The following is a 56,739-nucleotide window of genomic DNA, read 5'->3' as shown; positions in this document are numbered from 1 at the left end:
CGCCACTGAAAGATCCCGCTTCGCTCATCCCAGATATTCCTTCTGGCTGCCAGGACGACACGTGTCCAGTGCAGGCCCTGGAGCTGCAGCGATGGGCTGCTTTTCGTGCCTTTCTGGTGCTTCCATAGTCTCCTGAGACGACCGACGACGCACAGCGCCGGGCGTGTGGTCACAGAGTGTGATACTGGCGGGCTCGCGTATTCAACTGTCGCCGGTTCTCCGCGGGATCAGCCTGGTGGTGAGCGTGCGGCTCGATACCGGTGACCTTGACCGCCTTGGCGAACTCGGCGCCGATCCGCTCTTGCCGAGCGTGCGGCCGAGTTCGCCGGTCCGCGTGCGCGACGATTTCAGCTACCGGCGCGAGGGCGGCGTTCCCCCTCGGCATCGCTGCTCGCTGTGTTGGTCAAGATCGCGCTTGCGACAACGTCGAAGATGCGATCGGCGCGTGGTGCGAGCGAGCGTTGATCGCCGACCCAAGCGAGCGCCATTACCAGCGCGAACAAATCAGCGCCATCAATGTCGGTCCGCGCCATGCCCGAGGCCTGAGCGCGAGTGAGGAGCCGCGCACCGGCCGCGCGCACAGTGACGGACGAAGCGTGGAGTGCGGACTCCGTGTCCTCGATGGCGGCTGCCATCAGCACGATCACGCCCTGATACTCAGTTGTCCACGCGACGCAGTCGCGCAGCCACGATACGAGAGCATCGCCGGGCGAGCCGGACGCTTCGAGGACGTCTGCCTTAGCGGTCAGCTCGTCGAAGCTCGTGCGGAGCAGGGCATCGAGCAGCGCCTCGCGCGTCGGGAAGTGACGCAGCAGCGTGGCGAGCCCGACATCGGCCCTGCGCGCGATGTCACGCAGTGACACGTCGACGCCTTGCTCGGTGATGGCGGTGCCCGCTACTGCGAGCAGGTGATCGCGGTTCCTTCTGGCGTCGGCCCGCATCTGCCCCTCTTGACTATTCGGTTCAGTGGTCCATATATTCGGCTCAGCGATCCGTTTATGTGGGTCGCCGATCCGGATCAGCCTATCCCGCAGCGCGGGCAGGAAGCCAATCCCTCCGGCACCGTCGTCCGCCGCAGCGGCCGGGGGCGCGAGTTGCCCCGGCTGCGACCACTACCTGTTGAACCGATGACGCACTGGGCGTAATTCACCGACGTCAAGAAAACAAGGACACCCCCCATGAATCTGAAGCTCGAAGTGATCGTGCTGCCCGTCTCCGACATCGACCGGGCCAAGGCCTTCTACGAGAAGGCCGGGTTCCGCCTGGACGTCGACTACACGGCCAATGAGGACCTCCGGGTCGTGCACTTCACACCGCCCGGCTCCGAATGCTCGATCATCTTCGGCGATGGGCTGACTCCCATCGCACCCGGCTCGTTCCAGGGCCTGTACCTCATCGTCTCCGACATCGAGGAGGCCCGCGCGGAGCTCGTCGGCCGCGGCATCGAGGTCAGCGAGATCTTCCACGACGCAGGCGGCCTCTTCCACGGCCACGAGGGCGGGGAGGTCACCCACCACCTCGCGGGCCAGGAACGTCTGGCCGGCCTGCACCCCGAGCGCGCCTCCTACGGCTCCTTCCTCACCTTCAGCGACCCGGACGGCAACGGCTGGGTGCTCCAGGAGGTCACGCAGCGCCTCCCCGGCCGCTGACAACCCCGCAAGCCACCGCCCAAGGCCTGCAAACGGGCCGTGTCCGGCCCGGATGCAGCCGGTCCGGCCCAGCATTTCTCGCGGTCCGGGCCGAAGGCCGGCACCGGACCGCCGGGCGAGCGCAAGGGTGCTCTCCGCCGCCCGGCGGTCCGGCTGCCACGGGGCCGCGCCGGCCGAGCGGCCGCCGTGGGCGCCCAGAGACGGCTTTGCCGCCGGGGCCGTCCCATCCCGTGAGCCCCCTTGACCTCGTGCGGTGTGGCAGCCCGATTGCCGTCCGGCGGCGGGGAACGGCAAACGCGGCCGGCAATGGGTCGCGGCTGCCGGAGTGTCCGACCGAGTCACGGAAGCAATGAGGAACCAACAGTGAGGAACGAAACAGTGAGGAACGCAGCAGTGATGAACGAGCCAACCCGCACTTACGACGTGATCGTCATCGGCGCAGGGCCGGTCGGCGAGAACGTGGCCGAACGCGCCCGCGCCGCAGGGCTCAGTACCGTGATCGTGGAGCGTGAACTGCTCGGCGGCGAGTGCTCGTTCTGGGCCTGCGACCCCAGCAAGGCGCTGCTGCGGCCGGTGGTGGCACGTGCCGACGCGAGCCGCGTACCCGGACTCAACCCGGCGGTGGTCGGCCCGCTGGACGTCGGGGCAGTCCTCGCGCACCGCGACAAGATGTCCTCGTACTGGAAGGACGAGGACCAGGTCGACTGGCTCAACACCGTCTCCGTGGACCTCCTACGCGGCCACGGCCGCCTCACCGGCCCCAAGCAGGTGGCCGTGCAGACCCCTGAGGGCGACACCATCACCCTGGCCGCCCGGCACGCCGTCGCCGTCTCCACCGGCACACGCGCCGCCCTGCCTCCCATCCCCGGATACGACACCGTGCGTCCCTGGACCAGCCGCGAGGCCACCAGCGCCGACAAGGTGCCCGGCCGCCTCGCCGTGGTCGGCGGTGGTGTGGTGGCCGTCGAGATGGCCACCGCCTGGCAGGCGCTCGGCTCTCAGGTCACCATGCTCGTCCTCGAGAACGGACTCCTGGAGCGGATGGAGCCGTTCGCCGGCGAACTGGTCGCCGAGGGACTGCGCGAAGCAGGCGTCGCCATCCGCTTCAACACCACAGTCACCTCCATGGCCCGCGAGGACGGCGAAGACGGCGAGGTGCGGATCACGCTCTCCGACGGCGGGCAGCTGGCCGCGGACGAGATCCTGCTGGCGACCGGCCGCGCCCCGCAGACCCGCGACGTCGGCCTGGAGAGCGTCGGTCTCACCCCCGGCGACTGGCTGACCGTCGACGACACCTTCCGTGTCACCGGCGTCGACGGCGGCTGGCTCTACGCCGTCGGCGACGTCAACCGCCGCGCCCTGATGACGCATCAAGGCAAGTACCAGGCCCGGATCGCCGGCACCGTCATCGGCGCCCGCGCCAAGGGAGAGCCCATCGACGACGCCCCCTGGGGCGCGCACGTCGCCACCGCCGACATGGCGGCCGTCCCCCAGGTCGTCTTCACCACCCCCGAGGTCGCCTCCGTCGGCCTGACCAGCCGCGAGGCCGAGCGCAGCGGGCGCCGCATCGAGGTTGTCGACTACGACCTCGCCCGCGTCGCCGGCGCCCACCAGTACGGCGAGGACTACCGCGGCCACGCCCGCATGCTCATCGACACCGACCGCAACACCGTAGTGGGCGTCACCTTCGCCGGCCCCGGCGTCGGAGAACTCGTCCACTCGGCCACCATCGCCGTCGCCGGCGAAGTCCCCCTCGACCGGCTCTGGCACGCCGTCCCCGCCTTCCCCACCCTCGGCGAAGTCTGGCTGCGGCTGCTGGAAACCTACCGTGGCTAAGCCGTAACCCCGCCGTTTCAGTTGGGGACGACAGCTGGTGGGGCGAAAACGCGAAAGTGCCCTCCTGACTTGGGACGATGAACCTTGATGGTGATGAGTGGTTCCGTCGGTCCAAGCGGAGGGCACTTCCTACTCGGATTGCGCCCCCAGGGACGCCGACGTCCCCCGGACACCGAGATCCCCAGCGCACGACCATGATTAATCTCGGCGCTACTTCCTGTACCTCCACACATCCGATGTCCATCAAGCTGCTGGAGGCCTCCCGCGAGACGGCCGCGCTGCCGAAACTGCGCCTGTGCATCTCCGGCGGCGCCTCCCTCCCGGTGCCCGTGCTGGAGCGGTTCAACGAGGCCTTCGACACTGTGGTGTTCGTGGGCTATGGTCTCTCCGAGGCCATAGCCCACCGCAGCCGTCAACCAGCCGGACTTCGGCACTCGCGTCGGAACCGTCGGCCACGCCCTCTGGGGATTGGACGTCGAGATCGCCTGCGTCGACCTAGACGAGCGTATCGAGCTCCTGCCGGACGGCGAGATCGTGATCCGCGGCCACAACCTCTTCTCCGGATACCTCGGCCGCTCCGAGGAGACCACGGCGGCCCTCACTGACGGCAACCGCGTCGAAGTCTCCGGTAAGGGAATTCGGCACTGCCTCTACCTCGACATGGCCGGGGCTTGTTTGCCCCATGTGATCACATTTGCCCGGATGTCGAGACGGAGCACTACACGCCGGCGTTCAACGCCACCACAACGGACTAGCTGCCCCATCGGCGCGACGACCTGGCTTTGGGGTCCTGGGCCAACCTTGTTACCACCCACGACTTGGGCCCTTGTTGTGTCCTACGACATTGGCCAATGCTCCCGAGCTTCCTCACCACTGCCAGGACGCCTGACCGTTCAGCGGCCGAATCTGGCCAAGGTCGACTGAGAAATGGTCACTCACGTTGAGGCCCTCCAGATGCCGCGGTGCCCGGTGGACCTGCCTGGAGGACCTGCTTCCGGTACGAAGGGTCCGTGCCAAAGGTCGTTCTGGTCTTCTGCTGGTGGTAGCCGTTGGTGCACTCGCCAAGCCACATCCGGCCGATCCGGTCTATGCCACGCGACCACGCGTCGTGCCACAGGTAAGGGCCCGCTGCCGCGTCCTCATCGGAGCCGTACGCCGACTCCCAGCCGGTCCACAGCGCGGTCAGCTCAGCGACCACGGCGCCGTGCTCCCACCAGCACGCGTGAGGCAGTTGCTCGGTTGTCAGCTCGTACAGGTCGGCCATGCGGATGACCCACGCAGTGAACTCTGCCCACAACTGGTCGCGTTCTTGCCCCTTGAGCTTGTGCCAGACGACGGGCGCCCCGGGAACGCGTTCCCCTTCACCGGAGCCGTCCTCGCCAGAACCAAGCTGTCGGGCTCCGCCCCTGACGGAGGCGGCGTCCTCCACCCGAGCCAAGCGTGCGGCGAACGTGGTGAGCTCGCCATTGATGGACTCCAGGGCATCGAAGAGTGGTCCGAGAGGATCAGGCATGTCCGGCCCCCCGGTTCAGCCAGGCACCAGTAGCGGAGACACCCGCCAGCGGTCGGCCGGCCCCGTCGTCTGGCCGCCGCCTGCGCAGGCGAAGGTCCAGGACACAAAGGACTCCAAGGCGGCGAATACCTTGCGGGGATCCTCCCGCTGCGGGAGTCATGACCACCACGTCGTGATGCGGCCCGAGTGGCTCCGGCAGGACCCGCCGCCACAGCCTGCTCCGACGACGTGACGCTTTGCCCGTTGGGCGCTCCTCGAGGAAACACCTCCGTGGGGTGACTCTCTCGGCCGCGTTGCACGCCGGCCGCGGGATGCGGCCCAAGCGGTCAGTTTGCATGGTCGTTCACCTGCTTGAGGGCCTCCTTGGTTGCAGCTGCGATCTCCTGGGCCCGGGGACCTTCGTGGATCCGCTCGAACTTCACCCGTGTAACGGGAGTGCGGCGGTGCACGACCAGGCCCTCACGCTCCTTGATCTGCCGGATGTCTCCGGGTTCGAGTACGGCCCTGCGACGCGTAGACACGTTTATAGAAGCGCGGTCCCCGTCGTCGGACACCGACTCGGTGTCTTCCTCGAACTCGCCGGCGAGCGCGCTGTAGGTCTTCAACTCCTGCTCGTCCGACACACCACCGAGGGTGACCTTGATCCGAACGGCGCCCTCGGGCGAGAGCTCGCCTCGGGACGGGATTCCGGCGGAGGCGCTCGGCCCCGGACAGTGGGGAGCCAGTTCTCCCGTACGTGACCTCACCGGCGGCCGGACGGTGTCCGGCCGTGGCTGGGCACCCTTCGAAAGGCGACCTCACATCGCCCTGCTCGGTACGGCCCAGGACCACCCGGTGGACTGGCTACGGGCGGGGCAGGCACTGGAGCGGGTCTGGCTCCGGGCCACTGCGGACGGCCTCGTCGCCTCTTTGACCTCCCAGCCCCTGGAATGGCCCGAGATCCGGTGGGCCGTACGCGACCCCACGTCAGCCATGGAGCATGTGCAGATGGTGCTCCGCCTCGGGTACGGCCCCAAGGGGCAGCCCACGCCCCGACGGCCGGTGGCCGAGGTACTCGACGTCCTCTGAAGCGCCCGGCCCGGGGGCTCGCGCAGAGGGCCCGGAACCGCGGTCACGCACCGGGCGTGATCACGCCCCGCACCTGGCACACATGCGGGAGGACATACCTCGGTGCAGGCAGACCCGGTGCGGAGCGCGCAAACGGCTGGACGACTCATCACGGGCGCGGGCTACGCCCGGCCACCATGCTTCCTCCCGCGCGAGCCGGGTGGTTCGACCGGTGCTACCGCGGCCCTACAGCCAGCCCCGCCTTGCCGCCCGGCGTGGAGACCTCCAGGCGCGGGCGGTGCCTCGGCAGGACGAGCATCGAGCCGGCGCCGACCACGGCAAGGGCGGTCATCACGACGAAGCCGCTGGAGAAGCTGCCCGTGGAGCTGACGATGAAGCCCATGACGGACGGCGCGACGATGCCGGAGAGCGCGAACGCAGCGTCGGCGAAGCCTGCCGCGACGCCGGGCTGCGCGGGCATCGCGTCGATCGCCGCGACCCACCAGATGCCTCCGGTGACGAAGCCGAGACCGACACCGATGGAGATGAAGGTGACCGACACCGTGAGGGACGGTGCGACGATGATCGGGATGAGAGCGGCGCCGGAGAGCAGCAGCGCCACGCCCATGATGGTGAGGCGGGTGCGCGGGTTGCCGGTGCGGGCGAACACCTGGTCGGTGAGCACGCCCCCGAGGAGTGCGCCGGCCACGCCGGCCGCCCAGGGCGCCACGGTGAACAGCCCGACCGCGCTGATGCTGAGGTCGTACTGCGAGGACAGGTACTCGGGCAGCCAGTACATGAAGCCCCAGAACATGAACCCCCAGGCGAAGTAGCCCACGGCTATGACCCACAGGTTCCTGTTGGTGAGGACGGGCCGCCAGCGGACGCTGCCACTGGAAGAGCGCTCTTCCTCGAGTTGGCCCGCCGCGATGTGCGCGCGCTCGGCGGCCGATACCTTGCGGTGCTCGTCAGGGGTGTTCTTCAACAGGGCCCAGGCGACGGCGAACCAGAGTACGCCGAGGGCGGCGAGCACCCAGAACATTCCGCGCCAGCCCAGTCCGTCGATGAGCTGTGTCACCAGCGGCCCGCCGATCAGCAGGGATCCGGCCACGGCCACTCCGCCGACCATCGCCAGCGCGATGCCGCGTTCCTTCTGCGGCAGCCAGCGACTGACCGTCCGGGTCGCCGCCGGGAAGCCCGGGCCCTCACCCGCGCCGAGAATCACCCGAGCCATGAACAGGCCGATGAACGAGCCCGAGATGGGGGTCACCGCCGTGACCACCGACCAGATGGCCACCCCCACCAGCAGGATGCGCCGGGCGCCGTAGCGGTCGACGAGCGGGCCGGCGAGAAAGGCGAAAACCATGTAGCCGATCGAGAAGGCGCTGCTGATCAGTCCGTACTGGGACTTGCTGATGCCGAACGCCTTGGTGAGCGGGTCGACGGCGTAGCTGATGGCGCTGCGGTCGATGTAGTTGATGACGATGAGGGCGACGATCAGTCCGAGTGTCAGCCACCGGACGTTGGAACGCGAGGAACTCATGGGTTCACCTCGGTGGAGTGATGAGGAGTCTGCGATGCGTCAGGCGCCGGTCACCGTCGACATTGCGCGGGTCAGGCGCGAGGTGTCGGGGGCTGCGGCGATGTTCCATACCTCGTCGGCCAGATCCTGCACGGCCTGTTCCGCTCCCGCGCCGCGGGCGTTGGCGAGGAACTTGGCGGTGAGTTCCGTGGCGTCGAGAGGGTCTTGCGGGCTCCCCCTGTTCACCATGACCCGCTCGGTCACGGTGGTCCCGTCGTCGAGTTCCGCGGTGAGCACGGCGGGGAACTGATGCGGAAAGACGGCGGTGCACTCCTCGTCCGCGACGCAGGTCACGCGAGCGGCGAGGGCGAGGCGAACGGGGTCCGCCGCCGCCTCGTCGGTGAAGTCCTCGTGGAACACACCGAGTCCGTGGCCCGGTTCCCCGGGCCGGGCGAGCAGTCCTGCGGCCACCGTGTAGGGACCGCTGAACGCCGCGTGGTAGCCGGAACGCGGATGGGCCTTCTCGGCCGCCGGTTCGGCGATGGTGCGCAGCACGGGCGCGGGAACCCCGAGCGTCAGCCGCACGATGCGGTCGGGCTCGACCCCCCGGTCGCGCAGCCTCATGGCCGCGTCCACGCCCGCGTGTGTGAAGTGGTTGCAGGGGTAGGGCTTGATGAACAGCCGGGACAGTTCCCAGCGCTCACCGAGGCCCTCGGTCGTCGCGGCGACGACGGTCTTCGCATCGAAGCGGTCGCCGCAGAACGCCTGGAAGAAGCCGAAACGGCCCTCCAGAACGGTGGGCGGGCCGGTCAGGCCGAGGCGTGCCATGTCGGCGGCGACGACTCCGGCGTGGGCGGCCCAGCCGCAGTGCACGCGTTTGACGGTCCCTCCGGTGCGGTTGGCCTCGATGATGCCGGAACCCATGCTCGCGGCGATGCCGATCGCGGAGCAGATCCCGTCGGCGTCCAGGCCGCGCAGCACGGCGGCGGCGGAGGCAGCGCCGATCGCCCCGCAGATCGCGGTCGCGTGCAGACCGCGGTCGAAGAACACCGAGTTGCCGAGTTCGGCGTCGTACTGCGCCATCCCGAGCCGGCAGGTGATCTCGATGCCGACGGCCGCCGCGGTCAGCAGTTGTGCACCGTCGGCGCCGACCGCCTCGGCGGTGGCGAGCGCGGCGGGCAGCACCGAGGCCGACGGATGCAGGACGGACGGCAGATGGGTGTCGTCGAAGTCGAGGCTGTGCGCGAGGGTGCCGTTGACCAGCGCCGCCGACGGGGCCGGCAGCCGGTCCGGTGAGCCGATGACGGTGGCGGCGGGGGAGCCGCCCCACTCCTCGACGAGTTCCCTGACGGCGGCGCCGGGCCGCTGGGACAGGGCGGCGAGGCTGTTGCCGAGCAGGTCGAGAAGGTGGCCGGTGACCTTGTCGCGCAGGTCCGGGCCGAGTCCACCGTCGCGTGTCGCAACGGCGAACGCGGCGAGCTGCTGGGCGGCGGTGGGCATGGAGGGGGACGCGTCGGTCATCAGGCCACCACCGCGAGGGGGCGGATCGGGGAGCCGGTGCCGCCGACGATCCTGAGCGGGGCGACGATGAACAGGAACTCGGGTACGCCGGTGGCGGCAAGGTCCTCGAGCGCCAGGTGCTCCATGATGTAGATGCCGTGGTCGACCAGCAGCAGCCGGTGCACCGGCAGGACGCTGTGGCCCGCGCCCGGTGGGATCTGCTCACAGGCCGTCGTGTCGCAGCCGACGGCCCGCACACCGCGCTCGGCGAGCCATTCGCCCGCGTCCTCCGTGATGCCGGGGACACCGGACTCCTTGCCCAGATAGGCGATCGGATCGTCGAAGTGCCGGGACCAGCCGGTGCGGACGACGGCGACATCGCCCTTGCGCGGCTCCGCGCCGCCGAGTTCCGCCGCCTTGTTCAGGTCGGCCGCGGTCACCCCGTAGCCGCCGGGTAGGGTCTCGGTGCCGAGTGCCGCGGCCACGTCGAGCAGCACGCCGCGGGTCACCATGGCCGGGGTGTGCTCGGCGCCGTGCTGCGAGAACGAGCCGCCGGCTTGTGCTTGAGCCGCGTCGACGCCGCCGTGCAGCAGGCCGTCGTGGCTGACGTGGGAGAGCGCGTCGATATGAGTGCCGACATGACCGCCGGTGATGATCACCTCGTTGGCGGCGGAGCCCCCGTCGGGGCGGACCATGTCGCCGTGGCGGCGGGCCAACGTCATACGGAACCCGGGGTGGTTGGGCGAGCAGGGCATGCCGGTGAACAGCGGCTGGCCCAGCTCGACGATGCGGGGATGGGCGGGCAGTGCGGCGAGCAACGGGTTGGTGGTGTGCTGGACTAGGGTCATGACCTGCCTTGCCTGGGGGAGTGGGGGTGGGGCCGGGGGCCGGCCGCGGGTGCGGCGGTCAGCCGGCGAGTTCGAGGAGCCAGCGGGCGCGGGCCACGACCGCGGGGTCGACGAGGCGTCCGCGGTCGTCGAGCCAGGCCGCGTTGCCCGCGCGTTGGGCGCGGTGCAGGGAGTCGACGAGCCGGCGGGCGTCCTCGACCTCCTCGGGCTCGGGTGTGAAGGCCGCGTTGACCGGGGGGACCTGCCGTGGATGGACGACGGATCGGCCGAAGAAGCCGTGGGCGCGGGCGCGTTCGGTGCCGGCCTTGAGGCCTTCCAGGTCGGCCACTTGCGTCCAGACGCTCTGGACCGGGCCGGAAAGTCCGGCAGCTCGGGCGGCGTTGACCGTGCGGGCGCGTGCCCAGTCGAGCGCTTCGTCGGCGCTCACCCTGAGATCTGCGGCGAGATCGGCCTCGCCGAGCGAGAGCAGGACCACCTGCGGTGCAGTGGTGGCCAGTTCGTAGGCGCGTTCCACCCCGAGGGCTGTTTCGAACAATAGATGGAGCGGGGCGTCGACCCTCTCCAGTACGGCCCTGATGTCGTCGGGGCTCTCGCACTTGGGGAGCCTGAGTCCCTGCACGGGTGCGTCGGCGAGCGCCGCCAAGTCGTCCTGCCCGTCGGGGAGCCGTACTTGGTTGATGCGGAGCCACAGCGGTTTGGGCCAGGCGGCGGCCACCGCCTTGACCGCGTGCGCCCGCGCCTCGTCCTTGCGGTCCGGAGGCACGGAGTCCTCCAGGTCGAGGACGACGGCGTCCGCTTCGCCTGCCATCGCCTTGTCGAGGAGATCGGGCCGGGTGGCCGGGACGTAGAGCCAGGAGCGTACGGCGCCGACCGGCCGCGGAACGCCGGTCATACGACGCCCCGTTCGGCCAGGGCGGCGAGCTCTTCGGCGCCGACGCCGTAGCGGCCGAGCACCTCCGCGGTGTCCCGGCCCTTGCGCGGACCGGGCCAGCGGACGGCCCCCGGGGTGTCGCTGAGCCGAAAGGGCACGTTCTGGAACCGGATGGTGCCGAGCTCTTCGTCCTCCACCGCGGTGATGGTGTCCAGGGCCTGAAACTGCGGGTCCTCGAAGATGTCGCTCATGTCGTAGATCGGTGCGACGGCCGCCTGGGCCTCCTCGAAGGCCTCGACGACCTCGCTGCGGGTGCGGTCGGCGATCCATGAACCGACCGCCGCGTCGAGTTCGTCCGCGTGCCGGGCACGTTCGGCGCCGGACGCGAACCACGGCTCGTCCACGTACTCGGGACGGCCGACAAGGCGCATGACCCGTTCCGCGATGGACTGGGCGCTGGTGGAGACGGCGACCCAACTGCCGTCCTTGGTCCGGTAGGTGTTGCGCGGGGCGTTGTTCACGGACCGGTTGCCGGTGCGCGGCTGGAGTTGCCCGAGCTGGTCGTAGGTGATGGCCTGCGGCCCGAGCAGTGTGATCATCGGCTCGATGATGGCCAGGTCGAGCACCTGGCCGCGCCCGGTGCGCTCGCGGGCGTGCAGCGCGGTCATGATGCCGAAGGCCGCGGTGAGCGCGGACACGCCGTCGGCGAGTCCGAAAGGCGGAAGGGTCGGCGGACCGTCGGGCTGACCGGTGATGGCGGCGAAGCCGCTCATCGCTTCGGCCAGGGTGCCGAAGCCGGGGCGTTTGGCGTACGGGCCGATCTGGCCGAAGCCGGTGACGCGGGCGAGCACGAGGCGGGGGTTGATCTCGGCGAGAGCCTCGTAACAGAGGCCCCAGCGCTCCAAAGTGCCCGGCCGAAAGTTCTCGATGACGACATCCGTGTCCGCGACCATGCGGCGGAAGATGTCCTGCCCCTCCGGGCTGCCCAGATAGAGGGTGACGGCCTTCTTGTTGCGGGACAGCATCTTCCACCACAGGCCTACGCCGTCCTTGCTCGCGCCGTGGCTGCGCACCGGGTCGCCCTTGGGGTGTTCGACCTTGGTGACGTCGGCTCCGAAGTCGGCGAGCAGGGTGGCCGCCAGGGGCCCGGCGAAAAGGGTGGCGATGTCCAGCACCTTGATGCCGGTGAGGGCCGAGCCCCTGGCGGACGGGGCGGCGGGTGCGGAGTCGGTCATGGAGATCCTTCCGTTGTCGCGTGGGAGGAGACCCTGGATCCGGGTGCGCCGGCCGTGGGGCCGGTACCGGTCCACCCCAGCGCGGTGGAGATGTCGTGGGCCGCCGCGACCACGCGGGGTGCGCAGGCGCTGACGAACTGCGAGGTGAAGCGGGAGCGGGGGCCGCACACGGACACCGAGCCGCGGACATCGCCGTCGAGGCCGAACACAGCCGAGGCGACCGAGCCGGCGTCGGCCTGGCGCTCGCCCTGCGAGCTGGCGTATCCGAGCTCCCGGACGGCCTCCAGCTCGGCGCGGAGCGCGTCGGGGTCGGTGTGGGTGCTGCCGGTGAGGGCCGGCAGGCCACCGGCGAGGATCTCCTCGCGTCGCTCCACCGGCAGGAAGGCCAGGATGCACTTGCCCGAACTGCCCGCGTGGAGAGGGAACCTGCGGCCGAGTTCCACGGTCATCTTCACCTCGTGAGTGCTGACGATCTGGTCGACGTAGACACGTCCGCCGGGTACGAGCGCGGTGAGGGTCACCGTCTCCCGCGTCTCCTCCTGCAGCCGCCGCAGGGTGCCCGTGGCAACGGCGCGCAGATCGAGTTCGCGCAGTGCACGGGCTCCGAGCGCGGCAGAGGTCGCGCCCAGGCGGTACAGCCGGGTCTGCGGGTCGAGCGTGACCATGCCGCGGGCGACGAGGGTCTGCAGGATGCGGTGCACCACGGCCTTGCTGAGGTCCAGTTCCCGTGCGATGCGGGAGACGCCGAGTTCGTCGGGTCCGTCGGTGAACAGCAGCAGCACGTCGATCACGCGGCCTGCGGTCTCGGTTCCGGGTTGAGTCGTCATGGGCTCATTCTCGCCTGCCCTGGGAGTGTGATCACGGGTGTGGTCCCGTGTCGGACTCTCTGTCCGTACCGCTCAATGGAACATTAGAGAAGCACTGCTTCCGATCGAGGTCAAGAGCCATTCCCCAGTAAACATCAGCTTTCTCCTGGCTTTGCTGAGAGGTATTGACGGAATCCCGAACACGCTGGAATCATCGATATACGAAAGTGTTCCGCTGAATGGAACACTTGGAGGGAGGTGGACAGGTGCCCGTCGACCCGTCCCGCGAAAGACTCCACCAGGCCGGCGATCCCAAACGCGCGGCCGCCACGAAGACCGAGGAACTCGCCCGCTGGGTCTCGCAGCTGTCCTGGCCGGACGTCCCCGAAGCCGTACGTGAGCGCTTCTCCCTGGTCCTGTTCAACACCCTCGCCGTCACGGTCGCCGGATCGCGTACCGAGGGGCAGCGGCGCATCAGGAAGTCCTGGCCCACGCCGCCGGGCGGCGCTCCCGTGCTCGGTACCGACATCCGCACCCAGCCCGACGCCGCCGCCTACCTCAACGCGACGGCACTGGTGTGCTGTGAGCTCGACGAAGGGGGCAAGTACGCCAAGGGCCATCCCGCGGGGCACGCGTTCCCGGCGATCCTTGCCCTCGCCGCCTCCCTCGGCAGTTCGGGCGAGGTCACCGCACGTGCCCTGCTCACCGGGTACGAGGTCGCCGCACGCTTCGGCCGTGCCACCGCACTCGCACAGGGCGTCCACCCGCACGGCAACTGGGGCGTGACCGGAGCCGCCGCCGGCTGCGCCGTGCTGCTCGAACTGCCCGCAGAAGACGTCGCGGCCGCCGTCGACACGGCCGCGGGCCTGGCCGTGGCCGGGCACTTCGACTCGGCACTGGACGGTCACCGTGTGCGCGACGCCTGGATGGGAGCCGCCGCCATGTCCGGACTCGCCGCCGCACGGCTCGCCGCCGCGGGCGTCGTCGGCAACAGCGGTACGGCGGCCCTGTCACTCGGCAGTCTGCTCGGCTCGTTCGACCCGGCCGCTCTCACCGACGGCCTCGGGGACGACTGGCAGATAGTGCACAACTACTTCAAGCGGCACGCCTCGTGCTCGTACACCCACCCCGCCGCCGACCTGGCGCTGCGGCTGCGGAAAGGACCCCTCGCAGGCCTGACCGCCCATCAGGTCGTGGACGTCGTGACCGAGATGCGGGTGGAGACGCACGCGTTGGCCGCACCGCTGGACCGCACACACTGGGACGGCCCGCTCGGTGCGATGTTCTCCATCCCCTACGCGGTGGCCGCCGCCCTGCTGGACGGTGCGGTCGCCCCGGCCACCGCGGAGGCGACCCAGGCCGACAGACCCGAACTCTTCGCCCTCGCCGGGAAGGTCACCGTACGCGAGGACCTCACCCTGACCGCGCGGCTCCCGCACGAACGCCCCACCCGGCTCACCGCGGTACTCAAGAGCGGCGAGCACGTCGTGCTGTTCGCGCCCCACCCGGTGGGCGACAGCAGCCACCATCCCTTCACGGCCCGGACCCTGCCCGGCGTACTCACCGGCCTGCTCGGAGACGAAGCCCTGGTGGAATACCTGCGGAGGGCCGCGAACCACCTGCCCAAGGCCGACGACGTGGGCTCGCTGCTGCGGGACCTCACCCACCTCACGACCCCCTCGACGGCGAGTACCGGAGGCACTGCATGAAAATCCACTCCGTCACCCCGGTGCGCGTCGACGCGGCCGAGCTGACCCGGCGACGCGCCCGCTACCGGCGCCTGTCGCCGCCCGGTGTGGAAGTCGTCCTGGAGGACGGCGGCCCCGAGGCGCCCCCGCAGTTCGCCACGCGGGACGACATCGAGACCTCCACCTCCGCCGTCACCAAGGCACTCGCGAAGGCATCCGCCAAGGACTACGCCGTCCGCATGCCGGACTGCATTCTGGACCCGGCCGTCCCGGTGACCCCGGACGGCTCGGCCGTACCGGCCGTCGGCATGCTGCGCCTCACCGCGGGCCATCTGGCCGCCACCGGCACGGTCTTCGGCGCCGTCACCCGCAACCGCATCATCGGTGAGGCCCTCGCCGAACGCATCGCGGAGTACGGCCTCGGTCCGTGGTTCGCCGGGGTCGCCGTGCTCGACCTCGACTTCGACACCATCCCCGACACCCTGCGATGGAACGAGGCAGTACGCGGCGCGCTCGACGAATTCGCCGCCCGCGGCGTGACCGCCGTGATGAACGGCTGCTCCGCCGTCGACACCGGCACCCCCCACCCGGTGCAACTGGTCGACCCCGCGGAACGCGCCCTGCGACTGCTGGCGGCAGGGGCGCAGGCATGAGCGGGGGCGTGCCGGAGGACGACGGACAGGAGCAGGACGGCGCGGTCGACCTCGTCGTGGCCGGTGCCGGCGGAGGACTCGCGGGTGCGCTCAGAGCGGCACAGGCCGGGCTGAACGTCCTCGTCGTCGATCCGGACGAACAGTTCCTGCGTGGTAACAACACCTCCATGTCCACCGCGATGATCCCCGGCGCGGGCTCGCGCTGGCAGCGCGCGGCGGGAATCGAGGACAGCCCCGCACGTTTCCTCGCCGACATCACCGCCAAGACCCACGGCACCGCGGCCCCCGCACTCTCCGCAGCCCTCGCGGGGATCAGCGCCCCACTGGTGGAGTGGCTGGCCGACGAAGCGGGACTGCCGCTGACCCTCGTCACCGACTTCAGCTATCCGGGCCACTCCGCGGACCGCCTGCACACCCTGGAGGGACGGCACGGCTCCACACTGCTACGGCACCTCTACGACCGGGTACGGTCATCGCCCCGCATCGACCTCCTGGTCCCTGCCTGCCTCGCCGACGTCGAGCGCGGCACCGGCGGCGAGATCACGGGTGCGGTCCTCACCTACCCGGGCGGGCACAAGGAGACCGTCCCCGCACGGGCCGTCCTGCTCGCCACCAACGGGTACGGCGCGGACCGCGAGCTCGTGAGCCGTCACCTGCCCGAGATCGCCAAGGCCGAGTACCATGGTGGCCAGTTCTCCAGGGGCGACGGCCTTCGCATCGGCCTGAAACACGGCGCACACGCCGCCTACCTGGACGCCTATCAGGGCCACGCAGCGCTCGCGCGCCGGTCGCGCACCCTCGTCGGCTGGGCCACCATCATGCACGGCGCCGTGATGGTCGACAGGGACGGCCGGCGGTTCGGGGACGAGACCACCGGCTATTCCGAGTACGCGGCCGCCCTCGCGGCCCGTCCCGGAGCCCGCGGATGGATCGTCCTCGACAAGCGCATCCACGATCTGTGTCTGCCGTTCACCGACTTCCGTCAGACGGTCGACGCCGGAGCACTCACATGGGCCGACGACCCGGGCGGACTCGCGGAGCGTACCGGCTGCGACGCCACCGCGCTGAACGACTCCATCGCCGGCCAGGTCGCCCGGGCCCGCGGGGCGGCGGAGCCCGATCCCTACGGCCGGACGTTCTTCGAGGAGCCGCTGCGTCCCCCCTACGCGGCCGTCGAAGTGCTCCCCGCCCTGTTCCACACACAGGGCGGCCTCGCGGTGGACGAACACGCCCGCGTCCTCACCGAGGACGGAACGCCGATACCCGGACTGTTCGCGTCCGGCGGGGCGGCACACGGCATCTCGGGACGTGGCGCCGACGGTTATCTCGCCGGCAACGGCCTGCTGCCGGCACTCGGTCTCGCCTGGCAGGCGGCAAACACGCTGTCCCGCACCCACGCACACGGAGAAAGGCTCAAGCACACATGACGGAACTGGACCTGCTGATCAAGAACGTGCGCCTGGTGAAGCACAACGCCGAGGACATACCCACCACCGACATCGGCGTCAAGGACGGCGTCTTCCACCGCATCGCCCCCGGCATCCCCGCATCGGACGCCCGCGACGTCGTCGACGGCAAGGGACTGCTGGCCTTCCCTGGCGTCGTCGACGCGCACCAGCACTGGGGCATCTACAACCCGCTGTCCGACGACACCGCGACGGAGAGCCGTGCCTGCGCCCAGGGCGGCGTGACCACCGCTCTCACGTACATGAGGACCGGCCAGTACTACATGAACCGGGGTGGCAGTTACAACGAGGTCTTCCCACTGGTCCTCGAGAACGCGGAAGGCCGGTCGTACGTCGACTACGGCTTCCATCTCGGGCCGATGCAGAAGTCGCACATCGCGGAGATCCCCGAGCTGATCGCCCGCTTCGGCGTCACCTCCTTCAAGGTGTTCATGTTCTACGGCAGCCATGGCCTGCACGGCCGGTCGGCGGACCAGAACGCGTTCCTGATGATCCCGCCGGGCGAGCGCTACGACCTCGCCCACTTCGAGTTCGTCATGCGAGGGGTGCAGGCGGCGCGCGAGGCGTACCCGCAGTTCGCCGACGCCATCTCCTTGTCGCTGCACTGCGAGACGGCGGAGATCATGACGGCGTACACCAAGCTGGTGGAGGAGGAGGGCAAACTCGACGGCCTCGCCGCGTACAGCGCCTCCCGCCCGCCGCACTCGGAAGGCCTCGCCGTCACCATCGCGAGCTACCTCGCCGCCGAGACGCAGCTGCCGAACATCAACCTGCTGCACCTGTCCTCGCGCAAGGCCATCGAGGCGGCCATGCTGATGGCCAAGACGTTTCCCCAGGTGAACTTCCGGCGCGAGGTCACCATCGGCCATCTGCTCGCGAACATCGAGACCGCGTCGGGCATCGGCGGCAAGGTCAACCCGCCGCTGCGGCCGCAGGAGGACGTGGACGCGCTGTGGGAACATCTGGTGGCGGGCCACATCGACTGGGTGGTCAGCGACCATGCGTGCTGCAAGGAGGAGACGAAGTTCGGGGACCCGAAGAGCGACGTCTTCGCGGCCAAGTCGGGCTTCGGCGGCACCGAATACCTGCTCCCCGGTCTCGTGGGTGCGGCGCCGGAGCACAGCCTGCCCTTGCAGAAGGTCGCTGAACTGACCGCGTGGACTCCCGCACAGCGCTTCGGGCTCGCCACCAAGGGCGCGATCGCCGAGGGTTACGACGCGGACCTCGTACTCGTCGACCCGTCGCGATCCTGGACGGTGGACGCGGCGGACTCCGAGTCGGCGCAGGAATACACACCGCTGCAGGGCCTTGAGATCGGCGCAAGGGTTGAGTCGACGTTCCTGCGCGGCCGGCAGGTCTACGCGGACGGCAAGGTGATCGGGGACCCCGAGGGCCGCTACCTGTCACGGCCGACCACACCCTGAGATGCGGGATCGCCTCCGCGCGGAAACGGCGCGGAGGCGGTCGGCGCACCTCGGTGATGTGCCGTCGGCGCCGGACCCCACAGGAGCGGGCCCCGAGCGTGCAGCCGAAAACCCTGTTTACCCCTCAGCCGCTCGCCCACTCCCCACCCGAGGCCGACGCCGGCCTGCTGAGCCGCAACCGCATTCGGCCGACGGCTCAGTCGTGCGGACGGTCCCCGTCGTCCGAGCCCGTCACGCCGCCGTGCCGTGCGGGCGCGGCGCACGGGGCGCCGGCCGCGTCCGGCCCGTGCGCGGCATCGGCGGGAAACACCGCGGCGCAGGCCGCCGCGAGCTGATCGAGCAGGGCGCCCGTGCAGGGGTGGGCGTCGTGCCGTGGGGTGAGGGTGTGAATGCCGCGCGTGGGGGGATCGACGAGTGGCACCGCCGTCACATCGGCTCGCAGCGCGTACCTGAGCACTCCGGGTATCAACGCGATGGCGTGACCGGTCGCCACCAAGGCCAGTTTGCCGTGCAGGTCGGCCGCCGCGAGGTCGATGCGGGCGCTGACTCCGGCCCGAGTCGCGTGCCGCCGCAGCAGCGCCGCCGAACCGTCGTTGTCCTCGGCCCAGACCTCGTCGGCCAGTGCCCGGATGTGCACCGGGCCGCGGCCCGCCTGCGGATGGCCGACCGGCAGCACCACCATCATCTCGTCCACCGTCAGCAAACGGCGTTCCACCTGCGGGTCGTTGGGCAGTCCTGGCGGTGCGTCGGTGACGACCGCGACGTCGAGATCACCGGCGATGACGCGGCCGTGCAGTTGTGCGCTCAGTCCGGGCAGCAGGCTCCACCGGACGGGTCCGACCTGTCTCAGCAAGCCCCGGATGGCCTCGGGGACGACTCCCGCGGCAAGGGAGGGTGTCGCACCGACGGCCAGGGGCCGGTCGAACGCCCCGTCCCCTGCGTCCTGTACGGCACGAACGGCGCGGTCTGCCTCCCGGAGCGTGGCCAGGGCGTGGCGCCGGAAGACCTCGCCGGCCGGCGTCGGGCGCACCCCGCGCGCATGGCGCTCCATCAGCGGTACGCCGAGTTGCCGCTCCAGCCCGGCGATCTGCCGGGAGACGGCCGACTGCGTGTGATGGAGCTCGGTGGCTGCCGCCGACAGCGAACCGAGTCGGCACACGGTCACGAACGTCCGCCACACGGTCAGTTCCATACCGCCAGTATGCCCGTCAGGTATGCGGGCTCCGCAGACCTGTCATGCGAAATCTGCGCTTGTCGCATTCATCGGGGTACATCACTCTGGCGGACATGACACCACCGCACACCATCGCCGTCCTCGGTCTGGGTCGCATGGGGCACACGATCGCCACCCGACTGGCCTCCCGGAACAGGGACGTCGTCGGCTGGACACGGTCCGGGCGCACATCGCCCACCGTCAGGACGACCGCCGATCCGCACGAGGCCGTGGCGAAGGCGGACCTCGTGCTCCTCGCGCTGTTCGACGGCCCGGCCTGCCGACAGGTGCTCGACGACATCCACGACTCACTGCGAACAGACACGATCGTGCTCAACACCAGCACCATCGCCCCTGACGAAGCCGCGCACCTGGCCCGGCGACTCGGCGCGCTCTACGTCCACGCCCCGGTGCTCGGCTCTGTACCGGCCGCCGCCGACGGCACCCTGGAGATCCTCACCGCCGCCGACCCCGTCGTGTACGACCGCGTCCGGCCGGTCCTCGATGCGCTCGGCACCGTACGCCCCGTCGAAGACGCCGCCACTGCCGCCGCGCTCAAGCTGATCGCCAACAGTTCCCTCGCAGGCAGCTTCCTCGCACTGCGCGACTCTCTGCAACAGGCCGACGCCCTGGGGCTGTCCCGCGCCCGGGTACTGGACGTCCTCGAACTGGGCTACCTGGGCCCACTCGTCGCCCGCAAACGATCCTTTCTCTCCCACCGGCCGACCGCGCCCACGGCTCAGTTCGCCATCGGCGCACTGGCCAAGGACATGGCATTGCTGGCCGCCGCGTCGAACGTGCCCCTTCGCAGCGGGTCCGTACTCGCCGACGCCGCTGCGGACCCGGAAGCCGACATCACCGCCGCCGCCATGGCTCCGGCTGCGGAGGACGCCGTGCTGGAGCCGCTGCGCGCCTACATCCGTGGTCATGCCACAGGCGACCCCGCCCATTTCCGGGCCGCGTTCCTGCCCACCGCCCACATCGAGGGAATCCGGGAGAGTGCCTTCGTCTCGTGGCGTCTGGACGACTACTGCGCCCTCTTCCCCGGCCATCCCGCCCCGGACGAACCGGCCCGAGCGCGCCGCATCGACTCCGTCGACGTGCACGCAACCGTGGCCACCGCGACCATGACGCTCCAGCATGGTCCGGACAGGTTCACCGACGTCTTCCTGCTGGTGCGGACAGGGGACGACTGGCGGATAGCCAACAAGGCCTACCACCGCCATTGCTGAGCCGCCCGGGTCACCGCAGGACCGGCAGCACCGCGCTCACGTCCCCGCGGGGGACCGTCCGGTGATCGTGCGTGACCGTCGGCGCCCGTCATGGGTTCGCCGTGCGTCACCGATGTGGGCGGGGGATGCCCTCGCTGTCATCGCACGTGACCGCTTCTTGCAGCGTGTCGGCGAGAACGCCGGTGGGGAAGGGCAGTGCCGCTGCGGTGAACAGCAGAGTGAGGTTGGCCGCGTGCAGCCCCCGGTCCACCGATGCGGGCGAAGGCCTGGTGATGGTTCAGCCGGATCACGCCGATAGAGGCGAAGGACGTCAGATAGCCCAGGTAGGCAGGCCATTGGTGCAACAGGGGGGCAGCAGCCCGCATCTTGGGTGGGCCGAAGTGCTCAGCTTCAGGACGAGGACGGTGATGGCCACTGCGATGCCCCCGTCGCTGAAGGCTTCCACCCGGCCGATGCAGGTGGCCTGGAAGGGACTCCGCGCGCCCGGTCGTTCGCCCTGGGTGGATTCGAGCCGGGAGCCGGGGTCCGCGGCCATGCCGGGTCTCCCGTCCGATGACGTGCGCGGGGCCGTGCCGCACGGCGTCGACACGCGGGGCTCTCGTGATGGTCCGCGGCCCCTCACACGCGTGCCGGGCGGGTCGGTGAAGCGTCAGGCGGACGGTGGGACGGGGTGGGTCGGCGTGATTCGCCTGCGGCACGACGAGACGTGGGTCAGCTTGGGTACCAGTCGTGCAGCCAGGTGCGCATCTGCTCGACCTGAGCGTTCTGGGCAGCGACGATCTGCTGGGCCAGGGTGGTGAGCGCATCGTGCACCGCGTGGCCCGGAACGGCCGTGGAAGCGACGGCAGCCGTCTCGTGGTGGGGGATCACGGCCTGCATGAATGCCTGATCGAACCGGGGTCCCGCTGGGACGGTGGACAGACGGGCGGTCGTCGTGTCCATCCAGGTAGTCATCGGGGCCCGCGCTTGTTGGACGGCATGAGGGACCCGCGTCCTCGCCAACTCGGGGGTGAGTCCGTACCAGGTGTGCAGCCAGCCGGTAATCCGGCTGATTTCCTTGTTCTGGCTGCTGATGATGTGCTGGGCCATGGCCTTGAGCTCTGGCCGGCTGCCCCGGGCGAGTTCCTGGCGGGCCATGGCGACCGCAGCGGCGTGGTGCGGGATCATCCCGGCCAGGAAAGCCTGCTCCAGCGCCGGTCCGGGCAGGTTCCCCAGCGCGATGGCGTACTCCCGTGCCGATCGAAGCAGCAGCGACATTCAGGGAATCCCGAATAGGGTTTTCAGTCGCCAAGATTATATTTAGAAAGCGTCTAATTGCTCGACGTCACTCGCCGGTCTGGCGGTAAGCGGGACGGCTCCACTTTGATTTTGCTGGCCGCGACTGTTCTAGGGGCTCCCCTTCTCGCTGACAGGGAGTGGCTTATGTGGGCACATAATTCCACTGTCCGCCTTGTCGGGATTGCGTGTCGAGAGCTAGCCTCAAGATATGACCAAGTCGTCGTCCGGTTCAGGTGACAACAAGGAGCTGAGCGATTTTCTGCGCTCGCGGCGCGCCCGGGTGACTCCTGAGCAGGCCGGGATCACGGCGGGGGCGAGTCGCCGTGTTCCGGGACTCCGTCGTGAGGAAGTTGCGCTCTCAGCCGGATTGTGCGTGGACTACTACATCCGTCTGGAACGCGGACGGGTGGCCAACGCCTCAGAAGCAGTGTTGGAGGCCGTAGCCCGGGCCCTGCGGCTGGATGATGTCGAGCGTGCGCATCTGTTCAACCTCGCCAGGCCGCAGTCCGCGGCCAGAGTGAGCCGGCCCGCCGTGCCGCAGCGAGTGCGTCCAGGTGCGTACGCGCTGCTTGAGGTTCTTCGGGCTACCCCTGCCATGATTTTGGGCGGTCGTATGGATGTCCTTGCCCTTAATCGGATGGCTCGCGCGATGTATGCCGATTTCGAGGCCATGCCGGCCTGCGAGCGCAATATGGCGCGATTCGTATTTCTCGACCCTGCGGCGCGTGAACTATATCTTGAGTGGGGCGAGTGCGCCCGCATGATCGTCACAGGTTTGCATCTTTATGCGGGTCGGCATCCGAACGATCCGCAACTGGCCCAGCTAACTGATCAACTGTCGGCCCTAGACGAAGACTTTCGCCGATGGTGGGCCGCGCAGGATGTGAAGGAGTTCTCCTACGGCACCCACCACCTTCGGCACCCCCTGCTCGGCGAAGTCACCTTGAACTGTGAAAACCTTATCTTTCCCGGTGACCCAGACCAGTGGTTGTCCGTGGGCACAGCCGAACCCGGCTCTCCGTCTTCCGAAGCCTTGCGGATCCTCGCCAGCCGGATCGGGGACCTGGACACCTCGATATATGCAGGTTCCGCAAGCAGTTCCGATCAACTGTCTGACCGTCAGCTCCAAGTCCACCGGGAAAAGGGGTGACGTCAGACGGCCAACCGCTGCCCCCTCATAGGCCGCCAGTCAGGATTCATATGGGCCGGTCGCAATGCTGATCATCACCGACGAAGGCGGGGAGATATTTGGGCGCCATGGGGCGACACCTGTCAACGGGCGGTAGTTTCCTAAGGGCTTGCAGGGAATCAAGGTGTTGCTTCCCGTCCTGGAGCTCGTTGGTGTGGTATGCGTATCCCGGATGAGACTCGCGACCAACTGGCCGTGAAGTTTGCGGTGTTGCTTCCACATCTGGACGAGCGGCAGCGACGGCTGTCGATGGCCGCGGAGGCCCGGGGCCTGGGACACGGCGGTGTCCGAGCCGTGGCGCAGGCCGCTGCGGTCAGTGAGACGACGGTCCGCAAGGGCGTGTTCGAACTCGAGTCCGGTGAGGGGCCTCTGGGGCGGGTGCGGCGTCCGGGCGGGGGTCGCAAGCGGGTCGCGGATCTCAATCCGGGGCTGCGGCCGGCACTGTTGTCGCTGGTTGAGCCGGATGTGTGGGGTGACCCGACGTCTCCGCTGCGGTGGACGGTGAAGTCCGCCTGCACGCTTGCGCAGGAGCTGACCCGGGCCGGGTACCGCGTCAGTGCCGACACCGTCGCCGCCCTGCTGCGCGAGGAGGGGTTCAGCCTGCAGGCCAATGCCAAGACAATCGAGGGCAGCCAGCACCCGGACCGGGATGCCCAGTTCCGCTATCTCAACGAGCAGGCCCGCGATCACCGGGACGCCGGCCAGCCGGTCATCAGCGTGGATACCAAGAAGAAGGAACTCGTCGGCGAGTTCAAGAACAACGGCCGCCAGTGGCAGCCGACGGGCGGGCCAGTGCCGGTGAACGTGCATGACTTCGCCGACCCGCAGCTGGGCAAGGCCGTCCCTTACGGGATCTACGATCTGGCGGCAAACACCGGCTGGGTCAACGTCGGCACCGATCACGACACCGCGGTGTTCGCGGTCGAGTCGATCCGCCGCTGGTGGCACGGCCAGGGCCAGGCCGCCTACCCGCAGGCGACACGGCTGCTGATCACCGCCGACGCGGGGGGTTCCAACGGCTACCGCACCAGGGCCTGGAAACTCGAACTGGCCCAGCTCGCCGACGAAACGGGACTGACCATCACCGTGTGTCATCTACCGCCCGGCACATCGAAGTGGAACAAAATCGAACACAGGCTCTTCTCGCACATCACCATGAACTGGCGTGGCCGCCCGCTGACCAGCCACGAAGTCATCGTCCAGTCCATCGCCGCGACCACCACTCGCACCGGGCTGCGCGTGAGTGCCGCCCTCGGCACCAACACCTATCCCACCGGAGTCCGTATCGGTGACGCGGAGATGGCGGCACTGCCGCTGACCCGGCACGCTTTCCACGGCGACTGGAACTATGCCCTGCACCCGCAGCCCCGCCCGGCCGTCCCGGTGGCGTCGGCTCCACATGAGCCGACCCCGAAGTGGGACCAGTCCCTGCTCTGCGATCCCGCCCTGACCGGCATGTCCCGGCAACAACTGAACAACCTCACACAGACTTTGGCCCCCGACGGCGATGTCCGGCGCGGCCGTCCGCCCCGGCTCGCCTTCCCCGAACAGGTCCTGGCCACCGTGCTCCATCTGCGGGTCGCCCTGGCCGCGGAACCTCTCGCCGTGCTGTTCGGCAGCAGCCGCGCCGCGATGCACCGCACCCTCCTCAAGAACAGGAAACTGTTCGAGGCACACGGCATCGTCATCCCGCCCGCGACGACGCCACCCGTCGTCCTCGCGGCCCTCCAAGCTCGAGTCCTCGCCCGAACCGGCGAGCCCCACAACAAGATCAAAAGGATGTGTTAATGATCTGCAAGCCCTTAGTCGTGCATTACCTCTGGACGGCATGAGACGCCTACGTCACTCTTACCCTCGCGCCCAGACGGGCGAGGTCAACACGTGCGCCACCAAGCGAGGGGATCTCAGCATGTTTCGTACCGCAGCGAGGCGTTGGGCACGCGCACTGCTCGTGCTCGGCTTGGCCATCGGAGGCGTGACCGCCACCGCCCCGGCCTCATACGCCGGATCGAGCTGCACGTATCCCCTCTGCTCAGAGACCTACAACAAGAGCGCGTATTCGGCATACGTCATCCATGACTGGTGCGGCACCTCAAATTACTTCTACTCGAACACTCCGCCCTGCGGAGTGAAGAGTAGCGACTACTATCTGCAGCCGGGTGCGCACACCGACTCCCACCAGGACTGGGACGGCTTCCGGGTCGACGCCTATTGGTGCTACAAGGTTCAGTGGTATTCCGTGCTCGTGGGCTGGGAGGGCACGTCCACCTACGACCGTCGCGGCAACTCCGTCGCCGAGTATGTACGGGTCCACAATGACGAGACCGCGTACATCCTCTCGCAAAGCACCAGCAGCTGCTGATCGGCGACCGTCGAGGTGGCGCGAGGACTGAGTGCCTGGCGAGGGATCTAGGGTGCGTATCGGGTCGTGATAAATCTGCGGGATTCGCTCTCGCGGTGAGTCGTGATCCGGTAGATCGTCTTGCGTGACACGACGGCGTCTGACAGACGCAGAGTGGGAGTTCATCGGGCCGTACTGCCGATCGGCAGTACGGCCCGGACCCCGGGCGGCTACGGCAGCAGCTCGAGGGCGTGATTTGGCGATTCAAGACCGGCGGGCAGTGGCGGGAGATGTCGCAGGAGTTCGGTGCCTGGTCGACCGTCCACAATCGCTTCCGGCAGTGGCGGGACGCGGGGGTCTTCGAGACCCTGCTGGAGCGCCTGATCAACAAGCTGAAGGCCTGGCGGGGCATCGCCACCTGGTACGACAAGACTCCGGACAGCTACCTCGTCGGCCTGCACCTGCGCGCTTCGATGATCTGAATCAAAGACCTTACCCGGACCGCAGATTGATCACGACGCGATACGCGCCCTAGGCCTCGCCACCTGCCTGATCACCCACAGACACGTCCAACGCCTTTGTTAGGACCTCTAAGCCGGAGCTCGAACGACTCGGGCGGATCAAGAGGTCGCCGTACGACGGGCTCGCACCACCAACACCAACGAGCGATCACGCGACGGGTGTTGACGTGGTGGCGGCCGCGAAGGAACCGAGCGTCACTGCTCTATGCGGAGGCATCAACGCCGTGTTCGCCGAAGGTATCCGCCCGGTGCCCACGCGACCGCCGGACCGTCCGCCGCTCTGATGCGAGGAGTCAGTCGCCGGGCAACGTTTAGACATCACGGTCCAGTTCGAACAGCACCGCAAGGCTCACAGCTCCTCGTGGCACCGTTAGCAAGGAATTAGGTTCGCCGGGTTGGTGCGGCGGCCGGGATCGGCCGTGGATGAGGTGCCTACTTGAAGCGGGAGACGAAGCGGCGTTGCCAGGGTGTCTCTACGGCGCGTGATACGTAATGCTCGCGGACGTAGGCGACCGCCTCGTGGCTGGGTACCCCATCGAGCACGGCGATGCAGGCCAGGGCCGTGCCGGTGCGTCCGTTCCCCCCGGCACAGGCGATCTCGACACGCTCGCCTTCGGCGCGCGTCCATGCCTCGCGCAGCGCATCAGCGGCTGTTGTGCGGTCGGACGGCAGCCAGAAGTCTGGCCAGCGAAGCCAGCGAGCCTCCCAGGCGACGGAGGGCGGCTCGTGGCCCAGTAGATAGAGCGCGAAGGTGGGCAGCGGCCCTGCGGGAAGGGGTCGTCTGAGTCCTCGACCGCGAACGAGCCGACCCGATGGAAGTCGCAGTACGCCCGCGGCCGCGGGTCCCCAGGCTGTGGTCACGGAATGAGCGTAGTCCTCCTGTTCTACTGGCCTATTAGCCGGAATCGGGGACGTCACCGGGCTGATGATCAGGCAGTGAGGGCGGGCCTGCCGCACCAGCGGAGGCCTTTCTCGCTGCGGATGCGGGCGCGCTCCCTGTGTTGGGCGGCGAGGACGTCGGGGTGGCGGGCGTTGGCATTGCGCCAGCGCAAGTAGCGGTGCAGCGCGCGGGTCTGGACGGTGTGGTTGGCGTGTTGAGAGTTGGCGAGCGTGAACTGTCGCAGTGGTCCGAAGTGGGTCTCAATTGGGTTGGCCCAGGAGGCGTTGGTCGGGGTGAAACACAACTCGACCTTGTTTTCCTTCGCCCACCGGCGGATCTTGGTGCCTTTGTGGGCGGACAGATTGTCCAAGATGAGGTAGATCGGGGCACCGTCGGGGCGGGCGGCACGGATCGACTTCAGTGCCGCCAGGGTGTTCACGGCGCCCTTGTGGCGGCGGTTGACGCCCCCCACAGGGTGTCGTCGCCGATCGAGTAGCAGCCGTGGAAGTAGGTCACGCCGTGGGTGCGGTGGTAGGTCGCGGGGAGCCGCTCCTGCTTGCCCTGCTTGCCCTGCTTGCCCTGCTTGGTCCAGCAGGTCCCGGCGGTAGGGCGGATGCCGAGCGGCCCGAATTCGTCGAAAGCGAACGTGCGGTCCGGGAAGTGCTCCAAGACGTACTCGATACGGTCAAGCTTGGTGTCGTAGTCGGGGTCGGCGGACTCTTTCCACGTCTTGGTGCGCTGGAAGGTGACGCCACGTCGGGCGAGCAGGCAGCGCAGGGCCCAGCCCGCCTAAAGCAGCGGTTTCGTCACAGAGGCCTCCATGGCCAGCGCATCGAGCATCTCGCTGCTCCGCCGATGCCGAGTGTCTGATCGGCACTGAGGTACTGCGCAAGGGGAAGCGGTACAGTTGGCGATCACTCAGCAGTGACATAGAAGGCGCACGACGATGCAGTCTTCATCGAGCTCGTCAAGGTAGGCCGTGGATTGGCGAGCGTAGGCGGCAGAGGGGTCCTCGCCGGGCAGGAAGTGAGCAAGCGGTTCTGGCCGGCCAGCCTCGATCCACTGCCCCTCCAGAGTGAGCAGGGCGGTAGCTGTAAGGGCTCGTGCCGCTGCAAGGTCCAAGTCGACTTTGGGGTCCCGTGTGAAGCGAGAGATCGGGTCGCTGTTGGGTCCAAAGACCCACATGCCAAGGCTTGGGTAGCGCTTGCGGGCGGAGTGGTGGGTCAGCGCGTACCAGGGGCTGCGCTTGGTGTTCCGTGACAGCCTGTTCTCGCGAGTACTCGGCGGGGTTGGTGTGGTGGCGCTGCAAAAACGCAGTCAGGGGCTCGGCAGGAGGATAGTCGGCGACCAGGCGTGCAAAGTCCTGTTGTTCAGCCTGCCAACGGGCTTGGGCCTGGGCCATGGCGCCGGCCTTGGTCACTTCGAAGTCTGGGAGGCCTCGTGGCCCGCCGTCGCACCGCAGAGGTTGGCGGGGACGCGGTTGGCCAGACGGATAGGTCGCCTCGCAGATCAGACGCGGGTCACCGTCGTTTTCCGGTCTGACGACGAAGCGGTGTTTGGCCTGCTCCAGTACGTCGGCGTTCACGGCCAGGTGACCCGCGCCGGGGGGCTCGAACTTGCGGAGTGGGACGATCTGCATCCCCTCACTGTGAGCGTGCACCGGCCCCGATCCGCCGGGCGACACCTCTTCGGCAGCAGCCGTGAACTGTTCGTTCGCCATGCTCAGAGCATCGCGATCGCGGGATCCCTGCAGAAAGGTCCGGCTGGTTACCCAACTTGGGTAACCTCACCCGCAAGTGACAATGAGCGACGTTGGGTAATCTTCAGCCGTGGGAGCATCGCCATGACCGAGCCGTCCCGGCCGCCGGAACTTCCTGCCAGGCTGCTCACCGACCCGGAGATGCTCGACGCATGCCGCGTTCGCGATTTCGCGCGCGTATTCCGTCTGATCAAGATCCACGCTGGGATCTGACCCTCGATGATCGCCCGGCGCTGCGACCTGACGCCCAGTCGAGTCGGCGAAGTGATTTCGGGCAGGCGCCAGTTGGTGCACATCGACGTCATCGAACGAGTGGCAGACGGACTGCGGATCCCCGGCCACATGCTCGGGCTGGCACGACGTTCCTGGGAGACACCCGTGGCTCTGGCCACGGCCGAGCGCGAACCATCCGCTGCGAAAGAGCCGACGCTCGAGGCGGAACCCGCCGCGGCCCTACTTGGGCGGAGGTAGACAGCTTTCTCCCGCTGACCACCCAAACTAGCCCAAGCCCCTCCACTCTCCAGGCGCTGCGCGCTTCGATCGAGGACTACTGGCGTCGAGACGACCAGCACGGGGGCGAAGCGTTACGGCCGGCAGTGGTCGGCCAACTCCGCTACGTCATCGACCTCCTGAAGGAGACCCGCTGGGAGCCCGTCCAGAGGGAGCTGTACGCGGTCGCAGCCGAGTTAGCACGCCTCACGGGCTGGGCGCACTTCGACGCCCGCCAGTACGGCCAGGCCCGTTCGTACTTCGGTGAGGCCCTGCAGCTGGCCAAACAGATCAACGACCAGCAGTTCATGGCCAACGTCCTGGCATGCATGAGCCTCCAAGCCACCTACCAGGACAAACCCGTAGACGCGCTCGCCTACGTCAGCGCTGCCCAGGACGAGGCGCACGCAGTGCCTGGAATCACCCCACGCGTACGGTCGATGCTGGCCATGCGGGAAGCGTTCGCCCAAGCCACTCTCGGCAACCGAACCGCCACGCATGCGGCGATCACAGAGGCGCACCGCCAGTTCGAGCGCATCCAAGGGAGCGACGCTGACCCGCCCTGGGTGGCCTACTTCGACGGGCCCAAACTGATCGTGGACACCGGCATCGCGCACGGACGCCTGGGCGAGGCAGACACAGCCGAGCCGCTGATCGCCGATGCTCTACGCAGGGAGAACAGCATCAACCAGCGAGGCCACGCATTCCACGCGTTCTGGCTGGCTCGCACCCAGCTTCAGCAAGGAAAGCTGGATCAGGCATGCCGCACCGCCACAAAAGCCGTGGAAAAGGCTTCAGCAGTTGCATCCCAGCGGGTGACGGGCCACCTCAGGGAGTTCTACGACCAGTTGGAGCCGCACAGAAGAGAACCCGCAACTGCCGTGTTCGAGGCTCGCCTACGAGAACTGCTCACAGTGTGAGGCGAACGGCACTTCAGCGGATCGCCTCATCCATGAGCACATACAACAGCCCGACAAGCGACCCGCTGCTCACGATCTCACGGCGATCAATCATTGCCCGTACGTCAGCCAGAGGGATCCACTCAACACGATCCGACTCGTTCTTCTCCGTCGGCTCACCAACGTACGTCGCCCCATCGGCGCGAAAGAGGTGATGCTGCGAGTCCGTGATCCCGTTGGCCGGCTCGGCGTAGATCAGCGGCTTGAGCGGCCCTGGACGCCAACCCGTCTCTTCGAGAACCTCCCGAGCTGCGGCCTGTTCTGGGCTCTCCCCGTCCTCGATCAGCCCCATCGGCAGCTCCCACGCCCACGCGTCCGTGATGAAGCGATGCCGCCACATCATGAGCACCTCACGGTGATCATTTACCACGGCGGCTACAGCCAGATGCCGCAGACGTACCACATGGTGCTCCCAACGGCGTCCGTCCGGCTGCTGGACGTCCGCCAGACACAGGTTCACCCACTGGTTCGTATAGATCTGCCGTTCGCCATGGGTCCTCCACTGCATGAACGCGGCCCCTATCGTCTCCTGCCTCCAGGATTGCAGAGCGAATGGACCATCGGGCCGATGCGTCGATCGCCGTTGCCAGTGCAGAGGACCTCGTTCGCGAAAGGAGTATCCGGCCGCCTCTGCGTCAGCGGGGAGAGCGGGACAGGCAGGTGGCCCTTGGAGATGGTTGGCACCGGAACTCCCCAGCTGGGGCCGGGACGATGACCAGCTGCGCCAAGCGTTGATCTTGTCCCACGGACAACATGGCTTCGCGGATGAACACCTGCAGTGGTACCCAACGCGCCATTTCCGAACAGGGGAAGTCGTCGTCGTCTGTCGTCGTTGGCTGCCCTTGGACGGCCCAGAGACAGCCTCGGAGGGTGCCGGATCGCGGCCCTCGACGCCAGAGCCCGGTGATAGGAGCGAGGTGCGGCGAGTGCTGCTCTGACCAGTGAACTGTCCACGTGGGCGTATCGCGGGTTACCCATCCACCGGCCACCGCGCTCGCCGCGGCCCGGCGGAGGACTGGCAGGATGTCGGCACGAGCGCATGTCAGAGCACTCGCCCAGCCAGCGGGTGATCATGCTGGTGAGGGCGGCATCTGCTTGGGGCATCGCGTGGTGGACCCAAAGGAGTCCGGCGGTGGTGGCGCAGGCGGAGGCGGCCGTCTCGCGGCCAGGGTGCGGTGTCGCGCGTCCCATGACCGTAGTCAGGAGAGAAGTGCCGCGTTGACGATCGCACATGTCGAAGCAGGCCTTGGTGACCGTGACGGCGAGCACGGCGTCGTCGATGTCGTGCGCGGCGAGTTACTCGAGGATCTCCCACGCTGTGTCGGTGTCGCTGACTGCTACCAGCGGGGTGACTCGGGCCGTGGTGTGCCTGATGGATCCCATGGGGTCTGTCGCCAGTGCGAGCAGCGCTCGGGCGACTTCTGGGCTGTACTGCTCTGGAACGCTGGCGAGTTGGCCCTAGGTGGCGGGCTTGGTGGACCAGGCGGGAGACTGCCGATACGCCCGGCGGTGCGTTCACGGGGATACGGTGCGAGCTCGGGCAGGGTGCCCGTCTGGTGGGCACGCAGGTCGAGGGTCTGTTCCAGCGCGCCGACCAGGTCACGGAAGGGCTGGGTGCCGCCGAGGGCCGCAGCGTCGGCTTTGCCCGGGCGCGGTGAGGCTGTAGCGGGGCAAGCTGCTCTGCTGGGGAAGGGACGTTTCGAGTGCCGATGAAGGAGGCGGTGAGGGAAACGTCCCTTCCCCGGATTCCTAATCTGGGCCAGGGCGGGTGATGACCGTGTCGATCTCGTCCGCGGTTGGTGCGGTCGCGGGTCCTTGCCGGGTGACGGCGATGGCAGCGGCGACGTTCGCGCGGCGGGTCGCGTCGAGCAGGTTGGTGCCGCGTGCGAGGCAGGCCATGAGGACGCCGGTGTGTGCGTCGCCGGCACCGTTGGTGTCGACCGGGGTGATGGCGTGCGCGGGCACGTGCCGGACGCCGATGTGGTCGGCGACGTAGGTGCCGCGGCCGCCGTCGCGCACCAGCACCGCCGCCGGCAGCAGGCCGGCGAGCGCTTCGGCGAGCTCGGAGGGCGCGGTGCGCTCGGGCACTGTGCGCGTGAGCCGGCCGAGTGTGAGGCCCGCCTCGCGGGCGTTGAGCGTCCAGACGGTGGCCCGGGCCGTGATGGCCGCCCATGCCGCCTCGGGGATCTCGGTGAGCAGGGGAGCGGGGTCGAAGACGACAGCCGTCTGCGGGTCGATGGTGGGCAGCCAGCCGGTCAGCGATGCGCCGTTGGTCGGGTGCCGTAGGGAGTACCCGGTGACGTAGACGACGTCGTCGGGTCGCACGGCGACGGCGTTTAGGTGCTCGGGTGTCACCTGCCCCTCGGCGCCGAGTGCCGAGACGAAGGTGCGCTCGGCGTCGACGTCGACGATCGCGACGCTCACTCCGGTGTCGAGGTCGGCGACCGGTGGGCTGGGTGCCGCGATGCGCTCGGCCTGGAGGGCCGAGTGCACCTTGTCGCCGAAGGGTCCGGTTCCGACGGTACCGAGGTAGACGACGTCGGCGCTGTCCCGCGCGGCGGCGGCCATGACATTGAAGCCGCCGCCGGCGGTGAGCTCGAACTGGTGGGCGTAGATATCGCCGCCGACGGGCGGCATCGCGGGCACGCGCATGACGAGGTCGACGATCGCCTGCCCGGTGTGCAGTACGCGGCCCATCAGCGCTGCCCCGTCCGTTCCGTGGTGCGGGACCCGCCGAGGGCGAGGTAGCCGAGGAACGCGACGGCGAACGTCACGAGCCAGCCGAGCCCGTTCTGGCCGATCCAGGTGCCGTGCCACGCGCCGGTGAACCAGGGCCCGTCGGCAGGGCCGGCCTGGGTGAACAGGTAGCCGACGACGATCGCCACGGCCCAGCAAACGACGGCGCGCCACTCCGCTCCGGCGTGGTACCAGTACCGGGACCGGGGAGCGAGGTCGAGCAGGTCGTCGTCGCCGTAGTCGTGGCGGCGGAGCAGGTCGGCGATGAAGACGCCGACCCACGCGGTGATCGGGACAGCGAGCAGGATGATGAAAGAGATGAAGGGGTCGTAGAAGTTGTCGGCGATGAGCATGAAGTAGATAGAGCCGAGCGTGGTGACGACGACGTCGACGACGACGGCGTACACCCGCCGGATCGGCACGCCGAGGGTCAGGGTGGTCAGGCCGGCCGAGTACACCGACATGTGGTTCGAGACGAGCAGCCCGCCGAAAGCGGTGACGAGGTAGATGACCGACATCCAGGCCGGCATGACATCGGTCAGTGCCGCGACGGGACCGTTGGCGGCCGCCGCGAGCTTGGAGTCGCCGGACCCGAGCACGCCGCCGAGCGAGATGAGCAGGACGAGCGGGACGCCGGCGCCCGCCGCGGCGCTGGCGACCAGACGGGTGCCGCGCACCCGGTCGGACTGGTAGCGGGACATGTCGGCTCCGGCGTTGGCCCACCCGATGCCGGTGCCGCCAGCGATGGTCCCGATACCGGCGATGAGTGCGGCTGTCGAGCCCGCCTTCGTGGCGGTGACTGCGGTCCAGTCCACGTGCGTGAGCAGGTACACGGCGACCACAATGTTCAGTGCGCCGAAGATCCAGGTGGCCCACTTCTGGATGACCAGGAGCGTGGCGTGGCCGAGGCCGGAGACGGTGACGGTGCAGGCGACGAAGATCAGGATGCTCACTACCGCGATGACGGGCACGTCCTTGGCGTTGCTGCTGGTGCCGAAGAAGATCCCGCACAGTGCGGTGAGCGCGAACGCTGCCGTCGACGTGTTGACGGTCTCCCAGCCGAGCCGGGACAGCAGAGACACGAGCGTGGGGCCGATGTTCCCGCGTACACCGAAGACGGCGCGGGAGAGCGTCAGGCTGGGGGCATGGCCGCGCCGGCCGGCGATCGAGATGACGCCGACGAGCGCGAACGAGCCGAACGACCCGATCGTGGCCGCGAGGATTGCCTGCCAGAGGTTGAGGCCGCTCTGGATCAGGGCGATGCCGAGCGGCAGACCCAGGATGGAGATGTTGGCTGCGAACCAGGCCCAGAACAGCTGCAGTGGGCGGCCGTTGCGCTCGGCGGGCGGAACTGGCTCGATGCCGCGCTGCTCGATGTGCCCGAGGCGCGGCCGCTCCTGGAGGGCGGCTGCGGTCGGTGAGCCTGTCGCCGGGCCCTGGGGCACGGCACTAGATTGGGTCACGACACTCTCCTTTGAGTTCGCGAGCGCGGCGTCGAGGGTCGAACCGGGCGCCGTCGCCCGTGTGGGGCGTTGTGTTCGGGTCCGCCGGGTCTTGCCCGGCCCGGCGGGACCTGGTCGGAGTCAGCGGAGCCGTTCGTGTCGAAGGGCGAGCAGGCCTTCGACGAGGGGTTCCGGCTTCAGGTCGTTGACGGTCAGGACCTGGCCGACAACGTCGCTGGGCCACGCGGCCATTCCGTGGTGCGCGCCGAGGATCGCGCCGGCGATCGCCGCGATCGTGTCGGTGTCGCCGCCGACCTGTGCCGCGAGGCACAGGGCGTGGAAGGGGTCGTCCGCGAAGCGTGTGGCCAGCGCAAACGCGGCGGGCACGGATTCCTGCGAGGCGACCGACGTGCCGACAATCTCGTAGAGGGCGTCGAGCACGTCGGCCTCTGGGAGGCCTGTGACCAGCTTGACCGCCCACCGAATGCGGGCGGACACGGAGCCGCCGGCGACCCAGTTGCCGACGTGCTCCAGGGGCGCGGCGGCGTCAGCCGCGGAGCGGGCGCCGTCGAGTACCGACAGGCCCGGGGCGTCCAGGGCGCCGGAGACGGCGGCTGCGACCGCCGCGGCCGCGCTCAGCCCGAGCCCGGTGTTGTGCGTGAGTCGCGACGCTTCGACGACGGCCTCGGGCAGCGACCCGTCCGTGCTCGGGAAGGCGATGCCGACCGGGGTGATGCGCATGGCGGCCCCGTTCGTGGTGCCCCGGTCGCCGGGGTCGTCCTGCGGCCCGGCGCCGGCCTGGATGGCCGCGATCGCGGCCTTGGTCGAGGGGCCGAGCAGGTCGAGCGACCCGCGGTCCGCCATGCCCTTCTCCCAGGCCGCCAGCGCATCGGCGAATTCGGCCGGTGCGATATGACCGCGCCCGGCGATCAGCAGCCTGGCGACGAGGACCGCCTGCTCGGTGTCGTCCGTGACCGACCCGGCCCGCATGGACGGGGCGATGGGCTGGTCGGCCACAGCGTCGCGCAGCCCGGTGATGCGGCCGTAGGTGGTGGCGATCCGCTCGCGGCTCATCGACTGCGTGGGCATCCCCAGCGCGTCGCCGATGGCCAGACCGACGAGGGCGGCGGTGGCTCGGTCAGTCACGGTCTCGAGGCTCGGCCTCGTCACAGTGTGCCTCCAAAGTTGATGACGATACGGAAGTGGTCCGGTTCCAGGAGCGCCGTCACGTGCTCGACGAACCCGCCGTCCGCATCGAACGATGTGCGGGCGGTGCCCAGGAACGCGCATCCCTCGGGGCGGTTGAGCACGCGGGCGTGTTCGGCGTCGAGTCGGACGAGCCGCACCTGCTGGCTCCCGCTGACTGGGCGTATCCCGGCCCGCTGTAGCGTCGCCCAGATCGATCCGTCGATCAGGCCCGTGACGGGCAGATCGGCGAGAATCCCGGTGGCCGGCAGGAACGACGACTCGTAGGAGACGGCGGTGCCGTCGTGGAGCCTGCGGATCCTGCGGACCCGGACGGCGTGGGCGGCAGCCTGGGCCGCGTCCGTCAGCGCCTCGGGCGGCAGGGCCGTCGCGTCCCAGGGGACAGAAGCGATGTCGAGGACCTCGGTGGTGATGTCGCTCCCAGCGCTGCGCAGGGCGCGCGCCCACCCGAGTGACTGGTCCAGGGCCACCCCGTCGAAGGTCACGAACGAGCCGATGCCCGAGCGGGTCGCGATGAGGTTGCGCTGCTGGAGTTCGTGGAGTGCCTGGCGGATCGTCCCGCGCGAGACGGCGAAGCGTCGGGCGAGCTCGTTCTCGCCGTCCAGTTGGTCGCCCGGCTTGAGCTCGCCGCTGCGGATGGCCCGGGCGAGAGTCTCGACGATGCGGGACCGCTTGTGTGCTCCGATAGACATGTACAGTACCTGTACACCCATTCTTCAGGTGTGTCCAGAGGTGGTGACGCCGGGTGGGGTGGTGGTCGACCTGGTGTGTTGCTGATTGGTTGAGAGGAGGGGTGAGGTTTCCGATACGTCCGGCGGTGCGTTGGTGGAGGTAGGGGGCGTGGCCGGGAGGGTGCCGGGTTTGTGGTGGGTGAGGTCGAGGTTGTTTTCGATGTGGTGATGACGTCGCGGAACGGTTCGTGTCGGCCGAGGCGGGCGGGGGAGACGCCGCAGTCGATGAGGGGGGCGCGTCCGGCGAGCTGGGCGCCGCGGGTGCCGGAGAAGAGGGGTGTGTCAGTGACGTCGATACCGGCGTAGATGATGGTCTGCGGCGATACTCGCCTTGCGCCACCAGATCACGGTGCTGGAACGCCAACTCGGCAAGAGCAGAGTCCGGTTCACCCCCGGCGACCGGGCGTTCCCGGCAGCACTCCTCGATCGGCTGCCGTACGACGCCGCTTCGCCGCCCACTCCGCCTCGCGCGTGCCACTGGCAATAGACGGGGTATTCCTGACCTGGCGCCTGAGGCCGTCCTTCCCCGGCTGCTACCACCCTGCTACCGTGGGTGTATGTCCACCTCGAAAAAGCAGACTCAGGTCCGCCTGGAGCCCGACGTGCTCGCCGCCGGCAAGGAAGCCGCAGCGGCTCGTGGCCTCGACTTCAACCGATACGTCGAGGTTCTCATCGTTGAGGACACCACTGGCGCCCGCGCCGCCGGCATGGCCGCCGCCCAGCGCGTCATCGATCAGCACGGCGCCTTCCTCGACGACCTGGAGCAGCAGTACGACGCCCCGTACGGCCAGCAGCACCCGGGTGCCGCCGCATGATCCTCCACGTCGACGAGTCGTGGATCCTGGAAGTCGCCGAGCGGGCTGGCCACAGTGACCCGGGCGTCGATGACTACGGAGTTCCCGTCTCCGCAGTCGCCCGCCACCGCGGCGAACTCCTCGACCACCCTGTCTACGACGGCCCCTACGCCCGGGCCGCCGCTCTCGTACATAGCCTGGGCCGCTGCCGCTGGCTGGAGCGCTCCAACCTCACCGTCGCCTGCGCGGTGGCCGCTATGTATCTCGAGGCCAGCAACATCCCCGTCAGTCCGACCCGCGAGCAACTCACCGCGCTCGCCCACGAGCTACACAGCCCCCGCTGCACCGTATCCCGGATCGCCGCCATGCTGCGGACGTGGAAGCCTTGATCCCGGGACCGACCCGCAAGCAGCGCTGACTCCGGATTTGACCGGGGCGTAATCAGCGGGGATGGCCGCCCGGCTGCTGCTGTTGCGTACGGGGTGGGCTTCGTGCTGGCTGGCCTGGTGCATGGCGGCCGTCGCGGGTGGCTCACGGCCCGAGGAAGTCGATGACCGACCAGGCGACCAGGTCCAATGCCAAGGCGGATCCCAGCGCACTGACGTTGCAGTTCCGGCATGTCCACGGCCTTATCGATCGTGCCGCGGAGGGCGTCCAAACACGACTCCCCGTGCTCGCCCCAACCATTGCCGCCTGGACGATTTGGGGCCGTTACCCGACGACGTCACCGTGCACCTGGACGCCGGCTACGACTCGGACAAGACCCGCACTCTGCTCAACGAATGCGTTGGCACGTCGAACGCACCCACGCCTGGCAGAACGCCTTCCACCGGCTCACCGCTGCGACGAGCGCCGGGCCATGGTCATCGACGCCTTCTTCGACCTCGCCGACACGATCATCACCGCGCGCAGCCTGATCCGGCGGGCATGGACCACTCACCGCTGGGACGGACGCCCGAACCGCCGAGCACGACCGTACGCCTATCCGCGCGACCTCTTATCCGCGGTGTGGGCCCGGCCGAAAGATCCGGAAAGCCCGTGCTCTCGTACTGTCCGGGTGGCAGCTTCCTGTCCGCGGGCGGCCGTCGGCCGTGGAAACCGCGCGAGATGAGCGCCATGCTGGCCGTCCATTGCGGAGCGCCCCAGTACGGTGTAGTCGAAGGGCATGACCGTCCTCGGAACCGGGATGCGCGCGGGCATCGTCGCCGGTGTGCTCAGTGGCGTGCCGTCGACGGTGCACGCCCTGGCCACGCGGCGCGATCCGCTGGCGGCGACCCGCGCGGCCGGATCGCTCCTGCTGCCGGACGAAGCACGCTCGTCGCGACTGCTCGCTGCCGCAGTCCCCGTCCACTTCGGGCTCAGCGTGGGCTGGGGCGTGGCGCTCGCGGCCGTGCTGCCGCGGCGGGCGACCACCGCGTGGGGCGCGCTCGCCGGACTCGCCATCGCCGCGCTTGACCTGAGTGTGCCGGGCAGGCGTACCGCCCAGATCCGTGCGCTGCCACGGTGGCCGCAAGTGGCGGACCATCTCACCTACGGCGTGATCGCCGCTGCGGCGGTGGCCACCGCACATAACGAGGAACACCGGGTCCTCTGACCTAGCACCGCGGCGTCTCGCCCGTGATGAGGTACTGGAGTTCTTCCAGGCGTCCGCCGTCGTCACGAAATCGGCGGCGCTTCGCCGGTCAGCTGCAGGCCCTCGGTCTGGGCCTGGCCCACCAGCTCCTCGATCAGCTGGTCGTCCACGGACTTGGTCGACACCGGCCCAGCCACCTCGACTGCCGCGGGCTCGTTCACGTTGTCACTGGTCATCGATGCATCTTCCATGATCGAGAGTTACACCGAACGATTTACAGTCCCGGGCCCGGAGCCACATTCCGGGCCCTGCGTCAGCTTCCGCAACCTGTCGTTGCGATCCTCTCCGCTTGCGCGGAGCCAATCCCCCATCGGCGGAGGCACAGTCGGTCAGCGGGGAACCTTGATGCCGTCGACCGTGATGCTGTCAGGAGCACCTGCGATGGGGATCCAGACGTCGTTCAACGAGAGGGACAGGAACCGGGCTTTCGGCTGGACAAAGTCGTTGAGCTGGATCACTCCGGTGACAAAGCGGCCAGCCGGTACCGACTGGGGCATTGGACTGTTCGGGTCGCACTGGTACGTATGACCGGTGTCGTCGTTGGCGCCGCATACCTCAAATAGCGCAATGTGGATGCCCTCGGTGTAGCCGTTGTCCACTCTGACGTGCAGGAGGATACGGCCCGCCTCGATATCGACCTCTTCCACAGTGACCTTGAGGGAGCCGCGTTGTTGGGACACGGGCGCCTTCAGCGTCTTGTTGTTGCTCACGGGCGTGGCCGTGGCGTCGCCGCTGTCCTGCCCGCTCGAGCTGTTGGAAGTCTCCTGCTGGCCAAAGCCGTTGCTGCCGGCCGTCACCCCCTGCTGGGGACTCCGTTTGTCGTTGTGCGTGAGAAGCCACGGCACCGTTGCGCCCAGGAGCGCCGCCACGATGCCGCCGATTACCGTGATCCAGACCCCACGCAATCCTGTGCCAGACCCACCACCGTCACCTCTCCCGTCCGGCTCACCATCCCCGCCTCCGCCGCCACCGTTACCGGGCTCTCCTACTGATGCCGACACCTGACTCCCCCCCCCAGCGTTTTCGGTACAACCCCCTGAGGCAGCCGCTGCCCCAGCCATCTGGCTCTACCCGCCGTGGGCCCATGAGCAATCCACGCCAGGCACCCATCCGGTGTCACCGCCCCGGACCGTGCGGCGGCCCCCGCCGCGGCGCTCGCGCGAGCCGAAAATACACACCGAAAAGTCACAGACAAGCCAACCCTGGCTACCCACACGCGGGTACCAGCCAAGTGACGCCGTTCCTGGGCGGGCAACGGCGTACGGGCGGCTGCTTGTCCCCCGAGGCGGTTGCCGGCCGTATCCTCGAACGCATGACCATCCCCGTGCCCAGCCAGCCAGCCGGCCAACGGCCGATGGGCCCGGGGCTTCGAGCCCTGCGTCAGATACGGACCGGGCGGCAACCCCCTGTGCATCACCTGCCTCGACAAGCAGAAGCCCCTCTGGGGATCGAACGTCACCCTTCTCGGCCGGCCTCAGCTCAGCTGACCGAGCGTGAACGCCCCGCCCTACACGAGCCGGCACATCCGCGGGTCCACCTTCCCCTAGGTGCACGCCAGAACGTCATGTCGACCATGGCGAAGCTGATATGGAACGTCAGCCGGAACAGCAAGATCACTAGCCCAATCACGAGGGCCCCCCTTTCCCAACCTAGCGGCCGGCCTTCCAATCAGTGTCCAAAATCGCAGCGTGCACAGCCGCGACGATCAGCGTGAACACCAGCACGCCGCCCGACCAGTTCTTGGCATTGCCGACCACTGACGCGACGATCGGCGTGCCCCAGGCGAAGACGGCGTAGAGAGCTGGCACATACATGGCCACGACCCGCTTCTTCGCCGCGATGAAGAACAGCGGCGGCGCCATCAGACCGGCAGACGCCACGGCCACCACGACCCAGATCACCTTGGCCACGGTGGATGAGTACATGCGCGCCCGGATCGGCGCATTGATGTACGGATTGCTCGTCGTCCCCCCTCACTCGCACGGAGACGACAGTGTGACCCACTGCAAGCCAGTGCGTACACAGAACCGGCGTAACCCCCGGATTCAGCACTTCGGCCCCCAGCCCCTCTACTCCTACGGACCGGTTGTACCGGTTGCACCGATGGGAAGGAAGGCCCTGTCCCGCGCTCCGGCCAAGAGACTCCAGGGGGCAGGGCCACCTAATCGCCGTCCTGCACCAGCGGGTTGAGCGCCAGCGAAGCCCCGCACTCCTTGCACGTGACCGCCCCGGCCGTGGACCGCAGCACCTCCAGCGCATCGAACAGATCGACTTCGTCCGCACCGGCAGGAGCCTTGGGGCAGTCCCAGATGTGCACGATGACCTGACCCGGACGCCTACGCTGCGGACGGGTCGGCTGCACCTTGAACGCCCACCGGTCATCGGCCGGCTCCTGGCCCTCGTCCTCCTTGGGTAGGGGAAACGTGGGGACGGCGTCGTAGGCGACGCCCTCGATGGGCCAGGCCTGCTCGGGGGTCAGCACACAAGATACTCATTGGGCTCGACACTCTCGGCCGGCCCGTTGTTGGCCCACATGGGCATCCCGACCCGGTACATCCAGCCGCCCAACAGCCACTGGCGACGCTCATGCAGCCGGCCGCGCAGCTCCTGGCCGTCCGGCAGAACGACTCGGATCGGCGGCAGCGGTGGTTGCGAGGAGGACATGCCGCCACGGTACGAGACCCGGGCTCCGCCCGGCCGCCGTGGAGATTTTTGTACAGTCCTCAACTTTCCCTCAACTTCCGCGCCCGAAATCTTGCTAGCGTCGCCTCACTCGGGGCACCTGCTCCACGCAGGGCGTAGGGGCCCCGGGCTCCACGAGCGGCCGGCGGCTTCCATTACCCCCGTTGGGAGCCGCCGGCCTCAAGGAGCCCCCAGGGTCACGGCTCACCGAAAATGCGAGAGCCGCCATCGGCAAGGCCGAGCAACGCCCACCGCCCAGCGCATCCAGGGAACGAAGACCCCGAAATTGTCAGAAAGACAATCAAACTTCGCAGTCGTAAACTGGAGTTGCGCTGAACACGGAGCAGGTATCCCGTGAGGGGCGGAACGCCTCTGCGTCAGAGCTTTGAGCGCGGCGTACCCACGCGAGGCCGACAGGCGGCAAGGGTCCCTCCCACCGGGCCCAACCGAGCCGGCAATATGCGGGCGGTGCAGCCCCCGGGAACGGCAACAAGAAGATGGGCCAGGGGCACGCCCTCATGAGCAAGTTCCTGGCCCACCCTCAATGCGCTGTGTCGAACTCCCAAGCACAGGACAACCGCGAGGCAAGCGAGTCGGCCATATAGAGCCCAATGTCGCTGAATCGACAGCACACCATCGCGCGGCCGGGCGACGACCAGGGGTCCAGCGCGGGCAATTTACAAAAAACTAGCAATAAGTTCGAGGGTGGGAATAATGACCGAAAAGTGCGGGCATCTCGCCAATTCGACGGCTACTGATCGGCCTCGGCCCCGTGGTCCTCCTCGGATCCCTTCTCGGCGCACCGGGCATGGCCCAAGCAGCTCCAGCCCCGCAAACGGCCCCGACAGCCGCGTGCGCGAGCACGGCGGGCCACCACAACGACGGTAATCACGCCCAGAACGCGTCGAAGAGCACGTGTCGTTGGGAGAAGAAGAAGTGCAGGACCGTCATCAAGGCGAACAGCAAGATCATCCAGACTTGCTGGTCAGACTTTGTCAAGGTCTGCGGATACCGGTGGTATTGACAAGAGCGAGGACTCCCACCTGGGCGACAGCCCGGCCGGATTAGGCGCGGGGCTGTCGCGTGATGCTCGGTAACCAGGGCCAGTTGGCGCAGTTCTCTGCCCGACTGGCGATGCGGGCGACGGACGGCATGAGCGCCCGAAAAGGAGCACGGCGAGTCGAAGCCCGCGAGCCGCCGGCCTCAGATCAACGCGAGCCCCGCTTGCCACGGCACGTCGATGGTGTGGCCGCAGTCGACGAGCGTGACGAGGTAGCGGCCCTGCTTGTCGACCTCGGGGTAGAGGAGCGCATGTCACGCGCGGAAGGCGGTCAGTCGATCCGCACCCTGGTCGGCGCTGCCCGCGCCATCGGTTCGGACCGGCTTTGCCTTCCGTGTACACGCCTACGCGCCTTGCTCTGGCCGCGACTGCCGGGTTCCGGGCCGGGGCCGTCGGATCTCGGCCCGCTGTAAAGGATTACCCAAGATTGTGTATTGCCTGTCCGGCCCAGCAGTTTTCGCCTCATTTCGGCGGATGCGTTTGACTCGGGATGTGCGCCGGATGCCAGGGTTGCTGATCGTCGCCCTCGGCGTGGCACGGGCGCTCTGTCGTATGCCGTCGCGTCCTGATGGTGAACGGCGGCGGTGCCGTTACCGGCCCTGGCCGGGCTCGGAGCGCGGGATCTGCTCCAGACTCGCGACTCCGTGCTGCGCGGGCGACCGCTCGCCGGGCGGCTCCGCCTCCCGGCGCGGCTACCCGCAGTCCCGGCCCTGGTCCCGGCCGAGCCGGATGTGTGCGCCGTGGGCCACGAGTTCTTTGTGACCTCGATGCGTCCCGTCGAGGTGCCCCGGGTCCGGTGGGCGGTCCCGGCAGGGCCGCCATCTCGGCGAACTCCCGCGGGGCGAAGCCGCCGTCGCGTTTCGTGTCAGTCCCTGAGACACGTACCGTGCGCTGGGTGTCGATTGATCAGGCTGTGGGCCGTGGCCGCGTTCATCTTGGGGATTCTTGGAAGCGGGTCTGGTCGGGATTTGGTGACGACGGTCACCGTGTCACCATTCACGTAGCTCTTGGCGGCACTGTGCGGCCCTTTTCGGCAGGCCGAGGGCCTCATACAGTTCTGCAGCCTCCTCCATCTGGCGGCGCCCGTCCCCTGCCCGGCCGTCTCGCCGTGCGTTGTCCGCGAGCATACGGAGGGTTTCGGCTTCACTGCGCCGTTTGTCAAGGGTGCGGTAGAGGGTGAGGGCCTGTGTGGCGTGCTCGTCAGCGCCACGCAGATCGCCACGCAACCGGGCGACGTCCGCGTGCACGAGCAGGGAGTTGGCTTGACCGAGTGGGTCGCCGAGGGTGCGGTAGAGGGTGAGGGCCTGTGTGGCGTGCTCCTGAGCGCCACGCAGATCGCCACGCAACCGGGCGATGTGCGCGTGCACGAGCAGGGTGTCGGCTTGACCGAGTGGGTCGCCGAGGGTGCGGAAGAGGGTGAGGGCCTGTGTGGCGTGCTCGTCAGCGCCATCGACATCTCCACGCAACCGGGCGACCTCCGCGAGCATGCGGAGGGTTTCGGCTTCACTGCGCCGTTCGCGAAGGCTGTGAAAGAGGGTGAGGGCCTGTGTGGCGTGCTTGTCAGCGCCACCGACATCACCACGCACGCGGGCGATCGCCGCGAGTACGAGTAGGATTTCGGCTTCACCCTGCCGGTTGCCGAGGGTGCGGAAGAGGGTGAGGGCCTGGGTGGCGTGGTCCTGAGCGCCATCGACATCACCACGCATCCGGAGGCCGTCCGCGAGCGCGACCAGGGTGTGGGCTTCGCCGCGCCGGTCGCCGAGGGTGCGGTAGAGGGCGAGGGCTTCACCCGGTGCGGTGTTGACGATGGCGTGAGCTTGCAGAAGTGGGTCTTTAAGGTCGGTGGCCAGGCTTGCTGCTGCGATGCGTTCCCGGGCCGCGAGTTCTTTCTGGTGAGCGGCCTCGGTGTACTGGGTGAGGGACACGCTTGTCGAGATAGTTGTCGGGGATTCTTGTGGCCGTGACCACACGGCCTTGAGCTCGGCGAGTTCGGCCCTGGTGAGGAGAAGGTGGACCATGCAGCGCTGGTCGGGGCATTGCTGGGCTGCGGTGGTCGCGTTGTGAAGGTGCTGGTCGGCCTGGCGCAAGTTCCATGCGCGGAGGTCGATGCGTGCCAGGAGCCGGTGGGCGAGGGCGGTGTGGTGCAGGCCGGCTGCAGGATCGTCCAGGATCTGTTGCGCATAGGCAGCGGCTTGGTCGTAGTCGTCCAGGATGAGCGCGGCTTCGGCGTGCAAGAGGTGGGTGTGCGCCGGGTGCCGTTCGGAAGGCACGGGGTCGCCCGGGACAATGGCTGGCATGGCATGCTCCACTGCCTGGGTCGGCTGATCGGTGCCCACAGCGTCTGAGGAGTTTGCGACCCGCTCGCCAGTGCGGGCGCTGAACGTCAACTGTTCCAGCAGAGCGCGGGCGCGGGGTGCGTCCCCCGTGGTCAGGGTGGCCTCGGCCAAGGCTGTGTGCAGGCTGAGATCGTCGGGTCTGGCAAGGCTGCCAGGATCTGTGCTGGTAGGGACCGGGTGGAATGTGAGTGCGGTGGTCCAGTGCTCGACCGTGTCCTTGCAGCGGGGGCGTTTCCAGGCGGCCTGGCCTGCCAGGCACGCCGATACGTATATGGCGTGCCTGCGCGTGCCAATGGTGCGGTAGAGAGCCAGGGCATGCTCGGCGTGGTCTTGCGCGGCGGGAAACTGCGCGAGTTGGTAGGCGAGGAATCCTGCGGCAAGGTGGGCGTCGGCGGCGATCGCAGGCAGGGTGTTCTCGCAGTCTCCTGAGTCCAGGGCGGCGTCGGTCAATAGCTGGATCTGCAGGGTGTCTGGCGGCGTTGCTTGCAGCGCCGCGGCGAGGCGAGCTGTCCATGCGGCAGTGTGGGTGTTGTCGCCGGTGGCGAACCGGTGGCGGGCAGCCTCCAGCGACCAGCCGCCATCACCGGCGAGAGCCTCGTAATAGTCGGCGGCGGCGCGGTGCAGGCCGGGCAGGATACGCTGGTCTGTCGGCTGCTGCGCATCGTGGGCGCGAGCGTTGTCGATCAGCCATCCCCGCATGACCGCATGTAGCCGCCAGTGGCCGTCTGGCCCGGACTGCCCGTCGTGGCCTGCGGGTTGAGGGGTGATGCAGGAGGCCCGTGCCAGGCGGGTGAACGCGTCGGCGTCTGCCGGGTGGTTTGTCCGGGCCACGGCCAGCAGGGCGGCGGGAGTAAAAGTCTCCAGGACGGCGGCCGCGCGCAGCAGGTGCAGAGTTCGCTCGCTGAGCCGGTCCAGGACGTGATCGCGCAGCCACTTCGTGCGGGCCGGCCCAGTTGGTGCGCCCGGCCCGGTGAGTTGGGCGAGGAAATCGGCGGGTGGAGGTCCGGCTGGCTTATCGGTGAGGAGACCGGTCAGGACATTCGCGATCCAACTGATGGTGACAGGCAGGCCGCCTTCGGCGTCGGTCACTGCGGCCGCGACCTCGGCATCGACCTGCAGTCCCCGGCGGGCGAGGTAACGGCGGGTGTCACCGCGTATCCAACCCTGCAACTCCACATGGCCGACGCTGTTACCGGCATAGTCGTCGGTCGTGGCCATCGCGGGGGCAGTGGTGCCGGCCAGGACGACGCTCAGGTGCGGCATAGCATCCAGCAGTTGGTCGACTACGCCGCTGAACCAGCCACCTACCCCGTACGGCTTCCCGTCGCGGGGCTGTTCGGCTCGGACGTCGTCGAAGTAGGTCAGCAGTTCACAGGTGTCCACCATCAGCACTAGCCGCCCACGCCGGACTCCCCGGGCGACGGTCAGCAACTGGTCGGTCCACTGCCCGCGCTGCTGCCCTTGGGTGAGGGTCCCGGCCGTGACTTCCACCGGGGACTTGCTAATGCTGCCGCCGAAGCCCGCCCACTGACGGACACTGACTCGCCAAGGTCGAACGTGCCCGATTAACGCGGCCTTTCGCCGAAGCCGGCGTCGGCGCCACCACGGCGCCAGTGTGGCCAGATGGCCGCCGACCCTGCGCAGCAGTTCCAGCGCCGCTTCCTCGGCGCCCTCGCTGCGCACCGCCATCCCCGACAGCAGTGCTTCTGCGTCGACCACCGCGTACGTCCAGCCTCGTGGTGGATGGGCCTGTGCATAGGTCAGCACCGTGGACTTGCCCATGCCTGACAGCCCGGTCAGCAGTAGCACCCGCTGCCCACCACCGCTTCTGGCCAGCGCGCCTACGGCGCTCAGGGCCATTTTGCGGTCGGTAAACAGCCTATCGAGATCCTCCACGTCCATCCCCCTGCCAGCAAAGGCCCTGTTCCCGCACCCGGTTGTCGATAATCTGACTGAACGGCAGCATTCTGGCGGGACGAACTGTCAAGCTGAAACTGCCGCAGATGGAGCGTCCCGTCTGCCACCGAGCCATCAGGAGTTCCCATGGCCACAGCTACACAGAAGGCTGTCAGCGCGGGCGGTGTGCTCGTCGGAATCGCCACAGGGATTGTCACCAACCTGATCACCAGCCGGTGGAGCTGGAGCCTTGCCGCGGCCCTGACCGTGCTCGCGGCGGCCGGCATCTGGCTGGCCCAACTGACCCGGACTACTCCCGGTCGCTCCCGCCACCACATTGCGGCAGCCCACGACGGCCGGATTGAGAACTCGGGGGCAACCGGCCGTGACGGAGCCGACATCAGCCAGACCGCAACCCACGGCGGAGTCATCAGCGGATCGCCAATCACCGCACGTGGCGCCGACGTTGAGCAGAGAACGAAGCACGGTGGGCACATCGTCAACTCCGCCAGCGATATGCAATAGCCGAGCACAGCGCACCGGAACCGGCATGCTCCGGCGGCGGCGCACCCGCCACCGGTGAGACCGGGCGAATTTTAGTCGGCGACTGGAGCAACCAGGTCCGCAGCTTCGCCGCCCGCCTCGCCGATAGGGTGCACGGTGTCGGACGCCCTTTCGCCGGAGGATCGGGCCGAAGGATCTGACGCGGCAGACGTGCACGGGCGCCGTCGCAGCGCAGCGTCGTAGAGACGGACGGACGCCCCCTGAGTGGCCCGTCTCGGTCGCGCAAGGGGCCGTTACCGACCTTCAGGATCCAGCCGCCGCCAGGGAGACCTCGGCGCCGTTCTTGCGCGTGCCCCACCGGTCTGGCGAGGAGGATCAGGCGGGGAACGTTGATGAAGATTCCCGTGGCCGCCTCAATCGCCTTGTCGGAGGGATTGATCCGCAGGTTGTCGTGCATGGCACGCCGGAGCCCCCGGACTGCCTTGGCGTCGGGACGGGGGTGCGTCCGGGACTCGCTCGATGTCCAGGACGCTGCTGTCCTCGGACGTGATCTGCACGGATGCAGAACTCATGATCGAGACCTAGCTCGTTAGCGTCTCCTTGCACAGCGCGAAGGCGCCCTCCCCGCCCGAAGGCGGACGCGGGGACCACGAAAGTCACCGTTGCGGCCGGGGGAGGTACGGGACCGTCGAGACGCCGGTGCGCAGGCCTCGACGGCCCCTGAGAGACAGCGTGGGTTTGTTTACCAGCCGGTGCCGATCTGCTGGCGGGTGCTGAAGGCGGTGGCGGTGCGGGGGTAGAGCCACAGGATGCCGGTGGCGTCGTCGCGGGCGATGACGTCGGGGTTGCCGTCGCCGTTGAAGTCGCCGATGCCGGCGAAGGTGTAGGCGTTCCAGCTGCTGCCGATCTGGCTGCGGGTGCCCAAGCCGTTGCTGTCGTTGCCGGGGTAGAGCCACAGGATGCGAGGAAGGGGGGCGGCGTCAGCAGCTGCTTCCAGGTGGGGCTTCATCCGAGCACGTACGTCTTGGGGCTGGTCGCCAGCGGCGAGGTGGTTGTACAGGATCTGCTGCCGTTCGGTGCGCGTGAGGTCGGCGACGTCCACGGTGATGTGCTGCTCGTGCAGCCGGGGATAGGCGTACGGCTTCATCCACCTTGGAGAGGCCAGGGCCAGCCTGCCGATGCCCATGGCGTAGTCGCGGCACAAGAAGCCGGAGAACGTCCGCCGCTACTTCAAACCGTCGCCAGAGGCGATCGCCGTGCTCACCAGGCTGCTCGCCCCGGCGGCACCAGCCACTGAGCCGTGTTCCCTGCTTCTTCTCGGCGGTAGCGGCGGTTCCGTAGTGCCTCGTGATCGAGCATGCTCAGCGGGCGACGGCGGAGGCGGAGAGGAGCGTCGCGGCGGCGAGGCTGCCCCAGAGGGCAGCCGGGCCGTGGGGTGCGAGAGCGGTGATGACCGCTGGGGAGGCGGCGAGGCCGAAGCCCGTGGAGAGCTGGAAGCGGGCGAGGGCGCGTCCCAGGCCATGCGCCGGGGCGAGGGCGGTGACGAGCGCGGTGGCGCTGCCTGCATAGATGATCTCGCCGAGGGTGCAGACCACGGACACCGCGGCGACGGCCGGGGCACCCCAGCCGTGTCCGAGGGAGGTGGCCGCGACGAAGCCGAGGTAGGACGCGGTGAGCACCACGCCGGCGATTGCCAGCACGGATCGGCGGGGGAAGCGGGACATCAGGACGGTGACCGGAACCTGCAGGGTGACCACCAGTACCGTGTTGGCCACAAAGATGGCCGCCGACCACACCGGGGAGGCGTGCATCTGCGTCACCAGGACCAGAGGGAGCGCGATTTCGGGGACGTTGAGGCAGAAGACGTAGATCACGTTGGCGGCCAGCAGCGGGCGCATCCGGGGTGCGGGCTCGTCGTCCCTGTCCTTGGCCGCGGCAGCGGCCGGATGGGCGTGCACGTGGACCGACCACGCCAGGGCCGCCGCGGTGAGGTAGGCGAGCCCGGTGACGGCTGCCAGCGCCTGCAATGCGGTGGTGCCTGCCGCCAGGCATGCGGTGGCGAGGAGTGCACCGGCGCCCAGGCCGGCGTTGCGCAGGGCGCGGCCCCCTGCGAGGGCGGCGTCGCGTTCCCGGCCGTGGGCCACTGTGGCCACGAGGGCGGCGTGGGCGGCCGGCCATGCCTGGTTGCCGATGCCGAGGAAGAGCGCCGCTGTCGCGAACAGCCAGACGTTCCCCGTCGGGGTGGCCAGCAGCAGCGCCACGCCCAGCACCCGCACCAGCATCGACGCCGCCACGACCGTGCTGCGTGCGCCCCGGTCCAGCCATCGGCCCACCGCGGGCATGCACACGAGACCCGTGACGACGCCGGCTGTCATGGCGGTGCCGGTGACCGGCGCGGACAGCCTGAGCACCGTCACCCCGTAGAGCAGCAGAAAGGGCCGCAGCAGGCCGGTGCCGAGCGCGTCCACGGCCAGGGCGACGACGTAGCGGGGGCCTCCGGAGGCACGGAGGAGGGCGCGGGGATGGATTCTGGTGGTGGTTGCCATGGCGCCAACGGTTGTGTCGGGCCGCCGGATTCGACACGCCGGTTGACGGACATCGTCAACCGACGCCGTCGCCGGCCGTCCGACCAGCGATGATGGGGGGATGACGCTGCGCATCGACATCACCGGGCTACCGGCCGAGCGGCTGCGGTTCGCCGCCTCCCCGCTGGCCGAACTGACCGCGATGTTGCACGTCCTGGCCGAACCCGGGCATCACCCGCGGCTGCCCGGCTGGGCCGGGGACGTCTGGTCCGGGATGCCGCCGGAGCTGGCCGAGAGGCTCAGGGAGGCGGAGTTCCTCTGGCGTTCCTCACGAGCCGATTTCCTGGTCCCAGCCCGGCCTCGGCCAACCCTCGCCGAGGAGTTGGACGATGTGGACCGGATCGACGACGAGACCTATGTGACGGCCGCGCTCACCACCACGTGCGGCAGCAATCGGGTCCACTTCGCTGCGCCGTCGCCGCTCGCCGACGCAACCGCGCGCGAGCGGGCCCTGGACCTGGCCCAGGCCCGCGGCGCACTCCAAGAGGCATTCGCGGAGCGGCTGCTCGCGGACCCGGCCGCAGTGCGGGCGCGGGTGCGCCACACCCTCGAACAGTGCGCCGAAGCGTTCTTCGACGCCGCCTGGACAAGCGTCGCCGTGCAACTGGCCACCGACCTGCGTCTGAAGAACGACCTGCTGAAGCGCCAGGGCATCGGGGCGGCACTCGCCTCGGTCTCCGGCGCGGTCACCCTGGCACCGGACGGCGACTGCATCGTTGTGGACAAGCTGCAGGACAACGCGACCGCCGCCCACGGCACCGGGGTCACCTTCATCCCCAGTGACTTCGGCCGCCCGCACCTGGTGGTGGTCCATGCACCTGGATGGCAGCCGGTGGTGCAGTACCCCGTGGCCGAGCCGAGTCCGTCAGTGCCGGTGTCGCTGGAAACGGTCACCCTCCGGCTGGAGGCACTCGCACATCCGGTACGACTGCGGCTGCTCCGCACCCTGGCCCGCGGCCCGCACACCACTGGCGAGCTGGCCCACGCCTGGGAACTCTCGTCCCCGGAGGTCTCCCGCCACCTCGCCGTCCTGCGCCGCGCGGGCCTGCTCACAACCCAACGGCACGGGCGCTACGTCCACTACACCCTCAACCTGCCCGAGATGACGACGCTGGGCACAGACCTGCTGGCGGCCGTCCTACGCTGAGCAGCTGAGGAATGGCAGAACGCGGGCGACTGCCGGCCCGCGCTCTGACCCTGACGCTGCGGTTTGCCGGAGGACCCTCATGGGAGAAGACCCGCCGCATGCCGGAGGCCTCCGCACATGCGGCTCGGTTGTTGGACCGGTGGAGAAGAACTCCCGTTTCACCTGCTTGATCCGCACCGTCAAGCCCCGGCCGTGGGCAGGCCGGGCGGCATAGACACTCGTCCAGGCACTGCCGTTGGGCGCAACCCCGCCCAGGTATGCGGTTTCCGTTGTGACCACCTTGCGGTGGGAGTCGACTCCACCGTGACGTAGTAACGGGCGTCTCGGTAAGCGTTCTTGTTCGTTGCAGTGATCTTCGCCGTCGTCATGCCAGAGGCTGGGTCTGCGTACCCGATACGCCCCAGTTCAACATCGCGCAGAGGTCCGGCCCCTCTTGGTGGCGCGGTGCTGACGGATCGTGCCAGGGGCGGGCAGCCACTATCCTCGTCCTTGGACGTGTCGCCCGAGGCCGTACAACCACCGAGTACAGCGACAGCCGCACTGACGATGGCCACCAACCAGACACGACCCGTCACAGTCCCCCCGAGGCCGCACAGGTGGAAACCTGGGCAGAGCATAGAGGAAGAGGCACGCTGTGAGGTGCGCTGTCCCGGTGGTTGCATGGCAGTCGGTGCGTTGCCAGGGCAGCGCGGCCGTGGTCGTGGGTACAGCCGGGACAGTCACAGGATCCGCGTGGCGCGGGGGTGACGGGGCCGCGCCCGTTGTGGGCGCGGCGGGGATGGTCAGCGGTCAGTGGACAGGGCCAGGAGTTCGGCGAACGTCCCGCCGGCGTGGGCGAGGTCGTCGTAGCGGCCTCACGACCGCGCTGGCCTACTTCGACGACGCCCACGCCCGCGACAAAAGCCTCTACCTGTCCTGGCTCGCCGCCGCCTACCTCGAAGCCGGCGAGCCCTAGCAGGCAGCAGCAACCGCAGACCGCGCGCTCGACCTGGCCGCCGAGGTCGCATCGGTGCGACCCCGCGAACGGATCGTCCCGGTCCTGGACCGCCTGAGCGAGCACCGTGCCCTTCCGGCGGTCGCCGGCGTGCTCGACAAAGCCCAGGCGTGAGCGCCTACCCTGCGGGCTGCGTGTGGCTGGCAATCCATTCCAGGCACCCCTTGGACCCCGCCTCGATTGGCACGGCCGCAACCTCAGGGTTCTGCCACGGGTGATGCGCGAGCAGATGGGCCTCTAGCTCCGGGTACCGGGACCGGGTGGTCTTGAGCAGTACCTGCCACTCCTCCCCGGTGCCGAACTCGCCATGGTGCCAGAAGGCAGACATCACCGGGCCCACGATCTGGGCTCCCGCCGCCAAACGCTCGCTCACCACTGACCGCACCAGTTCAACAGCCTGTTCCCGCGTCTGAGTTGCCGTGGACACCTGCAAGAAGTCAGCCACGCACGCGAGACTATCCCCTGCTCGAGGAACGCCGAGGAAAGCTCGGACGGGAGCACACCCCATGCGACGCCGGGGAGCTCTCCGCTCTCAAGCTTGAGCGGCTGTTTCGTGGGTCACGTCCGCTGGAGTGGTGTATCGACGGCCACTCGGTGATCTCGTTTTGAGACTATGCGGTGAGTTCGGTGGGCAGGGCGGTCTCGTCGGTTTCTGACTCGATCGGGTGGGGGCGGACCTTGGCCAGCAGGTCGAGTCCCATGTAGCGGCGGGCCTCGGTCCACTCGTCGTTCTGCTCGGCCAAGACAGCGGCGACCAGGCGGATCAGGGCGGTGCGGTCGGGGAAGATGCCGACCACGTCGGTGCGACGACGGATCTCCTTGTTCAGCCGTTCCTGCGGATTGTTCGACCAGATCTGCCGCCAGATCTCACGCGGGAAGGCGGTAAAGGCCAGCAGGTCGTGCTGGGCGGCGTCCAAATGGGTCGCAGCCTTGGGGAACTTGGCCTCCAACGCGTCCAGGACGTGCCGCATCTGGGCCTGGACCGCGTCGGTGTCGGGCTGTTCGAAAACGGTCCGCAGCAGGGTGGCCACCCATGGCTGGGCCGTTTTCGGAACCTGGCTCAACAGGTTTCTGGTGTAGTGGGTGCGGCATTTGTGCCACGATGAGCCGGGCAGCACGGCACCGATCGCGTCGACGAGGCCAGACGCCGGTCAGGCCGGGGCGATGAGCGAGCGCAGGAAGGCCAGCCAGCCGGCGCCGTCCTCGCAGGTGGCGACATCGATGCCGAGGATCTCGCGGTGTCCGTCGGCGTTGACGCCGACCGCGATCAGGGCGTGGACGTTGATGATGCGGCCGCCTCGCGGACCTTCTGGGTCAGCGCGTCCACCCAGACGAACGCATACGGCCCGGCATCCAGGGGACGGTTGCGGAACGCGGCGACCTGCTCGTCCAGGTGGCGGGCCATCGCGCTGACCCGGCCGCAACCGCGTGATCGTCACCAGCAGGCTGCGGCAGCCCACCGTCGACGACAAGCAGGGCCAGCGCCGCATCAGTATCGAGATCAATGTCGAGGATGTCGCCGTTTCCCTCACCTATGCGACGGCTCAAGCCGCCAAGACCTTCCGCAACTCTGACGACTACCGCGCCTACTCGGTGCGTTGGAGGCCCGCCGCAAGGTACAGGCTGGATTGAGCGGTGGGTGGAGGGTGGTGTCAGTCCCATAAGGCGTGTCGGGGTGGTCCAGCGTGGTGTCAAGGGAGGGGTGGCTGGTACGTGGTCGTAGGGGTACCAGTGGCCGTTGTGGTCGGCTCCGTCGAGCGGCCATCCGTGTTCGGTGTGGCGTGTGTGGAACGGGGATCCCGGACGTCCGGTCGGAGCCGCGGCCCTGCGGCCTCCTCGGGCTCCGGCTCCAGCGGCACCAGCGAGGTGGAGCGCCACAGCCGGGCGCAGGCGAGCAGTGTTGCGGCCAGCAGCAGGACGTTGCGGGCGGCCAGCACGCAGACGCCCAGCGGTCGGCCGCCCACCACGGAGTCGAAGCCGAGCGGGAACTCCAGCACGGTCAGCGCGGCGACTGGCAGCAGCAGGAGGGCGACCGGTCGCTGGGCGGTGCCGTGGGCGCAGAGGCAGACGGCGGCCAGCCCGATCAGCCAGATGAGGTACTGCGGGCTGATCACCCTGCTGGTGGTCACGAACAGCAGGGTGGCGGTGAGCGCGGCGTCGGCAGTGGCGGTCGGCCCGAAGTGCCGGGCGCGCAGCCGCCACACCAGCAGCCACAGGCCCGCCACGGCGCTCAGCACCAGGGACGCGGTGGCCACCTGGCTCACCCACGGGCCCAGGAACTCCATCGATCCGTAGTGGTAGGAGACGATGCCGTGCCAGCCGAAGCGGCGGGCGATCTGGAAGACGGTGCCGCCGAGCGACTCGATCTCGACGCCGCGCTGCTGCTGCTCGTTCAGGAAGGAGAAGGCGCCGGGCAGGGCCGCCTCCGCGGCCAGCGAGAGCAGCGCGACCGTACCGCCCGTGGAGAGCCAGGCGCGCAGGCCGCGGCGTCCGCGCGGCGCGCCGAGCAGCAGCAGGCCGGGCCAGACCTTCAGCAGCACCCCGATCCCGGCCAGCGCCCCGCCTAGGACCGGCCGCCGGGCGATCACCAGCAGGGCGGCGATCGCGACCACGGTCACCATGATGTCGTAGCGGGCGAAGACCGTCGGCCCCAGCAATGCGATGCCCAGCACCCAATACCAGCTCGCGACCAGCCGCCGCCCGCGGCGCCGGTCGGCGCGGATCAGCAGGCCCAGTGCCAGCATGTCGAAGGCCGCCGCCAGCAGGATGAAGGCGTGCGCGTAGCCGAGCGGCAGCAGGCCGGGCGCGACGATCACCAGGGCGGTCAGCGGCGGGTACTGCCAGGTGACGTCCGCGACCGGGTAGTGCCCGGCCCGGAAGACCCCGTACCAGCCGTGGTAGATCTGCGAGACGTCGCTGAGCACGGCGACCTTGGTCAGCGGGATGATCCCGGCCAGCACGAGCAGCAGGAAGGCCCGGCTTATCGCCCAGCCCGTCCACAGCAGCGGGCGCGAGCAGAGCGGCCCGGACTCACGGGCGGATCTCTCGAAGCGGTGCCGGGCCCTGGCACGGGTGGTCTGCACGATGCGTGTCCTGGTCTGGCCCCGCGGGAGGGACGTCTCAACGGGTCTCGGGGGACATCGAGGAGTCTCGATCGGCCCGCATGTTTTCGAAAAGAGCGTGCCCATCCTAAGGACGCCCTTCGTCGAGCAGGGTAAGAAACGGCCCAGAACCCTATATGTGGGATGCCTGGCATCCACCAGGATGATCCGGCCGTGGTCCACCGTCGGGTAGATCGTCTCCGTGAACGGCCACCCTGTCGCGCCCAAGGCCGACCCCCGCGCGCCAGCGACCGACAGGCCTGCCAGCGCCCCGCGTTGCCCCGGCGCCCCGGACGTCCGAGGGCAGCGCAGCATTTGCACGCCCGGCCGAACGGTCCCGACAGCCCGCAAGGACGTCACGGCGTCCGTGGCCGCCGTGCAAACCGCCCCACCGGCCCGGGTCACCGCCCGTGTCGCCGGAGCACCGCCGGCGATCGGCTGGATCGGCTTCCCACGACTGGCCGTCGCTCTCCGCGTGGCCGGGTCGATGGTCGAGGTGCCCGGTGGTGGCAGTTCGACGCCGCCCTGGCGGGCGAGTACCAGATTGCCCAGATCGGCCCGGCCCGAGGAGGGGATGATGGCGGTGGAGGTCGTCGGCTGGTATCCGGCTGCGGTGACGATGACCGTGTAGGCACCCTGCGGCAGCGGCCCGAGCTCGGCGGCGTGTTCGGCGGGCAGGTCGATCAGGTCGTAGTGGCCGCGGGGCTGGAGCAACACCTCCGCGGGCAGCCGCAGCTGGGTGGCGAGTGCGTCCAGCCGCCAGTCCTTGTCGGCCCACAACGCTTCGGTGATCGGGGTGCGGCAGGTCCGGCAATCGGCGAGATCGGCCTCGTCGTTGCGGGCGGGCTCAGGCAGGAAGGGCGGCTGCAGCGGCTTGGCCTGGAAGCCGCCTTCGAAGGGGAAGGTGGTCCAGCTAGTAGTTGGCCACTGAGCGCCATAGTTGGCCACCCTGGCCGTCAGCGCTCGGGGACACGTCGTATCAGGACGACTGGGCTTCGGCGATCGAGATCATTTCTGCCGAACTATCGAAATGTGAGGGTCTGGAGCATGCCTTCGAACCGCCTGAAGACGGGCGAAGTATTCACGACCTGGGTGGTGTCGACCGGAGTCCATGCCACCAGCGGCCCACCGGGGGCGTCGATGACGGCGACGCGGAAGTCGTAATCAGGCTGGAGGCCGAAGCAGTCCTTACCCGGGTCAGCCTTGGCCGTGGGACAGCCGAATGATCCGTCCATCGGCTCATTGGTGTTGCCCGTCAGGAGTGTGGTGGCCCGGCCACTGACGGTCGTGGTCTTCTCGTCCCGCCAGTTCGCGTGATATCCGGCCTGCTCGCGAAGGTATGCGACGTAGCTCTGGTAGGTGGCGGGCGGCTCCTCGGGGCTTCCGCTGCCACCTGGTCGGTATACCACCGCGGGCAGCAGGAATCGGACCTTGTTGCCGGCCTTCACCCACGTCATAAAGGTGCGGGTGTCCGACACCGGTTGGCTTCCCAGCGAGGTGGGGACGATGATCGTGAGCCGTGCCCCAAAGGACTGGCTGGTGTACGTGTGCGATGCCGCTGTGGAGGATGACGGCTTAGCGGTTCCCCCTCCGCCGTCATCGCAGCCCGGCACAGCGAGCAGGGCGCACGCGCCCGCAGCGGAAACCAGTACCCGGCGAACGCGCATACGCCACATCCGGCCACCCCCAAGGTCGTGAGGTACGACTGTGACGTCATCGCGTCGGCTACGGCAAGAGCAATGACGTGTAAGTCGGTCCTCCCGGGTCGCCATGCTGCTCGGGTTATCACCCAAACATCGTGCTCCAGGTACGCATGGACGGTCGGCAGAACGTTCGCGAAGGGGCTGTGCGGCCAACTGTGATACTCAAAGTGGCCAACTACTGAGATTTTCGGTTCGGGGTGACGTCATGGCGGGGCCGGGATGATTCCGGTCTCGGCGATGAATCCGTCGAGTAGACCGGGCTGGTACTGC

At 68.7% G+C, this 56,739-nt stretch carries 47 protein-coding genes and 8 pseudogenes (1 of these 55 only partly in view); 22 read left to right on the top strand and 33 right to left on the bottom strand.

All coding sequences use genetic code 11. The features are described from left to right. Positions 1-28: pseudogene (locus ABZ904_RS35175) on the bottom strand (SpoIIE family protein phosphatase) (it extends 2,098 nt beyond the left edge of the window). A gap of 319 nt (positions 29-347) precedes the next feature. Beyond that, the gene (locus ABZ904_RS35170) at positions 348-941 is read right to left on the bottom strand and encodes a TetR/AcrR family transcriptional regulator (protein WP_361001918.1); all 594 of its coding nucleotides are present in this window, start codon (positions 939-941) and stop codon (positions 348-350) included. Positions 942-1,178: 237 nt separating this feature from the next. Between ABZ904_RS35170 and ABZ904_RS35165 the strand changes: the two genes are divergently transcribed. The 3 genes from ABZ904_RS35165 to ABZ904_RS35155 all read left to right on the top strand — a co-directional run bounded on the left by ABZ904_RS35165 (position 1,179) and on the right by ABZ904_RS35155 (position 4,090). After that, complete coding sequence (locus ABZ904_RS35165; RefSeq protein WP_361001921.1) at positions 1,179-1,649, top strand: VOC family protein; 471 nt, start codon at positions 1,179-1,181, stop codon at positions 1,647-1,649. 396 nt (positions 1,650-2,045) lie between these two features. Beyond that, entirely contained in the window at positions 2,046-3,485 is a 1,440-nt protein-coding gene (locus ABZ904_RS35160; protein ID WP_361827987.1) for an NAD(P)/FAD-dependent oxidoreductase, read from the top strand. Positions 3,486-3,562: 77 nt separating this feature from the next. Further along, complete coding sequence (locus ABZ904_RS35155; protein WP_361827984.1) at positions 3,563-4,090, top strand: AMP-binding protein; 528 nt, start codon at positions 3,563-3,565, stop codon at positions 4,088-4,090. A gap of 326 nt (positions 4,091-4,416) precedes the next feature. On the opposite strand, the gene ABZ904_RS35150 is transcribed toward ABZ904_RS35155, so the two are convergent. Together ABZ904_RS35150 and ABZ904_RS35145 are read right to left on the bottom strand one after the other, a co-directional pair. Then, positions 4,417-4,998, bottom strand: coding sequence for a hypothetical protein (locus tag ABZ904_RS35150; protein WP_361001927.1), 582 nt, complete (start codon positions 4,996-4,998; stop codon positions 4,417-4,419). Positions 4,999-5,324: 326 nt separating this feature from the next. Continuing rightward, positions 5,325-5,621 (bottom strand): hypothetical protein, encoded by a 297-nt coding sequence (locus ABZ904_RS35145; RefSeq protein ID WP_359409479.1) that lies wholly within the window; start codon positions 5,619-5,621, stop codon positions 5,325-5,327. Between the two features lie 10 nt (positions 5,622-5,631). Between ABZ904_RS35145 and ABZ904_RS35140 the strand changes: the two genes are divergently transcribed. Beyond that, positions 5,632-6,066, top strand: coding sequence for a hypothetical protein (locus ABZ904_RS35140; protein ID WP_361001929.1), 435 nt, complete (start codon positions 5,632-5,634; stop codon positions 6,064-6,066). Positions 6,067-6,280: 214 nt separating this feature from the next. Here the strand turns inward: ABZ904_RS35140 and ABZ904_RS35135 are convergent, their stop codons facing one another. The 6 genes from ABZ904_RS35135 to ABZ904_RS35110 are packed head-to-tail and all read right to left on the bottom strand — an operon-like array spanning position 6,281 to position 12,848. After that, entirely contained in the window at positions 6,281-7,588 is a 1,308-nt protein-coding gene (locus ABZ904_RS35135) for an MFS transporter (protein WP_359409475.1), read from the bottom strand. Positions 7,589-7,627: 39 nt separating this feature from the next. Continuing rightward, positions 7,628-9,088, bottom strand: coding sequence for an MmgE/PrpD family protein (locus ABZ904_RS35130; RefSeq protein ID WP_361001931.1), 1,461 nt, complete (start codon positions 9,086-9,088; stop codon positions 7,628-7,630). Further along, positions 9,088-9,915 carry a cyclase family protein gene (locus ABZ904_RS35125; RefSeq protein WP_359409470.1) on the bottom strand — a complete coding sequence of 276 codons (828 nt, stop codon included), beginning with the start codon at positions 9,913-9,915 and terminating at the stop codon, positions 9,088-9,090. The genes ABZ904_RS35130 and ABZ904_RS35125 overlap by 1 nt, the downstream gene beginning before the upstream one ends. A 58-nt stretch (positions 9,916-9,973) precedes the next feature. Then, on the bottom strand, positions 9,974-10,807 hold the full coding sequence (locus ABZ904_RS35120; RefSeq protein ID WP_361001936.1) for a CoA ester lyase: 834 nt from the start codon (positions 10,805-10,807) through the stop codon (positions 9,974-9,976). Next, a complete protein-coding gene (locus tag ABZ904_RS35115) occupies positions 10,804-12,021 on the bottom strand; it encodes a CoA transferase (RefSeq protein WP_361827979.1) in 1,218 nt (405 codons plus the stop codon). The genes ABZ904_RS35120 and ABZ904_RS35115 overlap by 4 nt, the downstream gene beginning before the upstream one ends. Then, a complete protein-coding gene (locus ABZ904_RS35110) occupies positions 12,018-12,848 on the bottom strand; it encodes an IclR family transcriptional regulator (RefSeq protein ID WP_359409464.1) in 831 nt (276 codons plus the stop codon). The genes ABZ904_RS35115 and ABZ904_RS35110 overlap by 4 nt, the downstream gene beginning before the upstream one ends. A gap of 245 nt (positions 12,849-13,093) precedes the next feature. On the opposite strand from ABZ904_RS35110, the gene ABZ904_RS35105 reads away from it, so the two are divergent. The 4 genes from ABZ904_RS35105 to ABZ904_RS35090 are packed head-to-tail and all read left to right on the top strand — an operon-like array spanning position 13,094 to position 18,058. Then, positions 13,094-14,536 carry an MmgE/PrpD family protein gene (locus ABZ904_RS35105; RefSeq protein ID WP_361001941.1) on the top strand — a complete coding sequence of 481 codons (1,443 nt, stop codon included), beginning with the start codon at positions 13,094-13,096 and terminating at the stop codon, positions 14,534-14,536. Then, the gene (locus ABZ904_RS35100) at positions 14,533-15,168 is read left to right on the top strand and encodes an aspartate/glutamate racemase family protein (protein WP_361001944.1); all 636 of its coding nucleotides are present in this window, start codon (positions 14,533-14,535) and stop codon (positions 15,166-15,168) included. Before ABZ904_RS35105 ends, ABZ904_RS35100 begins: the two co-directional genes overlap by 4 nt. Then, a complete protein-coding gene (locus tag ABZ904_RS35095; protein WP_361001947.1) occupies positions 15,165-16,595 on the top strand; it encodes an FAD-binding protein in 1,431 nt (476 codons plus the stop codon). The genes ABZ904_RS35100 and ABZ904_RS35095 overlap by 4 nt, the downstream gene beginning before the upstream one ends. After that, complete coding sequence (locus ABZ904_RS35090; protein ID WP_361827974.1) at positions 16,592-18,058, top strand: dihydroorotase family protein; 1,467 nt, start codon at positions 16,592-16,594, stop codon at positions 18,056-18,058. The genes ABZ904_RS35095 and ABZ904_RS35090 overlap by 4 nt, the downstream gene beginning before the upstream one ends. A 196-nt stretch (positions 18,059-18,254) precedes the next feature. Here the strand turns inward: ABZ904_RS35090 and ABZ904_RS35085 are convergent, their stop codons facing one another. Then, on the bottom strand, positions 18,255-19,250 hold the full coding sequence (locus ABZ904_RS35085; protein ID WP_359409454.1) for a LysR family transcriptional regulator: 996 nt from the start codon (positions 19,248-19,250) through the stop codon (positions 18,255-18,257). Between the two features lie 95 nt (positions 19,251-19,345). Here ABZ904_RS35085 and ABZ904_RS35080 point away from each other — a divergent pair, with 95 nt between their 5' ends. Beyond that, entirely contained in the window at positions 19,346-20,503 is a 1,158-nt protein-coding gene (locus ABZ904_RS35080; RefSeq protein WP_361001951.1) for a nuclear transport factor 2 family protein, read from the top strand. Between the two features lie 310 nt (positions 20,504-20,813). Here the strand turns inward: ABZ904_RS35080 and ABZ904_RS35075 are convergent, their stop codons facing one another. Together ABZ904_RS35075 and ABZ904_RS35070 are read right to left on the bottom strand one after the other, a co-directional pair. Next, positions 20,814-21,038, bottom strand: a complete 225-nt coding sequence (locus tag ABZ904_RS35075; protein ID WP_359409450.1) for a hypothetical protein — start codon at positions 21,036-21,038, stop codon at positions 20,814-20,816. 176 nt (positions 21,039-21,214) lie between these two features. Beyond that, positions 21,215-21,760: a DUF305 domain-containing protein gene (locus tag ABZ904_RS35070; RefSeq protein WP_361827970.1), complete on the bottom strand. Its 546-nt coding sequence runs from the start codon at positions 21,758-21,760 to the stop codon at positions 21,215-21,217. Between the two features lie 229 nt (positions 21,761-21,989). Here ABZ904_RS35070 and ABZ904_RS35065 point away from each other — a divergent pair, with 229 nt between their 5' ends. From ABZ904_RS35065 to ABZ904_RS35050, 4 genes and pseudogenes are all read left to right on the top strand, one after another. Next, entirely contained in the window at positions 21,990-22,931 is a 942-nt protein-coding gene (locus ABZ904_RS35065; RefSeq protein ID WP_359409446.1) for a helix-turn-helix transcriptional regulator, read from the top strand. 198 nt (positions 22,932-23,129) lie between these two features. Next, entirely contained in the window at positions 23,130-24,758 is a 1,629-nt protein-coding gene (locus ABZ904_RS35060) for an ISAzo13 family transposase (protein WP_361827967.1), read from the top strand. A 121-nt stretch (positions 24,759-24,879) separates the two neighbouring features. Next, entirely contained in the window at positions 24,880-25,332 is a 453-nt protein-coding gene (locus ABZ904_RS35055; RefSeq protein ID WP_359411891.1) for a hypothetical protein, read from the top strand. A gap of 124 nt (positions 25,333-25,456) precedes the next feature. Next, positions 25,457-25,697, top strand: a pseudogene (locus tag ABZ904_RS35050) (transposase); the annotation flags it as partial. Positions 25,698-26,264: 567 nt separating this feature from the next. On the opposite strand, the gene ABZ904_RS35045 reads toward ABZ904_RS35050, so the two are convergent. Together ABZ904_RS35045 and ABZ904_RS35040 are read right to left on the bottom strand one after the other, a co-directional pair. Next, positions 26,265-26,693, bottom strand: coding sequence for a protein phosphatase (locus tag ABZ904_RS35045; RefSeq protein ID WP_361827964.1), 429 nt, complete (start codon positions 26,691-26,693; stop codon positions 26,265-26,267). Positions 26,694-26,761: 68 nt separating this feature from the next. Beyond that, positions 26,762-27,492, bottom strand: a pseudogene (locus tag ABZ904_RS35040) (IS630 family transposase); the annotation flags it as partial. A gap of 1,063 nt (positions 27,493-28,555) precedes the next feature. On the opposite strand from ABZ904_RS35040, the pseudogene ABZ904_RS35035 reads away from it, so the two are divergent. Then, positions 28,556-29,880, top strand: a pseudogene (locus ABZ904_RS35035) (helix-turn-helix transcriptional regulator). A gap of 13 nt (positions 29,881-29,893) precedes the next feature. Here the strand turns inward: ABZ904_RS35035 and ABZ904_RS35030 are convergent. The 5 genes from ABZ904_RS35030 to ABZ904_RS35010 all read right to left on the bottom strand — a co-directional run bounded on the left by ABZ904_RS35030 (position 29,894) and on the right by ABZ904_RS35010 (position 35,995). Beyond that, the gene (locus ABZ904_RS35030; protein ID WP_359410819.1) at positions 29,894-30,427 is read right to left on the bottom strand and encodes an NUDIX hydrolase; all 534 of its coding nucleotides are present in this window, start codon (positions 30,425-30,427) and stop codon (positions 29,894-29,896) included. A 1,241-nt stretch (positions 30,428-31,668) separates the two neighbouring features. Next, entirely contained in the window at positions 31,669-32,616 is a 948-nt protein-coding gene (locus ABZ904_RS35025) for a PfkB family carbohydrate kinase (protein ID WP_359410820.1), read from the bottom strand. Further along, the gene (locus ABZ904_RS35020; protein WP_359410822.1) at positions 32,616-34,118 is read right to left on the bottom strand and encodes a cytosine permease; all 1,503 of its coding nucleotides are present in this window, start codon (positions 34,116-34,118) and stop codon (positions 32,616-32,618) included. The genes ABZ904_RS35025 and ABZ904_RS35020 overlap by 1 nt, the downstream gene beginning before the upstream one ends. 120 nt (positions 34,119-34,238) lie before the next feature. Then, positions 34,239-35,243 (bottom strand): ADP-ribosylglycohydrolase family protein, encoded by a 1,005-nt coding sequence (locus ABZ904_RS35015; protein ID WP_359410824.1) that lies wholly within the window; start codon positions 35,241-35,243, stop codon positions 34,239-34,241. Between the two features lie 20 nt (positions 35,244-35,263). Further along, positions 35,264-35,995, bottom strand: a complete 732-nt coding sequence (locus ABZ904_RS35010) for a GntR family transcriptional regulator (protein ID WP_361827960.1) — start codon at positions 35,993-35,995, stop codon at positions 35,264-35,266. Between the two features lie 596 nt (positions 35,996-36,591). Between ABZ904_RS35010 and ABZ904_RS35005 the strand changes: the two genes are divergently transcribed. The 3 genes and pseudogenes from ABZ904_RS35005 to ABZ904_RS34995 all read left to right on the top strand — a co-directional run. Further along, a complete protein-coding gene (locus ABZ904_RS35005) occupies positions 36,592-36,849 on the top strand; it encodes a hypothetical protein (protein ID WP_361827957.1) in 258 nt (85 codons plus the stop codon). Next, complete coding sequence (locus tag ABZ904_RS35000) at positions 36,846-37,217, top strand: fic family toxin-antitoxin system, toxin component (protein ID WP_361827955.1); 372 nt, start codon at positions 36,846-36,848, stop codon at positions 37,215-37,217. The genes ABZ904_RS35005 and ABZ904_RS35000 overlap by 4 nt, the downstream gene beginning before the upstream one ends. 304 nt (positions 37,218-37,521) lie before the next feature. Then, positions 37,522-37,795, top strand: a pseudogene (locus tag ABZ904_RS34995) (IS5/IS1182 family transposase); the annotation flags it as partial. Positions 37,796-37,826: 31 nt separating this feature from the next. Here ABZ904_RS34995 and ABZ904_RS34990 read toward each other — a convergent pair. After that, positions 37,827-37,946: pseudogene (locus ABZ904_RS34990) on the bottom strand (sulfite oxidase-like oxidoreductase); the annotation flags it as partial. Positions 37,947-37,993: 47 nt separating this feature from the next. On the opposite strand from ABZ904_RS34990, the gene ABZ904_RS34985 reads away from it, so the two are divergent. Continuing rightward, entirely contained in the window at positions 37,994-38,422 is a 429-nt protein-coding gene (locus tag ABZ904_RS34985) for a hypothetical protein (protein ID WP_361827952.1), read from the top strand. A gap of 62 nt (positions 38,423-38,484) precedes the next feature. Here the strand turns inward: ABZ904_RS34985 and ABZ904_RS34980 are convergent, their stop codons facing one another. The 6 genes from ABZ904_RS34980 to ABZ904_RS34955 all read right to left on the bottom strand — a co-directional run bounded on the left by ABZ904_RS34980 (position 38,485) and on the right by ABZ904_RS34955 (position 46,435). Continuing rightward, a complete protein-coding gene (locus tag ABZ904_RS34980) occupies positions 38,485-38,637 on the bottom strand; it encodes a hypothetical protein (protein ID WP_359410390.1) in 153 nt (50 codons plus the stop codon). Between the two features lie 153 nt (positions 38,638-38,790). Continuing rightward, positions 38,791-39,330 (bottom strand): hypothetical protein, encoded by a 540-nt coding sequence (locus ABZ904_RS34975; protein ID WP_361827949.1) that lies wholly within the window; start codon positions 39,328-39,330, stop codon positions 38,791-38,793. A 780-nt stretch (positions 39,331-40,110) separates the two neighbouring features. Beyond that, positions 40,111-40,371 carry a hypothetical protein gene (locus tag ABZ904_RS34970; protein ID WP_361827946.1) on the bottom strand — a complete coding sequence of 87 codons (261 nt, stop codon included), beginning with the start codon at positions 40,369-40,371 and terminating at the stop codon, positions 40,111-40,113. A gap of 251 nt (positions 40,372-40,622) precedes the next feature. Continuing rightward, on the bottom strand, positions 40,623-40,943 hold the full coding sequence (locus tag ABZ904_RS34965; protein WP_359410394.1) for a DUF6233 domain-containing protein: 321 nt from the start codon (positions 40,941-40,943) through the stop codon (positions 40,623-40,625). Beyond that, positions 40,937-41,125, bottom strand: coding sequence for a hypothetical protein (locus tag ABZ904_RS34960; protein WP_359410395.1), 189 nt, complete (start codon positions 41,123-41,125; stop codon positions 40,937-40,939). Before ABZ904_RS34960 ends, ABZ904_RS34965 begins: the two co-directional genes overlap by 7 nt. 2,067 nt (positions 41,126-43,192) lie before the next feature. After that, positions 43,193-46,435, bottom strand: coding sequence for a hypothetical protein (locus ABZ904_RS34955; RefSeq protein WP_361827943.1), 3,243 nt, complete (start codon positions 46,433-46,435; stop codon positions 43,193-43,195). A gap of 147 nt (positions 46,436-46,582) precedes the next feature. On the opposite strand from ABZ904_RS34955, the gene ABZ904_RS34950 reads away from it, so the two are divergent. Then, on the top strand, positions 46,583-46,960 hold the full coding sequence (locus ABZ904_RS34950) for a hypothetical protein (RefSeq protein ID WP_361827940.1): 378 nt from the start codon (positions 46,583-46,585) through the stop codon (positions 46,958-46,960). Positions 46,961-47,681: 721 nt separating this feature from the next. Here the strand turns inward: ABZ904_RS34950 and ABZ904_RS34945 are convergent. Further along, positions 47,682-48,125, bottom strand: coding sequence for a VCBS repeat-containing protein (locus ABZ904_RS34945; RefSeq protein WP_361827937.1), 444 nt, complete (start codon positions 48,123-48,125; stop codon positions 47,682-47,684). Here ABZ904_RS34945 and ABZ904_RS34940 point away from each other — a divergent pair. Then, positions 48,106-48,219 (top strand): annotated as a pseudogene (locus ABZ904_RS34940) (site-specific integrase); the annotation flags it as partial. The gene ABZ904_RS34945 and the pseudogene ABZ904_RS34940 sit on opposite strands and share 20 nt — an antisense overlap. An 81-nt stretch (positions 48,220-48,300) precedes the next feature. On the opposite strand, the gene ABZ904_RS34935 reads toward ABZ904_RS34940, so the two are convergent. Then, positions 48,301-49,485, bottom strand: coding sequence for an MFS transporter (locus tag ABZ904_RS34935; protein WP_361827934.1), 1,185 nt, complete (start codon positions 49,483-49,485; stop codon positions 48,301-48,303). 100 nt (positions 49,486-49,585) lie between these two features. Between ABZ904_RS34935 and ABZ904_RS34930 the strand changes: the two genes are divergently transcribed. Beyond that, entirely contained in the window at positions 49,586-50,671 is a 1,086-nt protein-coding gene (locus tag ABZ904_RS34930; protein WP_359410399.1) for a DUF5937 family protein, read from the top strand. 1,112 nt (positions 50,672-51,783) lie between these two features. Here ABZ904_RS34930 and cutA read toward each other — a convergent pair. Both cutA and ABZ904_RS34920 read right to left on the bottom strand, forming a co-directional pair. Next, positions 51,784-52,110: a divalent-cation tolerance protein CutA gene (gene cutA, locus ABZ904_RS34925; RefSeq protein ID WP_359410400.1), complete on the bottom strand. Its 327-nt coding sequence runs from the start codon at positions 52,108-52,110 to the stop codon at positions 51,784-51,786. A 166-nt stretch (positions 52,111-52,276) separates the two neighbouring features. Continuing rightward, a pseudogene (locus ABZ904_RS34920) lies at positions 52,277-53,082 on the bottom strand (IS256 family transposase); the annotation flags it as partial. Between the two features lie 11 nt (positions 53,083-53,093). On the opposite strand from ABZ904_RS34920, the gene ABZ904_RS34915 reads away from it, so the two are divergent. After that, positions 53,094-53,297 (top strand): hypothetical protein, encoded by a 204-nt coding sequence (locus tag ABZ904_RS34915; RefSeq protein WP_361827930.1) that lies wholly within the window; start codon positions 53,094-53,096, stop codon positions 53,295-53,297. Between the two features lie 59 nt (positions 53,298-53,356). Here the strand turns inward: ABZ904_RS34915 and ABZ904_RS34910 are convergent, their stop codons facing one another. Both ABZ904_RS34910 and ABZ904_RS34905 read right to left on the bottom strand, forming a co-directional pair. Further along, complete coding sequence (locus ABZ904_RS34910; RefSeq protein WP_361827927.1) at positions 53,357-55,714, bottom strand: glycosyltransferase 87 family protein; 2,358 nt, start codon at positions 55,712-55,714, stop codon at positions 53,357-53,359. A 74-nt stretch (positions 55,715-55,788) separates the two neighbouring features. After that, positions 55,789-56,223 (bottom strand): hypothetical protein, encoded by a 435-nt coding sequence (locus ABZ904_RS34905; RefSeq protein WP_361827924.1) that lies wholly within the window; start codon positions 56,221-56,223, stop codon positions 55,789-55,791. Positions 56,224-56,739: the final 516 nt, after the last annotated feature.

The organism is Streptomyces sp. NPDC046900 (genome assembly GCF_040644975.1).
Taxonomy (GTDB): Bacteria; Actinomycetota; Actinomycetes; order Streptomycetales; family Streptomycetaceae; genus Streptomyces.
The sequence above is the reverse complement of the archived record's forward strand: the minus strand, read 5'-3'. Positions and strand labels throughout refer to the sequence as shown.

Coding starts and splice junctions, on each gene's coding strand:
- ABZ904_RS35170 (WP_361001918.1), bottom strand. CDS start 941: ATGCGGGCCGACGCCAGAAGGAACCGCGATCACCTGCTCGCAGTAGCG.
- ABZ904_RS35165 (WP_361001921.1), top strand. CDS start 1,179: ATGAATCTGAAGCTCGAAGTGATCGTGCTGCCCGTCTCCGACATCGAC.
- ABZ904_RS35160 (WP_361827987.1), top strand. CDS start 2,046: ATGAACGAGCCAACCCGCACTTACGACGTGATCGTCATCGGCGCAGGG.
- ABZ904_RS35155 (WP_361827984.1), top strand. CDS start 3,563: ATGAACCTTGATGGTGATGAGTGGTTCCGTCGGTCCAAGCGGAGGGCA.
- ABZ904_RS35150 (WP_361001927.1), bottom strand. CDS start 4,998: ATGCCTGATCCTCTCGGACCACTCTTCGATGCCCTGGAGTCCATCAAT.
- ABZ904_RS35135 (WP_359409475.1), bottom strand. CDS start 7,588: ATGAGTTCCTCGCGTTCCAACGTCCGGTGGCTGACACTCGGACTGATC.
- ABZ904_RS35130 (WP_361001931.1), bottom strand. CDS start 9,088: ATGACCGACGCGTCCCCCTCCATGCCCACCGCCGCCCAGCAGCTCGCC.
- ABZ904_RS35125 (WP_359409470.1), bottom strand. CDS start 9,915: ATGACCCTAGTCCAGCACACCACCAACCCGTTGCTCGCCGCACTGCCC.
- ABZ904_RS35120 (WP_361001936.1), bottom strand. CDS start 10,807: ATGACCGGCGTTCCGCGGCCGGTCGGCGCCGTACGCTCCTGGCTCTAC.
- ABZ904_RS35115 (WP_361827979.1), bottom strand. CDS start 12,021: ATGACCGACTCCGCACCCGCCGCCCCGTCCGCCAGGGGCTCGGCCCTC.
- ABZ904_RS35110 (WP_359409464.1), bottom strand. CDS start 12,848: ATGACGACTCAACCCGGAACCGAGACCGCAGGCCGCGTGATCGACGTG.
- ABZ904_RS35100 (WP_361001944.1), top strand. CDS start 14,533: ATGAAAATCCACTCCGTCACCCCGGTGCGCGTCGACGCGGCCGAGCTG.
- ABZ904_RS35095 (WP_361001947.1), top strand. CDS start 15,165: ATGAGCGGGGGCGTGCCGGAGGACGACGGACAGGAGCAGGACGGCGCG.
- ABZ904_RS35090 (WP_361827974.1), top strand. CDS start 16,592: ATGACGGAACTGGACCTGCTGATCAAGAACGTGCGCCTGGTGAAGCAC.
- ABZ904_RS35085 (WP_359409454.1), bottom strand. CDS start 19,250: ATGGAACTGACCGTGTGGCGGACGTTCGTGACCGTGTGCCGACTCGGT.
- ABZ904_RS35080 (WP_361001951.1), top strand. CDS start 19,346: ATGACACCACCGCACACCATCGCCGTCCTCGGTCTGGGTCGCATGGGG.
- ABZ904_RS35075 (WP_359409450.1), bottom strand. CDS start 21,038: ATGGCCGCGGACCCCGGCTCCCGGCTCGAATCCACCCAGGGCGAACGA.
- ABZ904_RS35070 (WP_361827970.1), bottom strand. CDS start 21,760: ATGTCGCTGCTGCTTCGATCGGCACGGGAGTACGCCATCGCGCTGGGG.
- ABZ904_RS35065 (WP_359409446.1), top strand. CDS start 21,990: ATGACCAAGTCGTCGTCCGGTTCAGGTGACAACAAGGAGCTGAGCGAT.
- ABZ904_RS35060 (WP_361827967.1), top strand. CDS start 23,130: ATGCGTATCCCGGATGAGACTCGCGACCAACTGGCCGTGAAGTTTGCG.
- ABZ904_RS35055 (WP_359411891.1), top strand. CDS start 24,880: ATGTTTCGTACCGCAGCGAGGCGTTGGGCACGCGCACTGCTCGTGCTC.
- ABZ904_RS35030 (WP_359410819.1), bottom strand. CDS start 30,427: ATGCAGTGGAGGACCCATGGCGAACGGCAGATCTATACGAACCAGTGG.
- ABZ904_RS35025 (WP_359410820.1), bottom strand. CDS start 32,616: ATGGGCCGCGTACTGCACACCGGGCAGGCGATCGTCGACCTCGTCATG.
- ABZ904_RS35010 (WP_361827960.1), bottom strand. CDS start 35,995: ATGTCTATCGGAGCACACAAGCGGTCCCGCATCGTCGAGACTCTCGCC.
- ABZ904_RS35005 (WP_361827957.1), top strand. CDS start 36,592: ATGTCCACCTCGAAAAAGCAGACTCAGGTCCGCCTGGAGCCCGACGTG.
- ABZ904_RS35000 (WP_361827955.1), top strand. CDS start 36,846: ATGATCCTCCACGTCGACGAGTCGTGGATCCTGGAAGTCGCCGAGCGG.
- ABZ904_RS34985 (WP_361827952.1), top strand. CDS start 37,994: ATGACCGTCCTCGGAACCGGGATGCGCGCGGGCATCGTCGCCGGTGTG.
- ABZ904_RS34980 (WP_359410390.1), bottom strand. CDS start 38,637: ATGACCAGTGACAACGTGAACGAGCCCGCGGCAGTCGAGGTGGCTGGG.
- ABZ904_RS34960 (WP_359410395.1), bottom strand. CDS start 41,125: ATGTCCTCCTCGCAACCACCGCTGCCGCCGATCCGAGTCGTTCTGCCG.
- ABZ904_RS34950 (WP_361827940.1), top strand. CDS start 46,583: ATGGCCACAGCTACACAGAAGGCTGTCAGCGCGGGCGGTGTGCTCGTC.
- ABZ904_RS34945 (WP_361827937.1), bottom strand. CDS start 48,125: ATGGGCATCGGCAGGCTGGCCCTGGCCTCTCCAAGGTGGATGAAGCCG.
- ABZ904_RS34935 (WP_361827934.1), bottom strand. CDS start 49,485: ATGGCAACCACCACCAGAATCCATCCCCGCGCCCTCCTCCGTGCCTCC.
- ABZ904_RS34930 (WP_359410399.1), top strand. CDS start 49,586: ATGACGCTGCGCATCGACATCACCGGGCTACCGGCCGAGCGGCTGCGG.
- ABZ904_RS34905 (WP_361827924.1), bottom strand. CDS start 56,223: ATGACGTGGGTGAAGGCCGGCAACAAGGTCCGATTCCTGCTGCCCGCG.